Here is a 48,867-nt window from a genome sequence, read left to right on the forward strand (position 1 = left end):
GGTCCTCGAAGAACCCCAGGCAGCGCCCCACGAACGCGGCGTAGGTCCCCTTCCTCTCGTCGGGCAGCAGCTCGGCGTAGGAGACCCGGCTCTTGTCGTCGACCGCGACGTGGAGGCACGACGTCCCCGCGCCGCGCGTCGGGGTCGTGTCGCTTGCGAGGATTACAAGGTGGCCTTCTGGCCCGTGTGGGCACCTGCTACAATCCTGACCGTTGACCTATTGCCTTCAAAGGAGTGCGGCCCCACATGCAGGACATTCTTGACCAGATCATCACCCCCGAGGTGCGCATGGTGCTCTACCTCATGCTCGCCTGCGTCGTCATGCTGTACGTGCTCTCCATCGTCTATGTCATCCGCGACGCCCAGCGCCGCGGCGCCGAGCCGTGGTGGCTCTGGGCGATCATCTCGGTCATCCCCATCGTGGGCCTGCTCGCCTACGTCATCCTGCGCCCAAGCTCCTACCTGGTGGACCGCGAGGAGCAGGACCTCGACATCGCCCTGCGCGAGCACCAGCTCTCCCACTACGGCATCTGCCCCAAGTGCGGCACGCCGATCGACAAGGACTTCATCGTCTGCCCCAACTGCAACACGCAGGTGCGCAACGTCTGTCCCACCTGTCACCGTCCGCTCAACGCCGACTGGAAGGTCTGCCCCTACTGCCGCACCCGCATCCAGTAGTCGCTGTCACACTTCCTTCCGTATGATTTGTCACATCGGGCCGTCCCGCAGACCATGCGAGGCGGCTCGTTTGCTCAGTTGCCGCTTGCCAGTTGGTCGCTGGCTGCCGGTCGGCCGCCGCAAGTCAGTTGGCCGTCGCCTGCTGGCCAGCCGTCGCCCGCCTCGGGACAACCAGCCACGGGGCCGTCTCCAGCTGACGCGCGGTCGACGCGTGTCCGCCGGCTGGCCTCTCCAGCGCCCATCATCTCGCGGCGATTTCGCTGCGATGGGGCACCGTGGGCGACCTCTCGGGTGATTTGTGGTAAACCTATGCAAGCACTATTCCGCGAAAGGTCGGGTTTATGTTCCTAGCGTGCATGCAAGTTGCCACGGGTGCCAACGGCACCGCCCAAGCTGCCAGCCCAACCACGCGAACCCAGACTATCTAGGCGTCTGCCGCGGCCGCGCGCTCGGTCGCTGACAGGCGCCTTTTCCGTGCGACGGTACCGCCGTCGCTTCCCGTTCGGCCGTCTCGGCCCGCCTGCCCGGACAAGCCGCACGCTCCGCTCTCGCAGGGACCCCCGTGCCGCGCCCGACGACGCAGACCGCCCCGCCACCGCCGACCGCCCCGCCACCGCCGACCGCCCGAACGTCCATCCATCGGTTCCAAGCTCGCAAGCCTACGAGCGTCAAGAAAGAGGTCCATCCATGAAGGTTCTCTACAACGACGGCCATGTGGCCGAGTGCCCGGCTGACGAGGAGCTCCACGTCATCCGCCACTCAGCCGCCCACATCATGGCGCAGGCCATCAAGCGCCTGTACCCCGAGGCGGACTTTGCCTATGGCCCCGCCACCGACAACGGCTTCTACTATGACGTCGACCTCGGCGACAAGAAGATCAGCGAGGACGACTTCCCCGCGATCGAGGCCGAGATGAAGAAGATCTGCAAGGAGAACCTGCAGTTCAAGACCTTCGAGCTCTCGCGCGAGGACGCCAAGAAGCTCATGGCAGAGCGCAACGAGAAGTACAAGCTCGAGCACATCGGCGACCTGCCCGAGGACGCCCGCATCACGTTCTACCAGCAGGGCGAGTACATCGACATGTGCGTGGGCCCGCACCTCACCTACACCAAGGCCCTCAAGGCCTTCAAGCTCACCGGTGTCTCTGGCGCCTACTGGAAGGGCGACAAGGACAACAAGATGCTCACGCGCATCAACGGCATCGCCTTCGGCTCCAAGGAGGCGCTCGAGGAGCACCTGAAGATGCTTGAGGAGGCCGCACGCCGCGACCACCGCAAGATCGGCAAGGAGATGGAGCTCTTCATGATGGACGACGCCGGCCCGGGCTTCCCGTTCTGGCTGCCCAACGGCATGATCGTCCGCAACTCCCTCATGAACTACTGGCACGAGATGCAGGCCAAGTTCGGCTACGAGGAGGTCCAGACGCCGGTCATCCTCTCCCGCACCCTGTGGGAGACCTCTGGCCACTGGGACCACTACAAGGCCAACATGTACACGACGAAGATCGACGAGGAAGACTACGCGATCAAGCCGATGAACTGCCCCGGCGCATGCCTCATCTACAAGCACAAGCCGCGCAGCTATCGCGATCTGCCGCTCAAGCTCGCCGAGGCCGGCCTTGACCACCGTCACGAGCTCAAGGGCGCCCTGCACGGCCTGTTCCGCGTCCGCGAGTTCACGCAGGACGACGCGCACCTCTTCATCCGCCCGGACCAGATCACCGAGCAGGTCACGGACGTCGCGCACCTCATCACGGCCTACTACGCGCAGTTTGGCTTCCCGTACCGCGTCGAGCTCTCCACGCGCCCCGAGGACTCCATGGGCTCCGACGAGGACTGGGAGCGCGCCGAGGCCGGCCTGAAGGCCGCGCTCGAGGCCATGGGCGTCGAGTACACCATCAACGAGGGCGATGGCGCCTTCTACGGCCCCAAGATCGACTTCCACCTGCAGGATTGCCTCGGCCGTACCTGGCAGTGCGGCACGATCCAGCTCGACTTCCAGCTCCCGCACAACTTCCAGCTGGAGTACACGGACGCAGACGGCACCAAGAAGCAGCCGATCATGATTCACCGTGCGGGCTTCGGCTCGTTCGAGCGCTTCATTGGCATGCTCACCGAGGAGTACGCAGGCAAGTTCCCGACGTGGCTCTCGCCGCTCCAAGTCAAGGTGCTTCCCGTGTCCGAGAAGACCCGCGACTACGCCGAGCAGGTCGCCGACAGGCTCCGCGCTGCCAAGGTGCGCGTCAAGGTCGATGACCGCGACGAGAAGATCGGCTACAAGATTCGCGAGGCCCGCTCCATCGACCGTGTGCCCTACATGCTCATCATCGGCGAGAAGGAGGCCGAGGCGGGCAATATCTCCGTGCGCGACCGCTCCAACGAGACCGTCCAACGCGACCTCGACGAGTTCGTGGCCGACATCACGGCAGAGATTGCCGAGCGCCGCTAGGTGGCGGACGCTCGATACGGCAGCGGGCTGGTGCCGGGGGGCGCCGGTGCCGGCCCGCTGCCAAGCCTTGAGGCGCTCGGGGCCCTCTCTCGCGAGATGGGCTCCGAGCGTTGGCGTCTGTGCTCGGACGTGGCGCAGGTGGTGGCGAGCTACCTTGCGTGCCACCCGCGCGTGGCTCGCGTGCGCTACCCGGGCCTTCGCGAGGACGCGCTGTACGGTCGTGCGTCGTGTGAGCTGGTGGGCGGGTTTGGGCCCATCGTCTGCTACGAGGACGCTGCCACGGGGGAGTGGCACACGCTCGACCTCACCGACGAGACCGACGCACGCGCCGTCATCGCTCGGCTTGGGTGAGCATGCATGTTGCATCCCCGTCTTGCTTCCTGGCCCTACGGGCGGGCGGCGAGGCGGGGATGTCTCCGTTTTGCCCGGCGCCCCAGAATGGTGCAAAACGAACCCGTCCCCAATTGAATGGTGCAAAACGAACCCGTCCCCAATTGCACCAAATTGCACTCCCGACTGGTGCGAGTACCGTTCGGGTGGATTTAGCGACCGCTTGTGAGTACGTCATTCATAGAACGTGTGAGTACGTTAACATGTGCAGCTGGTAGCGTCTGCGGGCAGACGTGGACGCGCCGCCCGGGCGAAAAGGGGCTGCGATGCATGACATGGCGGAATTCGGGATGTTGCCGACGGGGGACGTGGCACACGTCTACACCCTCGCGACGGGCTGCGCCACCGCTCGCATAGGCGACTTCGGGGCCACGCTGCTGGGGCTCGACGTGCCCGACGCGCGCGGCAACCTCGCGGACGTGGTGCTGGGGTTCGCGGGCCTCGACGGCTACGCGGGAGAGAACGGTGCCTGCTACGGGGCCACGGTGGGGCCGGTCGCCAACCGCACCGCCGGCGGACAGATAGAGGTCGCGGGCACCACCTACCAGCTCGCCAGAAACGAGCACGGCACCAACAACCTGCACTCCGACCTCGACCATGGCCTCCACAAGCGCCTCTGGAGCCTCGAGTCGCTCGAGACCACGCCCGAGGGCACCGAGCGCCTCACGCTCTCCTGCGAGCTTGCCCCTCTCGAGCTGGGCCTCCCGGGCAACCGTCGGTTCCTGGCTACCTACGAGCTTTCGGAGCCGTCCACCCTCACGCTCACCTACCTCGTGGAGACCGACGCGCCCACGTTTGTGAACGTAACCAACCACACCTACCTCAACCTTTCCGGCCATGCCTCGGGCTTGGTGGACGCCCAGGTGGTCCGGGCCGACGCCACGCGCTTCGTCCCCGTGGGCGACGCGCTCATCCCCACCGGCGAGCTTGCCCCCGTGGCCGGCACGCCCTTCGACTTCACCGAGCCGCACGCCCTCGGCGAGCGCGTCGAGGCCGACTGCGACCAGATTCGCTACGCCCGAGGCTACGACCACTGCCTCTGCATCGACGGCTACGAGCCCGGCGCCGCCCCTCGCCACGCCCTCACGGCTACGGACCCCGCGAGCGGTCGCGTCCTCGACGTCCTCGTCACCGACCCGGGGGCGCAGCTCTACACGGGCAACTGGCTGGGCGACCGCGACGCCAAGGACGGCGCCGACTACAGCCCCCGCGCGGGCTTTGCCGTTGAGCCGGAGTTCTACCCGGACTGCGCGCACCACGAGGCGTGGCCGCAGCCCGTCTGCGACCCCGAACACCCCTTCGTCTCGACCATCGTCTACCGCTTCTCGACCGAGGGGTAGGGCAGAGGCAACACGCAAGCCGCGCGACGCAAGCCGCGCGCCGGATAAAGGAGGCCATCCATGGCACAGGAGATCACCGGCGTCGACCAGAGACGCCTCGACGGGGTACGGGCCCTCTTCGAGGAGCACTTCGGCCCGCTGGCGGACAGGCGCGCGCTCGTGGCCGTGGCCCCGGGCCGCTCCGAGATCGCGGGCAACCACACCGACCACGAGGGCGGTCACGTTATCGCCGGCGCGCTCGACGTGTCGGTCATCGCGGTGGCCTCGCCCAACGGCACCAACGTCGTGCGCGTCATCGACCCGGCGTTCCCGCCTTTCGAGGTCACGCTCGACAGCCTCGACGCGCGCGAGGACGAGCACGTCACCTCGGCGGGCATCGGGCGCGGCATGGCGGCCGCCATCGCCGCCACGGGCCGCGAGCCGGCGGGCTTCGACCTCGCGAGCACGTCCAACATCCCGGCCGGTGGCGGGCTCTCGTCCTCGGCCGCGGTCGAGGCGCTCTACGGCCGCGTCATGGAGCTGCTCTGGGACAAGCCGGGCGCCGAGGCCGTCACGCCCGTCGAACTCGCCAAGATGGGGCAGCGCACGGAGAACGTCTACTTCGGCAAGCCCTGCGGCCTCATGGACCAGCTCTCGGTCTGCCTCGGCGGCCTTGCGTTCATGAGCTTCGAGGACAGTGCCGAGCCCACGAGCGCCAAGCTCGCCTTCGACTTCGACGCCGCTGGCTACGGCCTCGTGCTCGTCGACGTTGGCTGCGACCACGCGCCCTTCACCGCAGACTACGCCGCCGTGCCCGTGGAGATGCAGGCCGTGGCGCGCGAGCTCGGCCACGAGCGCCTCTGCGAGGTCCCCAAGGCCGACTTCGACGCCCACATCCCCGAGATCCGCGAGAAGCTCGGCGACCGCGCCCTCGTGCGCGCCATACACTACTGGTACGAGAACGACCTCGTCGACCGCCGCTGGGACGCGCTCAACGCGCGCGACATCGACGCCTTCCTGCGCCTCACGCGCGAGTCGGGGGCGAGCTCGGGCATGTTCCTGCAGAACGTCTCGACGGGCGGCGACTTCCAGCCCGCCATGGCGGCCCTCGGCATGGCCGAGCACATCCTCGACGGCCGCGGTGCCATCCGCATCCACGGCGGCGGGTTCGGCGGCTCTATCCAGTGCTTCGTGCCCACCGACGCGCTCGACGGCTTCATCTCCCAGATGGATGCCTGGCTCGGGCAGGGGAGCTGCCGCCACTACCACATCGCCGAAGAGGGGGCGAGGGCCGCATGGCTCTAGCAGAGGACATTTGCGCGCTTGTCGACTACGCCTGCGACCGCGACCTGATTGGCAGCGAGGACAGGGTCTGGGCCTACAACTCGGTGCTCGAGGCCGTGGGCGCAACCGGCCCCGCCCCTGCCGAGGCGTGGCTCGCAGACGACCGCTACCCGGTGCTTCCCGTGGGCGTCGCCAAGTACGGCAGCGACGACCCCGACGCGGCCCAGCCCTACGAGGGCGCCGCCTGCTCGGTGCCGCCTGCCCCGTTCGACCTCGAGGGCACGCTCGCGCGCCTCTCGGAGGAGGCCGTCGCGAACGGTGAGGCCGAGGACACCGCCTCCGGGCGCGACCGCGCGGCCATGCGGGTGATGGGGCTGCTCACGCCCCGCCCCTCCGAGGTGGCGCTCGCCTTCGACGACGCCCTCGCGAGCCAGGGGCCGCGCGTGGCCACGAGTTGGTTCTATGACCTGTGCTGCAACGTCGGCTACGTGCGCCGCGCCGCCATCGCGCGCAACATCGCCTGGGAGACGCCCACACGCTGGGGCAGCCTCGAGATCACGATCAACCGCTCCAAGCCCGAGAAGGACCCGCGCGACATCGCCCGTGCCGGCGCCGCCACTAACACGGGCGAGAAGTACCCGGCCTGCCAGCTCTGCGTCGAGAACGAGGGCTACCCGGGTCGCTCGGCCCAGGCCGCGGGCGGCGCGCACCCGGCGCGCCAGAACCTGCGCATCGTGCCCATCGAGCTCGGCGGCGAGCGCTGGGGCCTGCAGTACAGCCCCTACGCCTACTTCAACGAGCACTGCATCGCGATGAGCGTGCATCACCGCCACATGCACGTCGACCGCAAGGCCGTCTCGTGCCTGCTCGACTTTGTGGACTTGCTGCCGCAGTACTTCATTGGCTCCAACGCCGACCTGCCTGTGGTGGGCGGCTCGATCCTGTCGCACGACCACTTCCAGGGCGGCGCCCACGAGTTCGCGATGATGCACGCGGCGGTGTCCGAGACGTTTGCGCTCGAGGCGTTCCCGGGCGTGTCGGCGGCGGTGCTCGAGTGGCCGATGAGCGTGCTGCGCCTGCGCTCCGACAGCCGCGAGGAGCTGCTCGACGCCTGCGTGCACGTGATCGACGCCTGGCGCGGCTGGACCGACGAGTCAGTGGGCGTGATCGCGCACGACGCGGACGGCACGCCGCACAACACGGTGACGCCGGTGGTGCGGCGCGTCGACAGCGAGGGGCACACGGGCGGGCCCACCTACGAGGCCTTCCTGGCGCTTCGCTGCAACGTGGCGAGCGCCGAGCACCCGCTGGGCGTGTTTCACCCCCACGAGCAGTGGCACCACATCAAGAAGGAGAACATCGGCCTCATCGAGGTCATGGGCCTCGCCATCCTACCGCCGCGCCTCGTGAGCGAGCTGGGCGCCGTGCGCGAGCACCTGCTCACGGGTGAGCTCGACGCGCTCGAGTCCGACCCGCTCTCGGCGCCGCACGCTGCGTGGGCGCGCGAGGTGGCGGCCCGCCATCCCGAGCTCACGGCCGACAATGCCGAGGCCACGATTCGCGACGAGGTGGGCCACGTCTTCGGCCACGTCCTCGAGGACGCGGGCGTGTTCAAGTGGGATGAGGCGGGGCGTGCCGCCCAGCGCAGGTTCGTGGCATCGCTGTAGGGCGCGGGGCCGGGGCGACGCGCTCGCCTCGGCCGGCTTGGGTGCCCGGGGCCGGCCGGTATGGCCCTGCCTGGGGCGCACCTGCTGGCGCGGCTTTGCCTCGCTCGTATATGTGTGCAGGTAGGCAAGGGTATCGGCGGGAGAGGGGAGCGGTGCCATGGCAAGGACATCGGGCTCGGGGGGGAAGGATTCCCGCGAGACGCACCGCACCGCCTCGATGGCCGACGTCGCGCGCGAGGCGGGCGTCTCCCAGCAGACGGTCTCGCGCGTGGTGAACGGCCAGCCCAACGTGAGCGACCTCACGCGAAAGCGCGTGAACGACGCCATCGCCCGGCTGGGGTTTCGGCCCAACTACGCAGGTAGGACGCTGCGTGACGGGCACTACCGCACGGTGGGGCTCTGTACCTTCGACATGACGCAGGTGGGAAACCTGTCCACGTTCGAGGGCGTGGTGATGGCCGCGCGCGAGAAGGGCTACGCGGTCACGATGATCGGGATGGGGCCCGAGATGGCGCCCTACTCGGTCTCCTACGCCACGCGCCGGCTGGGGGAGCTGCCAGTCGACGGGGCCATCATCAACCTCAACATCCTGCCCGAGGACTTCGAGGAGTACACGCCGCTCGCCGGGCTCAACACGGTGCTCGTCACCATGTACGCGCACCCGCGCTGCACCACGGTCGACTCCGACCAGTACGGCTGCTCGCTGCTCGTGATGAACTACCTGCGCGCGCTCGGTCACGAGCAGATTCGCTACATCGGGGGCCCGTCGTACCACTCGCACTCCGCGTTTCGCGAGGCGGGCTGGAAGGATGAGCTGGAGAAGGCCGGCATCGAGGCGCGAGAGCCCCTGCGCGGCGACTGGACGGCCGACAGCGGCTACTTCGCGGGGGCGAAGCTTGCCCGCGACCACGAGATGACGGCCATCTACGCGGCGAACGACCAAATGGCGCTGGGCGCGATCACGGCGCTGCGCGACGCCGGCATCCGCGTGCCGGAGGACGTGAGCGTGGTGGGGGTGGACGACTCGCTCGAGGGCATGGTGCCGCACAACGGGCTCACGACAATTCGCTTCGACCAGCGCGAGCGCGGGCGCATCCTGTTCAACCGGGCAATCAACGGCGGGCCCATCGAGGCCATTCGCATCCCCGGCGAGCTCGTCAAGCGCGCCACCGTCACCACCCGCCGCTAGGGGAGTCGCCGGCGCGACGCGCGTGGGTGCGCGTCTCGAGCGACGTGTCTCTCGCACGTTCTCTTGTACGTGCTGACAGCTGCCACGGATATACGTATTTGCTTGTCGCATTTGCGCGCAAATACGTATATTCGTGGCAGCTGTGTCATGCCGACTCACAGCAAACACGCATCTGCGTATGTGCGGGTAGCAAATGCGCAAATCCGTGGCAGCTGCGGCCGCGTCCGTGCGAGGGGCGCGAGACGCGCAAACGCCGCGCGCAACGCGTCAAGGACCTCTTGTTTGCCAAACTAGCTTTCAGCAAATCTCCAGCAAACTACAAATAGATGACTCCCGAAACGTGGTCATCTTGCCCATGGGAGCCCAAGACAGACCGTTGACAACCTTCACATACCGTCCACCGGCTGTAACAGACCGTTCGTGAGTACGTTAACAATTCACGTCAGAAATTTCCCACCCCGCGCATAGGATTGTCTCAGTTCGAAGTCAGGCGCAATCAAGCGCCTGCGGAAGGGAGAACCCATGAAGATGTCACGTCGTCAGTTCCTCAAGTTCGCGGGCGTTGGCGCCGCCGTCGCGGGCCTTGGCCTCGTCGGCTGCGGTGGCGGTGGCGGGGACGCCGCCTCCACCGGCTCCTCCGACGCCGCCGGCGCAGCCGTCGCCAACAAGGACAAGCCGCTGGTTTGGTACAACCGCCAGCCGTCCAACTCCTCCACCGGCGAGCTTGACACTGCGGCCCTGCAGTTCAACAAGGACACCTACTACGTCGGCTTCGATGCCAACCAGGGCGGCGAGGCCGAGGGCCAGATGATCCTCGACTACCTCAAGAAGAACGCGGCAAAGCTCGACCGCAACGGCGACGGCGTGCTCGGCTACGTCCTGGCCATCGGCGACATCGGCCACAACGACTCCATCGCCCGCACCCGCGGCTGCCGCAAGGTCCTCGGCACCGGCGTCGAGAAGGACGGCAAGATCGGCTTCGAGGCCGTCTCCAACAACCTCGACGGTTCCGCCACGGTCGTCCAGGACGGCAAGCTCACGGTCGACGGCAAGGACTACATCATCCGCGAGCTCGCCTCCAAGGAGATGAAGAACTCCGCCGGCGCCACCTGGGATGCCAACACCGCAGGCGACACCCTCACCGCCTGGTCCGGCGACTTCGGCGACCAGATCGACTTCGTGGTCTCCAACAACGACGGCATGGGCATGTCGATGTTCTCCAAGTGGGCCAAGGAGGCCAAGGTGCCCGTCTTTGGCTACGACGCCAACAACGACGCGGTCGCCGCGCTTGCCGAGGGCTATGGCGGAACCATCTCCCAGCACCCGGACGTGCAGGCCTACCTCACGCTTCGCCTCATCCGCAACGCCCTTGACGGCGTCGACATCAACACCGGCATCTCCACGGCCGACGACGCGGGCAACAAGCTGGCCGCCGACGTCTACAAGTACTCCGAGTCCGACCGCTCCTACTACGCGATCAACATCCCGGTCACGGCCGACAACTACAAGGACTTCCTGGACGCCACGGTCACCTACGCCGACGCCTCCAAGCAGCTTGACGAGTCCAAGTCGCCCAAGAAGAAGGTCTGGCTCTCGGTCTACAACTCCGCCGACAACTTCCTCAACGCCACCTATGTGCCGCTGCTCAAGAAGTACCAGGAGTTCCTGAACCTCGACGTCGAGTACGTCTCCGGCGACGGCCAGAACGAGTCCAACATCACCAACCGACTCGGCAACCCCGGCGGGTACGACGCCTTTGCCATCAACATGGTGAAGACCGACAACGCCGCCTCCTACACGAGCGTCCTGTCCCAGTAAGGAAGCTCGCAAGGTGACCCAATGCGGGAGGGAGGAGGCGTCTCCTCCCTCCCGACTCATGTACGTGCAGGATAGGGCGCGAGGCCCAGTCGGGCGAGACTCGTGCAGTCGCTGAATGTTGGGAGTGTGAGAGCATGGCAGACACCCAGGACGACATCGTCCTGTCGATACGGGGCATGAGCAAGACGTTTGGCCGCAACCGCGTCCTCGACCACATCGACCTCGACGTGAGACGGGGTTCCATCATGGGCCTCATGGGCGAGAACGGCGCGGGCAAGTCCACCATGATGAAGTGCCTGTTCGGCACCTACCAGAAGGACGAGGGGTCGATCTTCCTCGACGGCAAGGAGGTGAACTTCTCCGGGCCCAAGGACGCGCTGGAGAACGGTGTGGCCATGGTGCACCAGGAGCTCAACCAGTGCCTCGACAGGAGCGTGGTCGACAACCTGTTCCTCGGCCGCTATCCCACCAACAGCCTGGGCGTGATCGACGAGGGCCGCATGCGCAAGGAGGCTGCCGACCTGTTCCGCCGCCTCGGCATGACGGTGAACCTCACGCAGCCGATGAAGAACATGAGCGTCTCGCAGCGCCAGATGTGCGAGATCGCCAAGGCCATCTCGTACAACGCCAAGGTCATCGTGCTCGACGAGCCCACCTCCTCGCTCATGGCGCAGGAGGTCGACAAGCTCTTCCAGATGATGCGCAAGCTCAAGAGCGAGGGCATCTCACTCATCTACATCTCGCACAAGATGGACGAGATCTTCGAGATCTGCGACGACGTGTCGGTGCTCCGCGACGGCAACATGGTCATGACCAAGCACACCGCCGACACCAACATGAACGAGCTCATCGCCGCCATGGTGGGCCGCTCGCTCGACAACCGCTTCCCGCCAGTCGACAACCAGCCCGGCGACACGATTCTGTCGATCCAGCACCTCTCCACGAAGTTCGCCCCCTACCTGCAAGACATCACGTTCGACGTGCGCAAGGGCGAGATCTTCGGCCTGTACGGCCTCGTGGGGGCCGGGCGCACCGAGCTGCTCGAGACGATCTTCGGCATTCGCACCCGCGCCGCCGGCCGCGTGTACTTCCGCGACCACCTCATGAACTTCGAGAGCGCGAGGGACGCGATGGAGCACGGGTTCGCCCTCATCACCGAGGAACGCAAGGCCAACGGCCTGTTCCTCAAGGGCGACCTCACGTTCAACACCACCATCGCCAACCTCAACCACTACAAGAACGGAGTGGCGCTCTCGGACCCGAAGATGACGCGGGCCACCAACAAGGAGATCAAGACCATGCGCACCAAGTGCATGGGCCCCGACGACCTCATCTCGAGCCTGTCGGGCGGCAACCAGCAGAAGGTCATCTTCGGCAAGTGGCTCGAGCGCTACCCGCAGGTCTTCCTCATGGACGAGCCCACGCGCGGCATCGACGTCGGCGCCAAGTACGAGATCTACGAGCTCATCATCGCCATGGCCAAGCGGGGGACCACGGTGATTGTCGTCTCCTCGGAGATGCCCGAGATCCTGGGCATCACGAACCGGATCGGCGTCATGTCCAACGGGCACCTCTCCGGCGTCGTGGAGACCAAGGAGACCAACCAGGAAGAGCTGCTTCGCCTCAGCGCGAAGTACCTGTAGACGAGGGGGATGGAAAACATGCCTAAGAACGGAACGGTCCTCACGGCCGAGGATGAGGCCAAGCTCCTCAAGCCGATCGACGACCGCCTGGCCGACATCCAGGCAAAGATCGACGCGCTGCGCGTCGACGGCACCAACAAGGTGGTGTCACTGCAGAGCAGCATCGACGCGACCAAGACCGACAAGCTGCTCTCCAAGGGCGAGCAGGAGAGCCTCATCAGCGGCTACAAGGCCGAGATGGAGAAGGCCAAGAAGGTCGAGAGCTCCAATAAGGCCCAGGTGGACAAGCTCATCGCCGAGGGCGAGAGCTACCTCAAGGACAACTACGAGTCCAAGTTCCTGAGCCGTGTGAAGGCGAGCTGCGTCGCCGAGCGCGAGGTGGCCAAGGCCAACTACGCCAAGCGCCTGGCCGAGCTCGAGCGCGAGCACCAGAAGAGCATCGCCGGGGTCTCCGATGAGGCGGAGATCAAGGAGGAGAAGTACGTCTTCAAGAACAAGCAGTTCGACGCCAAGGTGACCTACCAGCAGGAGCTGCAGCGCATCAAGGACCGTGAGCACGAGGCGTTCATGCACCGCTATCACCTCATCGACCTGCTCCGCATGTCGAAGTTCACGTTTGGCGAGAACCTGGCCCAGAGGTGGGAGAACTACCGCTACACGTTCAACACGCGCACGTTCCTGTTGAACAACGGCCTGTACCTCGCCATTCTCCTCGTGTTCATCGGCCTGTGCGCCGTGACGCCCATCATCAAGGGCACGCAGCTGCTCACCATGTCAAACGTGCTGAACATCCTGCAGCAGGCCTCGCCGCGCATCTTCCTGGCGCTCGGCGTCGCGGGCTTGATCCTTCAGACCGGCACCGACCTTTCGATCGGTCGTATGGTTGGCATGGGTATGGTGGCCTCGACGATCATCATGCACCAGGGTCCCAACACGGGCACCTTCTTCGGCATCCTGTTCGACTTCTCCAACATGCCGCTCATGGGCCGCGTGATCCTCGCACTGGTCGTGTGCATCGTGCTCTGCACGGTCTTCTCGGCGATAGCGGGCTTCTTCACCGCACGCTTCAAGATGCACTGGTTCATCTCGACGATGGCCAACATGCTCATCATCTTCGGCGTCATGACGTATGCCACCAAGGGCGTCTCCTTCGGCGCCATCGACCCGAAGGTCCCCGCGATGGTCACCCCCAAGATCGGCGCGTTCCCCACGATTATCCTGTGGGCCGTGGCCGCGATCATCATCGTGTGGTTCATCTGGAACAAGACCACGTTTGGCAAGGACATGTACGCGGTGGGCGGCAACCCCGAGGCCGCGAGCGTCTCCGGCATCAACGTGTTCGCCGTCTCCATCGGCGTGTTCGTCCTCGCCGGCATCCTGTACGGATTCGGCTCCTGGCTCGAGTGCATCCGCATGGTTGGCTCCGGCTCCGCCGCGTATGGCCAGGGCTGGGAGATGGACGCCATTGCGGCCTGCGTCGTGGGCGGCGTGTCGTTCACCGGCGGCATCGGCAAGATCAGCGGCGTGACGATCGGCGTGCTCATCTTCACCGCGCTGACCTACTCGCTGACGATCCTCGGCATCGACACCAACCTGCAGTTCGTGTTCTCCGGCATCATCATCCTCGCCGCCGTCACGCTGGACTGCCTCAAGTACGTCCAGAAGAAGTAGCGGGTCCTGGGCCCGTCGCTCGCGGCGGGCCCACCTTAGGGCACCACTGCCCTCGGCGGGAGTCTCCCTTCTCCCATCCCGAGGGCACATCCCCCTCCAGCGGGCGCACCGGCCATTCGGCCCGTGCGCCCGCTGCTTTGCGATTGCCCAATGGCCACGCCGCTTTGCGGCCCTTATGTTCTTTCAGCTGCCTTTATCTGTCTTGCCGCGCACGTGACAATTACTCATGCGTGATTGCAACCGAGCGCGAGCGCCGTAAGGTGTAGGCTGTCGCATGGGTAGGGAACCGTGCGTCGACCTGGCGACCTGGAGAGGCCGCTGGGAGAGCCAGATGGATTCGCGAGACGCCTCGTCGCGTCGGCCGCGCCCGGGAGGCACTCGGGTGGCGGCGGCTTGGCGAGAGACCGAAGGACGGGGGAGGGTACATGCAGCTCTACGAGGACCCGAGCTTCTTCATGCTCCTCGCGGTCGTGCTCGTGCCCGCTATCGTGCTCGGCGTGCTCGAGCGCCGCATCAAGTACTACGGAGTCGTGGTGTCGCTCGCCTTCCTGGCGCTGCTGTTCATGGGCGACTGGGTCGGCCTTGGCCTCGCGCTTGGCTACATCGTCGTGACGTTCGCGGCCACGCGCCTCGTGCTTGCCCGCACCACGTCGGACGGCAAGGGGGCGGTCACGGCCAAGGCACCGCTGCCGCTTCGCCTGCTTGCTCTCGCGTGCTGCCTCGTGCCGCTCGTCACCTATAAGGTCACGGTCTCGGCCGGCACCCCCATCCTGGGCTTCGTGGGTATCTCCTACATCACCTTCCGCGCCACGCAGACCCTGCTCGAGGTCACTGACGGCCTCATCGTCAAGATCTCGCCGCTCGACTACCTCTACTTCCTCGCGTTCTTCCCCACGTTCACCTCGGGCCCCATCGACCGCTCGCGCCGCTTTTTCGAGGATGTCGACCGCCGTCTCGGCCGAGGGGAGTATCTCGACCGCCTGGGCCGGGGCACCCTCATGTTCTGCGTGGGCCTCGTGATGGAGCTCGTCGTGGCGACCATCGCCAAGAAGCACATGGACTTCGCGGCGATCAACCTCGCGAACCCCATCGCGCCGCAGCTGGGGGCCTTCGTCTCGAGTGCCTACGCCTACGCGGTCTACCTCTACTGCGACTTCGCCGGCTACTCGCTCATGGCGCAGGGCGTGGGCCTCTCGCTGGGCGTGGACGTGCCGAGGAACTTCAACCTGCCGTTCGTCTCGCGCTCCATGCAGGAGTTCTGGGACCGCTGGAACATCACGCTCTCTCATTGGCTGCGCGACTACGCCTTCATGCGCCTCGAGCGCAGTCTGGCCCGACACCGCTGGCCGCGCTCGAGGGATGCCCGTGCCAGTGTGGGCCTCATCGCGAACATGCTGCTCATGGGCGCCTGGCACGGCATCTCGCCCATCTACCTCACCTATGGTCTCTACCACGGCGTCTTACTCGCCGTCGAGCAATGGCTGCACCGCCACTGGAGGTTCTGGCGCAAGAACCACGAGCGCCCGGTCTTCCGGGCCGTGTCTTGGTTCGTGACGCTGCAGCTCGTGGTGCTGGGACTCGCGATTTTCTCTGGTCAGCTCTTCACGTTCTTGGGAGGAATCCATGGCTAAGGACCTGGACAAGGACGAGGTGGCCCGCCGCCTCGTCGACACCATCGCCGACATCTGTGGTGACGACATCGTGCGCGAGCGTCGCGACATGGACCTCTTCGCCGAGGGCCTGCTCGACTCGATGGGCGCCATCGAGCTGCTCGTTGCCATCGAGGACGACTTCGGCGTGTCAATCGCGCCCACGGCCGTGCCGCGCGACGAGATGAACACCACCGACAAGATCGTCGCCCAGGTGCTGAAGAGGCTCTAGCGGTGGCTTCCGAGACGGACAAGGACAAGGCCGGGGCCGCGGACGAGACGGGCACCGAGGGACGGGCGGCCGCACCCAGGGGCCATGCCATCTCGCGTCGCACGGCCATCCGGCTCGCGGGCGTGGCGGCGGGCGGCGTCCTGGCGGCCGGCTTCGTGGGCTACGAGCACGCGACGGACACGCCCGAGTCGGCGCGCACCTACTCCACCCAGATGTACGAGTACATCCTGGACCGCCCCAAGTTCAAGAGTCCCGACTTCATGCTGGGCAACCGCCTCGCCGACTCCATCCTCACCTTTGGCTCGTCTGACTTCGCGACCTTCCCCGGCGAGATCTCGACCGTGCCGCGCGCGCAGTTTGGCTGGCACGACCACGGCCTTGACCTGTGGTGCATTGGCGAGGGCTACAACCAGAGCCTCTGGCACGCCGTGGCGATGGCCGCCTACTCCGAGGCCATCTCGAGGACGGCGGCCCCCGCAGACGTCATGCCCGAGGGCGTGTTCGACGCGCGCACGTCCAACAAGGCCGTGTTCGTCATCTCGCCGCAGTGGTTCTTCGAGGGCGGCGTGCCGGCCAACGCCACGCAGGCGCAGTACGGCTACGGCCTCTGGCGCCTCGCCTGCCAGAACGCCAGCGTGGACCCCGCGCGCCTCGACTACCTCGAGGGGCGCCTCAAGGCCGAGGGCATCGACGCCCGCCAGCTCGCGGCGCCGCGCCACGCCACCCTGCCCGACACCCTGAACGACTACGCCTTCGACTTCGAGGAGACCCACCGCATCAGCACGCTGCTCGACTACACCCGCAGCCACGGTGACACGATCCTGTGGCCCAAGCACCACCTCACGGCCAAGGACGGCGTGCCCGACTGGGAGGCCCTGGCCGCCCAGGCGGTAGAGGAGGGCGCGCGCCAGAGCGCCAACAACGACTTCGGCATGCTCGACTCCTTCTGGGCAGAGAAGAACGCGGACGACTTCGCGGCAGGCAAGCTGCAGGGGTTCCTCAAGAACCGCACGCTGCTCAAGGCGCCCACCGAGGACGCCGACCTCGACTGCGCGCTGGGCGTGGCGTCGGACTGCGGCCTCGACCTGCTCTGCGTGCTTTTGCCCTTCCCGGGCGACTGGGCCGACTTCGAGCAGCTCGACCGCGGCATCCGCGAGCAGCGCTACGAGCTCATCCGCGAGGCCTGTGCGAAGTGGGGCATGCGCGTTGCCGACTTCACGGGCGAGGAGTACACGCGCTACTTCATCTATGACGGCACGCACCTGGGCTGGCTTGGCTGGGTGCGCGTCGAGCAGGCCATCTACGAGTTTGCGCTGGGGGCGTGATCGAGTGAGCGACGACGCAAGGCAGCTGATCGAGGCGCTGCTCGCGGCCCTGATTGTGGTGGGGTGCGTGTTCATCGTGTGGTGGTTCGTGTTCGGCTCCGGCCTCACGGCGCCGGCCGGGTTCGTGTACGCGCAGTACTAGCGCGTATGTCCCGTCGCGTGCCCAGCCGGGATTGGCCCGGGCCGCCGCTTGCCCCAAGCACCCACTTCTTCCAGGAGGTTATTCGCATGGCTGACAAGAACGGTTTCCTCGCCGCCATCCACGCGCAGGCCGAGGCCCACCCCGGGCGCGAGTGCTGGCGAAACACGAGCGGCCGCGCGCTCACCTACGGCGAGCTCTGGGACGCGTCCGACGAGCTCGCCTGCCGCCTGCGCGAGCGCTGCCAGGGAGCGGCGGGCGGCGCGCCCCTGCTCGTCTACGGCCACAAGTCGCCACTCATGCCGGTGTGCTTTTTGGCCTGCCTCAAGAGCGGGCACGCCTACGTACCGTGCGACGCGCACGTGCCGGCCGGGCGCGTGACGAGCATCCTCTCCCAGCTTCCCGCGGCGCCCGCGCTTGCGGTGGGCGAGCTGCCGGACCTCTCGGCACTCGGCCGCGAGGTGGAGGCCATCGGCGGCGGCGAGCTCACGGCCTGCCTCGAGGCGGCGCGCCGCGGCGTCGTGCGGCGCCCGGACCCTGCCTGGGAGGTCTCGGGTGACGAGACGCAGTACATCATCTTCACCTCGGGCTCCACGGGCACGCCCAAGGGCGTCGAGGTCACGGCCGCGGACGTGGCCAACTTCATGCCGTGGGACCAGTCGCTCTTTGCCGGTGCCGCCGAGCCGCACGTCTTCCTCAACCAGGCGCTGCTCTCCTTCGACCTGTCGGTGACCGAGCTCGTTGGCGCGCTCACGACCGGCGGGCGCATCGTGGCCCTCACGGCCGACGTGACGGAGGACGCGCGCGAGCTCTTCGACGCGCTGGCCGCCTCGGAGGTCACCTGCTGGGTCTCGACGCCCACCTTCGCCTCGATCTGCCTCGCCGAGCCCGACTTCGGCCACGCCATGATGCCCGCGCTCACGCACTTCTTCTTCTGCGGCGAGCCGCTTCGCCCCGACGTGGTGCGCGGCCTTGCGGAGCGCTTCCCGGACGCCACCATCATCAACGCCTACGGCCCCACCGAGTCGACCGTGGCGGTCACGGCCATGCCGGTCACGGTGGGCCCCGACACCAAGGAGCTCTCCGTGGGCGTGCCGCGCCCGGGCACGACGCTGCTCGTGCTCGACCGCCAGACGGGTGAGCCGGTGGGGGAGGGCGAGCGCGGCGAGGTCCTCATCTGCGGCGACACGGTAGCCAAGGGCTACCTCAACCGCCCGGACAAGACGGCGGTCGCGTTCGGCGAGCGCGAGCTGGACGGCCGTGTGGTGCGCACGTATCGCACGGGCGACCTCGGCCACGTGGACGCCGAGGGCAGGCTCTGGGTCTCGGGCCGCATCGACGACCAGGTGAAGGTGCACGGCTTTCGCATCGAGCTCGGCGAGGTGGAGTGCGCCATCCAGGACGAGCCGGGCATCGAGCTCGTGGCCGTGATCGTGCGCACGCGCCACGGCATCCCTGACCGCCTCGAGGCCCACGTGGAGCTCGCCGGCGAGGCGCCTGCCGACCTCTATGTCTGGGGCAAGGCCCTGCGCGAGCGCCTCGCGCACCGTCTTCCCAGCTACATGGTGCCGCGCCGCATCGTGGTGGAAGACGAGATGCCCAAGACGCCCAACGGCAAGGTCGACCGTCGCGCCGTCATGCGCGCGGCCGGCGAGGCGTAGGGCGGCCCGCCTGCGCCACGCTGCCGTCAGCACCGGGCGCCCCGGCTGCGCGGCGCTGCCCCCCCCTCGCGCAGGGCGGCCTGCCGCCGGTTCCCCGCGCACCCCTTTGGCGCAAGCCCCGCGCCTGCGGGTATACTGGACAGAAGCGAAGGGCTACGACCGAGGAGGAGCATCTCTGTGAAAGGCATCGTCCTTGCCGGTGGTTTCGGCACCCACCTCTATCCCATGACGTTCTCGGGCTCCAAGCACCTGCTGCCCATCTATGACAAGCCGCTCGTCTACTACTCGCTCTCCACGCTCATGAAGGCCGACATCAGAGACGTCCTGTTCATCGTGAACCCGCAGGACATCAAGGCCTACGAGGCGCACTTCGGCGACGGCTCGCAGCTGGGCATGAACATCCAGTACAAGGCGCAGGAGAGCCGCGACGGTATTGCGCAGGCCTTCCTCATCGGCGAGGACTTCATCGACGGCGACCGCGTGGCGCTCATCCTGGCCGACAGCATCTTCAACGGCTCGGGCTTCGAGGGCAACCTCGCCGAGGCCACAGCCCGCAAGAAGGGCGCCACGGTCTTTGGCTACCAGGTCCGCCACCCCGAGCGCTTCGCCGTCATCGACTTCGGCGAGGACAAGAGGGTCACCCACATCGAGGAGAAGCCGGAGGAGGCCCGCACCAACTTCGTGGCCACCGGCCTGTACTTCTACGACGAGAAGGTCGTCGAGTACGCCAAGAAGCTCAAGCCGTCCGCCCGCGGCGAGCTCGAGATCACCGACCTCAACCAGATGTACCTCGACCACAAGCAGCTCTACACGAGCACCCTTCCCGAGGGCTTTGCGTGGTTCAGCCCGCGCACGGTCGACGACCTGTTCCACGCCGGCGAATTCGTGCGCGTGGTGCAGCAGTCCACGGGCACCAAGATCGCCTCGATCGAGGAGATCGCGTACCGCAAGGGCTGGATCGGCCGCGCGCAGCTGCTGTCGCTCGCTTCCAAGATCCACAAGACCGAGTACGGCAAGTATCTGGAGGGCATCGCGCTCTCGACGGCCGAGAAGTAGGTGCTGCCGGGGTAGATTTGCTGGTTCGGGCCGGCCCATTCGTCCGACGCTCGGGGTCACTTTCGCTTCGCGAAAGTCCCTAAGCCCCTCGCTTTCGGACGAATGGACCGGCCCTTGCGCTGGAAAGCTGGAGAGCTGGCCTGTTGGAGGCCGTCGAGACGCGTGGGGGGCCTCTGGGCTTCTGTGATGCTGGGGGCCTTCTCCTACTTGGGGAAGGCGAGCTCCTCGTCGACGGGGAACCTGGGGGTGGTGCGGGCGTTGGGGTCGCGGTAGCGGGAGAGGCCGTCTACCACGAGGTTGTTGGCGCCGGGCAGCACGCGGGCCTGCCAGCTGGCGACGGTGCCCTCGATGACGTCGCCGTCTATCTGCATGGGAATGTCGACCGACGCGCTCACGTGGATGTCGCGCCCGCGGAAGCTCTCGATGTGCGGGCGCCCGATGCCCTTGCCCTTGCGGTCTAAGATGCCCGCGAGGAACGGCCGCACGAGCTGCACGGCGTCACCCACCTCGAGCACGATGACGTCGAGCAGCCCGTCGTCCATGACGCAGCCGGGGATGATCTCGATGTCGCCCTGGATCATGGCGTTGTTGGCCACGATGCAGGCGATGCCGTCGCGCTCGACGCGCGTGCCGTCGATCTCGATGACGTAGTGGATCACGCGCGGGGTGGGGTCGGCGAGCGCGGCCATGAAGTAGGCGGCCTCGCCCATGGCACGCTTGTTGGGGGCCGCGGCGTTCATGAGCTCGGCGTCGTAGCCCGAGCCCGCCATGATCGAGAAGCCCCGCCTGTGCTGCTCGCCGTCCTTGGTGTGCCAGAGCATCTCGCCCAGGTCGCACCTCACGGTGTCGCCCCAGCGGCAGGCCCTCGCCAGGGCCGACGGCTCGGGGGAGTTGCCGATGTTGGCGAACAGCAGGTTTGCCGTGCCGGAGGGAAAGACGCAGGTGGTGACGGCGCGGTCGCGCAGGGCGTAGAGCAGGCTCGACACCGTGCCGTCGCCGCCCGAGAGCACCACCACGTCATAGTCCTCGGCGTCGGCGAGCGCCTCCTCGGCCACGAACCCGTCGCCCAGCTCGCGCAGCAGGCACTCGTCGCCCGCGTGGACGAGCTCTCGCTCGAAGGCGAAGACCGCGTCGGAGCCAAAGCCGCTCCTGGGGTTATGGACGATGAGGCAGCGCATGGTGTGCCCTTCCGTGTCTCGCGCGGCGCGAGGCGTTGCGCGACGTGCTGCTAGAATGGGTGGGCGCTGCGCCCGCGGGGGCGCGCGTAGTCTGTCATGGTAGCCGATTTCGCCGCGTGCGGGCCCAGTCCCACGCCGGCAAAAGGGGTCGTCTCTTGTTCATCTCCACCTCCGAGGAGCTCGCGCGCTTCTGCGAGCGCGCCTCCTCGTCCCGTGTCCTCGCCGTCGACACCGAGTTCCTCCGTGAGCGCACGTACCACCCGCGCCTGTGCCTCCTGCAGCTTGCCATCTCGCCCGACGACATCGCCGCCGTGGACCCCATCGCCATCAGGGACCTGAGCCCGGTGGCCAGGCTCTTCCAGGACCCCGCCATCACGAAGGTCATCCACGCCTGCTCGCAGGACCTCGAGGTCCTGGACGTGGCGCTGGGCTGCGTTCCCACGCCGCTCTTCGACACGCAGGTGGCCGCGGCCTTCCTCGGTCACCGCATGCAGCTGGGCTACGGGCCGCTCGTCGAGGCCTACACGGGCGTGCACCTCGCCAAGGCCGAGAGCCTCACCGACTGGTCGCGCCGGCCGCTCGACCCCGAGCAGCTCGACTACGCCGAGGACGACGTGCGCTACCTGCCGGGCATCTACGAGCGCATGGTCTCGCAGCTCGTCGAGCTCGACCGCATGTCGTGGGTGCTGCCCGAGATGCAGTCGCTCACCGCCCCCGAGCACTACCGCCACATCCCCGAGCGCGCCTACCTGCACCTCAAGCGCGTGGGCTCGCTCACGAGAAAGCAGCTCGCGGTGGCACGCGAGGCGTGCGCGTGGCGCGAGCGCGCGGCCCAGCGGCGAAACATCCCGCGCAAGTGGGTGCTCTCCGACGAGGTCATGCTCGAGCTCTGCCGCCGCTCGCCCACCGACGTGCAGCGCCTGAGGCGCATCCGCGGCACCGAGCAGCTCTCTGTGAGAGACGCCGACGCCCTGCTCCACGCGGTCACCCAGGGGCTCGCCTGCCCCGCGTCCAAGCTGCCGGGCGTGGCGCGGCGCTCCCGCCCCACGCCCGAGCAGGAGAGCGTGGTCGACCTCATGTACGCGATGCTGCGCATCGTGGCCGAGAAGAGCGGCGTCGCGGCCCAGCTCATCGCCTCGAGGGACGACCTGCTCGACCTCCTGTGCAAGCGCCCGCACGCCACCCTGGCCGAGGGCTGGCGCCACGAGCTTGCCGGCAGAAGGCTCGAGGGGCTGCTCTCGGGCGGCTGCGGCCTCACGGTCAAGGACGGGCGCGTCGAGATCCTCTGACGGCGCGCGGGGCGTCCCTCGGACTGGTGGTTCTGCGGGCCGCGGATACCACCCCGTTTTTTTGTCCGCTTATGGGTAGATACTCTTCCCAAAGAGGGAGCCAAGGAGGTACCCATGTACTACGGATACGGATTCGGCTGGGGGATGGACCCTGCCTACCTGCTGCTCGTCGTCATATCGCTCGTGCTGGGCATGGCCACGCAGGCCTATATCAAGCGCACCTACGCCACGTGGTCCAAGGTGCCGCTCGGCTCGGGCGCCACGGGTGCCGACATAGCCCGGCGCATGCTCGCCGACGAGCAGGTCACGGGCGTGCGCGTCGACGCGATCGCCGGCGAGCTCACCGACAACTTCGACCCACGCGCCAACGTCTTGCATCTCTCGCGCGCAAACCTCGAGGGCGGCTCGGTGGCAAGCGCCGCCGTGGCGTGCCACGAGGCAGGCCATGCCGTCCAGCATGCGCGCGGCTACCTGCCGGTGCGCATTCGCACGGCACTCGTGCCGGTGGTAAACTTCGCCTCCAACGCCTGGATGCTCGTGTTCTTCGCCGGCGTTTTCATGGGGCTCGCGGGCCTGCTCAAGCTCGCCGTCTTCCTGTTCGCGTTCTCCGTGGTCTTTCAGATCGTGACGCTGCCGGTCGAATTCGACGCGTCGCGGCGCGCCGTGGCCTACATCGAGCGCAGCGGCATGGGCGAGGTTGCGGTGCGCGGCGCCAAGAAGGTGCTCGTCGCCGCGGCGCTCACCTACGTGGCCGCGGCGCTCGTCTCCATCCTGCAGCTGCTCTACTACCTGAGCCGCACCGAGAGGAGGGACGACTGATGGCCTGGGGCTACCGCGAGACCGCGGGCGCCACGGACTTCGTGGTGGCGGCCGAGCGGCAGGGCTCAAAGGGCGACGTCCCGCTCTCCGTGAGCCAGGCCGTCGGCGCCGCGAAGGCGCGCGTGGGCGAGATTCCCGCGCTCTCCGTCACCGGCGAGGTCACGGGCTTCAGGGGTCCCAACGCGCGCTCGGGCCACTGCTACTTCCAGGTGAAGGACGACGCGGCGGCCATGGACGTCATCGTGTGGCGCGGCGTCTACCAGTCGAGCGGCGTACAGCTGAGGGACGGCCTGCAGATTCAGCTCGCCGGCAAGTTCGACGTGTACGTGGGCTCGGGGCGCCTCTCGTTCATCGCCAAGCGCGTCTCGGTGGCGGGGGAGGGCCTGCTTCGCCAGCAGGTGGCTGAGCTCGCCCGCAGGCTCGAGGCCGAGGGCCTCATGGCGCCCGAGCGCAAGCGGCACATCCCGCGCTTCTGCACGCGGGTGGCCGTGGTCACGAGCCTCTCGGGCTCTGTCATCGACGACGTGAGGCGCACGCTGCGCCGCAGGAACCCCCTGGTTGAGCTTCAGATGGTCGGCTGCCAGGTGCAGGGCCCCGGGGCGCCCGCCACCATCGAGCGCGCGCTTGCCGTGGCGGCCGCGGCAAGGCCCGACGCCATCCTGCTCGTGCGCGGCGGAGGCTCGTTCGAGGACCTCATGACCTTCAACGACGAGGGGCTCGCGCGCGCCGTGGCCGCCTGTCCCGTGCCCGTCATCACGGGCATCGGGCACGAGCCCGACACCTGCATCTGCGACATGGTGGCAGACCGGCGCACGTCCACGCCCACGGCCGCGGCCGAGAGCGTGGCGCCCGCCCTGGACGAGATCGTGGCCTCCATCGAGGACCGCCGCGTTCGGCTCGGTCGCACCATGGCGGCCCGGCTCGACCGCGAGGGGCAGGCGCTCGAGCGCGAGGCCGCCCTCGCCGCGCGCTCCATGCGCGCGCTCATCGACGCCGACCGCGTGCGCGTCGAGTCGCTCGCGCGTCACCGCTGCCTCACCGACCTGAGCTCCATCGTGGACGACCGCGTGGTCGCGCTCATGCAGGTCGAACAGCGCCTCGTCGACGCCATCCCGCGCTCGCTCGCCCAGAGGGACCAGACGCTCCGGCAGATGGCGACGCGGCTCGAGTCCGCGGCGCAGCGCATCGTGCGCCCGCACGAGGCCGCGGTCGCGAGCCTCGCCGCCACGCTCGACGCGCTCTCGCCGCTCAAGGTGCTCGGCCGCGGCTACGCCATCGCACGCACGGCGAAGGGGCACGTCGTCACCTCGGCCGCGAGCCTCAAGGCGGGAGACGGCGTGAGCGTGCTTCTGGGCTCGGGCTCGTTCGACGCCACGGTCTCGGCCACGCACCCGGCCGGGGCCGGGCGCGAGTCGGGAGACGCCGTGGGCACGACGGGGACGACCAAGTAGAATCGACTGTGCCGCTCATGCGGCGGAGAGGGGTACCCATGGCACTCGAGAACGACACCAGGCCCATCGACGAGCTCACCTTCAAGGAGGCGTCCGTCGAGCTCGAGCAGGTCGTGCGCTCGCTCGAGGGCGGCGACCTCGAGCTCGAGGACGCGCTCGCGCGCTATGCTCGCGGCGTCGAGCTCCTGAGGAGCCTGCGCGAGCGGCTCAGCAAGGCCGAGCAGAGGGTGCAGGTCCTGCTCGACGCCACTGATGCCGACGTTACGCCCGACACCACGGCCGCACCCTCGACCGCGTTCATCGACGACAAGGAGTAGCTGGCGGCACCCGCTTGGCCCGGCTTGCCCGTGGCCGCCCAGGGAGTCGCCCGAAGACAGGGAGAGACCATGTCCGACTGCATCTTCTGCAAGATCGCCAACCACGAGATCCCGTCCACCGTCGTCTTCGAGGACGAGCAGGTCATCGCCTTCCGCGACCTCGACCCGCAGGCCCCCACGCACGTGCTCGTGATTCCCAAGCGCCACTACGCCACCATCGCCGACGACGTGCCGGCCGAGACGCTCGCCGCGATGGCCAACGCCATCAAGGAGGTCACCAAGGCCGAGGGCATCGACGAGAGCGGCTTCCGCGTCATCACCAACGCCGGTCCCGACGCGGGTCAGACGGTGTACCATTTCCACATGCACGTCCTGGGCGGCAAGAACCTGGGCATGGGCCTGCTTCCGGCCGACGCCCAGTAGGCCTCGCACGCAGGGGATTGCTGGAGGCAGTGCGGGCGCACGGGGAGAGACGCCCGCGCCGAGACGGGCGCCGCCGGCGACCGTGAGGGGAGGGTTACGCGTGGAGTCACGCATCGAGGCCGCCGACGAGCGGCACAGGAGGGGTTACAACTGCGCGCAGGCCGTGGCCTGCACCTACGCCGACCTCGTGGGCGTGAGTGAGCGCGAGGCGTTTTGCTCCACCGAGGGGTTCGGTCTCGGCATGGGCGGCATGCAGGGCACCTGCGGCGCGCTCACGGGGGCGTGCTACCTGGCGGGCCTCGCCGCGAGCGACCCGGACGCCCCGGCTCCCGGCACCAAGCGCGAGACCTATGCCCTCTCGCGCGAGATGCTCGAGGGCTTCCTGAGGCAGAACGGTTCGGTCACCTGTCGCGAGCTCAAGGGCGTCGGCACCGACCACGGGCCCCTCCGCCCCTGCCCCGGCTGCATCGCCGACGCCTGCAACCTCGTGGAGACCGTCCTCTTCAAGGACAGCTTCCCCAACCCCTAAGCCCCCGCCGCCAGCTCCCGTGCCAAATCGACGGGCGTCCACCTGGAAATGGTCTACAGTCGGGGGCCTGGCATGTTTGTGCCGAGCGAGTTCCGCAATGAAATGAGGACTGTTTGAGCTCGGCACAAACATGCCGGGTCCACCCCTTTCATGTCGCGCTATTATGGTCAAGTCGGCTTTTTCGCCCGTCGTCATTTGGAGGAGCAACTCACATGAACGTTCTCGTCATCAACGCCGGCAGCTCGTCGCTCAAGTACCAGCTGCTCAACGTCGACACCCGCGAGGTCTTCGCTAAGGGCAACTGCGAGCGCATCGGCATCTCTGGCTCCTTCGTGGGTCACAGCGAGATGGGTGGCGAGAAGGTCGAGACCAAGGTCGCCTTCCCGACGCACAAGGAGGCCATCGACTGGGTCCTCGACAACCTCAAGAGCCTGAACCTCCAGATTGACGGCATCGGCCACCGCGTGGTCCAGGGCGGCTGGTACTTCCCCGAGTCCGCCGTGGTCGACGACGACGTGCTCGCCAAGGTCCGTGAGGTCGCCCCGCTGGCGCCGCTGCACAACCCCTGCGAGGCCGACGTCATCGACCTGTGCCGCAAGGCCATGCCCGAGGTTGGCAACGTCATCGTGTGCGACACCTCCTTCCATTACAACATGCCGGCCGAGGCCCACACCTACGCCCTGCCGCGCGACGTCGTGGACGAGCTCCACATCCGCAAGTACGGCGCCCACGGCACGAGCCACCGCTTCATCTGGCGCACCGTCCACGGGCTCTATCCCGAGACCCACAAGCTCGTGAGCCTGCACCTGGGCTCCGGCGCCTCGCTCTGCGCCATCGAGGACGGCGCCTGCAAGGACACCACCATGGGCCTCACGCCGCTCGACGGCCTCATCATGGGCACTCGCTGCGGCACCATCGACCCGGCCACCGTCTTCTACCTCTCTCGCGAGGGCGGCTACACCATCGACCAGATCGACACGATGATGAACAAGAAGTCGGGCCTCGCCGGCATCACCGGCGGCAAGTCCGACATGCGTGACGTCGAGGCCGGCGCCGAGGCGGGCGACGAGAGCTGCAAGCTCGCCATCGACATGTGGTCCTACCGCGTCGCCTCCCAGTTCGCCACCATGGTCCAGTCCATGCAGGGCGTCGACACCATCGCCTTCACGGCCGGAGTGGGCGAGAACTCCGCCGAGATGCGCGCCGAGGTCGTCAAGCGCCTCGAGTGGATGGGCATCAAGATCGACGACGCCAAGAACGCCGTGCGCTCCGGCGACCCGCGTGACGTCTCCGCGGCCGACTCCAAGGTCCGCGTGCTCGTGGTTCCCACCAACGAGGAGCTCATGATCGCGCTTGACGTCAAGGAGCTGCTCGGCAAGTAGTCGGGTTTCGGTATCGCCTGCGCACGGCCGCGCTTGGGGGAGCGCCGGCCGCGGCGGGTGACGTCACCCATGACAGAGCGCTGTGCCCGGAGGGGTGGTGGCTTCGTGCCGCCGCCCCTCCTTCGTATGGGGCGGGGAGTCCCATGGGTCCCGTGGCGGGGAGTCCTGCGGGGTCTCGTGGTGGAGGGGAGCACTGCGGGTGGCGCTCAAGGACGGCGTCGCCCAGTGGCGGGGAGTCCCGCGAGCAGCATGGACGGTCGCCTCCCCTCTGGCCCGCCCCAGCCCCATGCCATCCCAAACATGGGCCCATCCCGTTACCAGCCGGAAACCTTCTCTCTGTAAGCTAACCTTGACTTTACAAAGGGAGACGCTAAATTACCTACTAACCCACTAGGAAATACTGGTTAAGGGTATACTGCCCTACGTCATACGCTCTACAGAGAGGAAGTTCCCATGAGCAAGCTCCTTAAGAAGCCCGTCTCGCGTCGCACCGCCGTCATCGCCGGCGCCGGCGTCCTCGCATCGCTCGGCCTGGTCGCCTGCGGCTCGTCCGAGGCCCCCACGCCCGCGGCTGACAGCTCCGCCGCTACCACGGCTGCCGTCGACGACTCCGTCAAGATCGACAAGTCCGCCTTCGACGCGCTCGTGAAGGCCGGCCCCGTCGCCGACGACGCCACCATCGCCGCCAGCCAGTGGGCCACCAAGGTCAAGGGCGAGGGCAAGCTGCGCGTCGGCGGCGTGCAGACCTCCACGCTGTTCAGCCTCCTCGACGAGACCGACGGCAAGGTCCGCGGCTTCGACGCCGGCCTCTCCCAGCTCGTGAGCCGCTACATCCTGGGCGACGTCAACGTCGAGCTCACGCAAGTCACCTCCGACACGCGCGAGTCTGTGCTCCAGAACGACCAGGTCGACTCGGTCTTCGGCACCTACTCCATCAACGACAAGCGCAAGCAGGTCGTGTCCTTCGCCGGTCCGTACTACTACACGCGGCAGTCCATCCTGGTGCTCGCCGACAACACCGACATCAACGGCCCCGATGACCTCAAGGGCAAGAACGTCGCCGTCCAGTCCGGCTCCACCGGCCCCGACATCGTGAAGCAGGTCGCCCCCGAGGCCACCCAGCAGGAGTTCAAGACCGACGAGGAGGCCCGTCAGGCACTCCAGCAGGGCCGCGTCGACGCCTACGTCATCGATACCAACATGCAGCTCGGCTCGATGACCAAGAACCCGGGCAAGTACCGCCTCGCCGGCGACCCGTTCGGCCCCACCGACAACTACGGCATCGGCCTTCCCAAGGACTCCGACGGCGTCGCCTTCGTCAACGACTTCCTCAAGAAGATCGAGGACGACGGCACCTGGGCCAAGCTCTGGAAGATCTGCATCGGCGACCGCGCCGGCATCGACACCGTTCCCGAGCCGCCCGCGATTGGCGCCTAGTCACTGGCCTGAGCGCCTGACGGTGGCCGTACCTGCGACTTCGCGAGCCGGCCATCGAGCATGAAAAGCCCGTTCGCGTGGGGTCTCGCTTGCGGGACCCCACGTGCATGAGGAGGTCGAATGGGGCTCTCCGAGTTACTCGCAAAATATGGGCAGACCTACCTTGACGGTCTGTTCACCACGTGGGGCCTGACCATCGTGTCGTTCGTCTTCGTGATGGCCCTCGCGGTGCTCGTCACCGTGATGCGCGTCTCGCCCTTCAAGCCGCTGCGTGCGGTGGGTGACCTCTACGTGCAGGTCTTCCGCAACATCCCGGGCATCGCCCTGCTCATCATCGTGGTTTATGCGCTGCCGATGCTCAAGCTCGTGCTTGACTACCGCACCTGCGTCATCGTGACCACGGTCCTTCTGGGCTCGTCCTTCGGCTCGGAGAACTTCATGACGGGCATCAACACCATCCAGGTGGGGCAGATTGAGGCGGCCCGCTCGCTGGGCCTCTCCTTTGGCAAGATCCTGCGCCGCATCGTGGTGCCCCAGGCGCTGCGCACGACGGTGCTTCCCTTCACCAACCTGTTCATCGCCGTCATGCTCACCACGGCCCTGGGCTCGCAGGTCCCGCTCAAGCCCCTCGAGCTCACGGGTGTCGTCAACTACGTCAACGGCCAGGACCTCGGCGGCGTGCTCGCCTTCCTCATCTCGGCCGTCGGCTATGTGGGCACGGCCTTCGCGATCGGCCTCGTGGGCAACCACATAGACAAGAAGGTGAGGATCCTCCGATGAGCGCACCTTCCGCACCCCGCACCATCCGCGACGCCCTCTACGAGGCGCCCGGCCCCAGGACGCACCGCCGCATGGTAGTGGGCACGATTGTCTCGGCCCTCGTCGTGCTGTGGCTCGTCTACCTCGTGTGGCACCAGTTCTACGTGACCGGCCAGTTTGCCCCGCGCTACTGGAGCTTCTTCGCGCAGTGGCCCACGTGGCGCTTTCTCATCGACGGCTTCCGCGGCACCATCGCCGTAGCCGTCACGGCGGGCGTCATCTCGCTCGTGCTCGGCATGCTGCTCATGCTTGGCCGCGTGAGCGAGAACCGCGCCCTCTCGGCCGCGTGCCGCGTTGTCATCGACTTCTTCCGTGGCGTCCCGAGCCTTCTGCTCATCTACTTCTTCTTCCTCATCGTGCCGCAGTACGGCATCAGGATGCCGTCGTTCTGGATGCTCACGCTGCCGGTGGCGCTCGCCGCGGCCGGCGTGCTCGCCGAGGTCTTCCGCGCGGGCGTGAACGCCGTGCCCAAGGGCCAGGTCGAGGCCGCCTGCTCGTTGGGCCTCACGCGCGGCAAGGTCATGCGGCGCATCGTCTTGCCGCAGGCCATCCACTACGTGATCCCGTCGCTCATCTCGCAGCTCGTCGTGGTGGTCAAGGACACCACGGTGGCCTACGTGGTGAGCTACCCCGACCTCATGCAGAACGCCCGCGTGCTCATCACGAGCTACGACTCGCTCGTGTCGGTGTACCTTGTCGTCGCCATCATCTACATCCTGATCAACTACGCCATCAACCAGGCGTCTGCGTACGTGTCTCGGCGCATGGGCGTCAAGATCATCCGCTAGGCCGGGAGGAACCTCATGAGTGCAACCAAAGCCAGCGCGCCCACGCCCGTCATCAAGCTGCGCCACGTCGAGAAGCACTTCGGTAGCCTGCACGTGCTCAAGGACATCAATCTCGAAGTCGACAAGGGCGAGGTGCTCGTCATCATCGGGCCTTCGGGCTCGGGCAAGTCGACGCTGTGCCGCACCATCAACCGCCTCGAGACCATCGACTCGGGCGACATCCTCATCGAGGGCAAGCCGCTGCCGCAGGAGGGCAAGGAGCTTGCCGGCATGCGCTCCGAGCTGGGCATGGTGTTCCAGCAGTTCAACCTGTTCAGCCACATGACCATCCTCGAGAACGTGACGCTGGGCCCCACCGAGGTGCTGGGCGTGTCCAAGGAGGAGGCCAAGAGGACGGCCATGGAGCTGCTCGGGCGTGTAGGCGTGGCCGAGCAGGCGGGCAAGGTGCCCGCCCAGCTCTCCGGCGGCCAGCAGCAGCGCGTGGCCATCGCCCGCTCGCTTGCCATGCACCCCAAGGCCATGCTCTTCGACGAGCCCACGAGCGCGCTTGACCCCGAGATGATCAACGAGGTGCTCGACGTCATGGTGGGCCTGGCCAAGCAGGGCATGACCATGGTCGTGGTGACCCACGAGATGAACTTCGCGCGTCGCGTTGCCGACCGCGTGGTCTTCATGGCCGACGGCCAGATCCTCGAGCAGGGTGCGCCCGACGAGTTCTTCGACCATCCCCGGACCGCGCGCGCCAAGGAGTTCCTGGACTCCATCAGGGGGCACTAGGGCTTCGGCCCGGGCTGTCGCGCCCGGCGCCAACTGTTACGAGTCTCTGTCGAGAGACAACGTTTGCATGTGGTTATGGCACACTAGTCTGCCGGTTGCGCCAGCCGGCAGACTTCGTCATCTTTGGAGGCCTCTTTCATGTCCGTCAGCTCTGTCTCGCACGCCCGTCCGCTCATCGGCATCGCACCGCGCTGGGGGCACAAGACCGGGGGCCTGGCAGACTTCGAGAGACTCTCGCCGGAGGAGACCATCGCCCACTGCTTCACCGAGGGCATCATCGACGCGGGGGGCATGCCCGTGCTGCTGCCGCTCACGGAGGATGAGTCGGTCATCGACGACGCCGTGGCGATGTGCGACGGCTTTGCGGTGCCGGGCGGCCAGGACGTCGACCCGGCGCGTTGGGGCGTCGAGGGCTATGACCCCAAGCTCCTCTGCCCGGAGCGCGATGCCTTCGAGTTTGCGCTCGTCAAGCGTGTGCTGGCGGCGGACAAGCCGCTCTTCACGACGTGCCGCGGCACCCAGCTCCTGAACGTCGCCTGTGGCGGCACGCTCTGCATGGACGTGCCGAGCCTGGGTGCGCCCGAGGGCATGACGCAGTGGCGCCACACCGGCATCCTCACCACGCCGGCGCACCCGGTGAACGTCGGGGAGGGGTCGCTGCTCTCGCGCTGCGTGGGCGGCGCGGCCCAGATCCAGGTGAACTCGGCGCATCACTGCTGCGTGGGGCGCCTCGGCGAGGGCGTGCGGCTCACGGGCATGGCGACCGACGGCGTGCCCGAGGCCATCGAGCTGCCGGACAAGCGCTTCTGCCTGGGCGTGCAGTGGCACCCCGAGTACACCTGGCCCGTCCTCGAGAGCGACCGCGGCCTGTGGCGCGCCTTCGTGGACGCCTGCCGGTAGGGGACTCCCGCTCGCAAGGCCCGTTTTGCATGGGGATACATGAGCCTTCCGCAGTCACCGATGCCTTCGCGGTTTTGGCCTTTGGCTTCGCGTTTTTTTGGCGCTTGGCGGGTGCTGGCCTCTCGTCAACGCATGGGACGCCGCCCATTGGCGATGGCGTGCATCGGACAAGGAGAGGCCTTGCGAACAAAACCGGTTTATGTTCATCTGCGAGTTGCTGCAACGGCACGCTAAACTAGCAAGCGGTAACGAGGACGCATCCGTTCGGCGTGGCCTGTGGCCCATACGGGCCATGGGGCTGCCGCCCGGCGGTGCACCCATACGAGAAGGGATTCCCGTGGCTCAGGACCTCATCTTCACCAGGCCCATCTTCCATGACAAGATCTGGGGCGGCCGCCGCCTCGAGACGGTCTTCCACTACGACATCCCCGACGGCAAGATTGGCGAGTGCTGGGCCATCGGCGCCCACCCGCACGGCGACTGCCTCATCGAGGAGGGACCCTACGCCGGCTCCACGCTCTCGCAGCTCTGGGACGAGCACCACGAGCTCTTTGGCGATGCCAAGGGCGACCGCTTCCCACTGCTCATCAAGATCCTCGACGCCGACGGCGACCTCTCCATCCAGGTCCACCCCGACGACGAGTACGCGCGCGTGCACGAGAACGGCAGCCTGGGCAAGAAGGAGTGCTGGTACGTGCTCGACTGCGAGCCCAACGCCACCATCATCATCGGCCAGAAGGCCAAGAACCGCGAGGAGTTCGCCGGGCTCGTCAAGGAGGGCCGCTGGGGCGACCTCCTGAACGAGGTGCCCATCCACAAGGGCGACTTCTTCCAGATCAACCCGGGCACGCTCCACGCCATCAAGGCCGGCACGCTCGTGCTCGAGACCCAGCAGTCGAGCGACGTCACCTATCGCGTCTACGACTACGACCGCAAGGGTGCCGACGGCAAGCCGCGCGAGCTGCACCTCAAGCAGAGCCTCGACTGCATCGACTACGACATGGTGGCACCCACGAGCGGCACGGTCACGACGCCCGAGGTCGACGGCGTGACGCTGCTCAACAGCAACGACCGCTACACCGTGGAGCGCGTGCGCGTCGGGGGCTCCAAGACCCTGCCGCAGGACCACGACTTCATGTGCGTGAGCGTCATCGAGGGGTCGGGCTCGGTGAACGGCCGCGAGCTGCACAAGGGCTCGCACTTCGTGGCGCCGGCCGAGAGCGGCGACCTGGCGTTCGAGGGGGATATGGCCCTAATCTGCTCCTGGGTGTAGGCGGTCTGAACAGGGACGGGCGGCCCCGGTGGCCTTGCTCTGGGCTCAAACAGTCCTCGGCGCGCCTTGCGCGCCTGTGGAACTCGCCCAGAGCAAGGCCGCCGGGGCCTTTCCTGTTGAGGGCTCATCGGAGGTCCGTGTCGTTCTTGCTTGCGAGCGCCTGTGGAACTCGTCGCGAGCAAGACCCCTGGGCCCTTTCCTGTTGAGGGCTCATCGGACGACCACCTTGTCCCGGTTGTGGGCGCCCTGCCTACTTGCCGGGGTGCTCGGGTTCGATGACGCGGCGGACGAGCTCGGGGAGGGCACCTTGGTCGGCGGGGGTGTCGAGGATGAGGTCGCAGTGGGGGCGCAGGTCGTCGCTCACGTTGGCGACGGCCACGCCGAGGCCCGCGGCGCGAATCATCTCGAGGTCGTTGGCCGAGTCGCCGAAGCCGACGGTCTCGTCGATGCCCACGCCGGCAATCCGTGCGAGGTCGCGAAGGCCGGTGCCCTTGTTGACGCCCTTGGGGACGACCTCCAGGTAGCGGCCGGACGAGTACGTGATGTCGGCCTTGTCGCCCAGCATGGGCTGCACGACGTCGCGCCCGAAGTCGTGCAGCCACGCGAAGTCCTCGCTCATGAAGATGAGCTTGGGCAGCACCGGTACGCGCGAGAGGTCCTCGTCCTCGAAGGGCGCGATGTGCTTCAGGCTCGAGAGGTAGACCTGCTCGACCTTGGGGACATTCCGCACGAAGACGTGGCTGTCGGTGTCGTAGGCGTGCATGGCCAGGCCGCGGCGCACGCCGAGCTCCCAGAGGCGCTCGGCGAGGTCGTGGTCGAGGTGGTGCTCGGTGAGCGGCTCGGGGTTGCCGTAGCGGTAGACGAAGGCGCCGTTGTACGAGACGACGTAGCTGCCCTCGAGCAGCGCCGGGTCCACGCCCTCGAAGTTGTCGAGGATGGAGCGATAGCCGCGGCCCGAGCTGGGGACGAAGAGCACGCCCAGCTCGCGCAGGCGCCAAAGTGCCCCGATGTTGGGGGAGGGGATGTGGTGCTCCCCGTCGAGGAACGTCTCGTCCATGTCGCTTGCGACCAGCTTGTACATGCGTCTCTCCTTGGTGCCTTCCGAAGTCTGCGCTATCCCCAATATGTTGAGAGCATAGCCCCGCGCACACGTAAAGGCGCCGTCAGGGCCTGATGAGCCCTGGCGGCGCTTGCGGGCTGTCCTGGCAAGGGGATGGCGCCGGGAGATTCGGGTGAGGTCGAGGTGGCGGCGGTGCGATGCGACGGAGGCGGCGTCCGGCGCGTGGCACGGCTCCGCGCTCGCTCAGGCCCCTGCCGCGCGGCCCTACAGGCTCGCCGCGCCGGGCAGGCCGTGCGAGGTCTCGGCCGTGCGGGCGCCGTCGGCGATGGCGCGCTCGAGGGCGCGGGTGGCGAGGATGCCCACCACGTCAACGGGCATCTCGACCTCGCCCGTCGCCATCACGAAGACGGTGTCGCCGTCGTTGGTGGTGTGCGTGGGGCGAATCGCGTGCGCGTAGGCATCGGCCGCCATCTGGGCCACCTTCGTGGCCTGGGCCTTGTCGAGCTTGGCGTTGGTGATGACGCACGAGATGGTGGTGTTGGTGCGCGGCGCCGGGCCGTCCGTGCGCGCGGGCGGCTGGGCGTCTCCGGTGCCGCCGTTGCCGAGTGGCATGCGTGCGGCCATCCCAAGCGCGAGGGCGCACTCGTCAACCACGCCCGAGCCGTCCTTTGCCCGCATGCCGGCGATGGCCTCGCCGGAATCGGGGTCGTAGACGTTGCCGCAGGCGTTCACGGCCGCGATGGCGCCGCAGGTGAGCGCGCCTGCCTGCTCCACGTCGGTACCGAGACCCGACTTCATGGCAAGGGCCGGGCCGCCCAGCTTGCCCACGGTACAGCCGCAGCCCGCGCCCACGTTGCCGCGCGGCAGCGGCATGGGGGCGTCGTCGAGCGCGGCGGCCGCGGCCTCGGCGCCGTTTTTCGCCGTGGGACGGACGGAGGCGTCGCCGAAGGCGAGGTCGAACAGGCACGCGCCCGAGACGATGGGCACCTTGGCCACCTGCACGTCGAGGCCGATGCCGCGCCGCTCGAGCTCCTCGGCCACGCCGCACGAGGCCGCGAGGCCAAAGGCGCTGCCGCCCGAGAGCACCACGGCGTGCAGCACGTCGACGGTCTCCTCGGGGCGCAGGAGGTCGGTCTCGCGGGTGGCCGGGGCGCCGCCGCGCACGTCGACGCCGCCCGTGGCGCCGGCGGGGCACACGATGACGGTGCAGCCGGTGCCCGCCTCCTCGTCGGTGTAGTGGGCGATGCGGACGCCCGGGATCTGCGACACGTCGGAGATGGCCTTGGCGGGCGGCTGGGCACCCTGCCCCCTCGTCATCGCCGTGCTGCCCCCGAGCTGCCTCGAGCCGTCCGGCATGGGCTGTCCCGTGAGTGCCTTGCTCATGATCTGTCCCTCCGTATGTGCACGCGGCCCCGTGCGGGCCGTCGTGCCTGGGGTTTGTTTGTGGGCCGAGTGTCGTCTGCGCGTTCGCCGGTCCGGCGCCGCTAGGGCCGCGGCCCCGCGAGCAGGCCGTCAAGCTCGCGAAGGAGCCGCGCGACGGGCAGGCCCACCACGTTGAAGTAGTCGCCCGAGATGCCGCTCACGAGCGCGCGCCCGAGGCCCTGGATGCCGTAGGCGCCGGCCTTGTCGGCGGGCTCGCCCGTGGCCACGTAGGCTTCGATGTCTGCATCCGAGAGCTCGAAGAACGTGACGTCGGTCGTCTCGACGAACGCCCGCACTGTCACATTTCCTTCCGTATGATATGTCACATTCTCGGTCGCCGTGCGGCCGTGCCCGCCGCCCGCGGAGCCGTCTGCCTCGCCGCCCACCACCGCGACGCATGCGCCCGTCGACACGTGGTGCGTGCGGCCCGAGAGCATGCGCAGCATGCGGCGCGCGTCGGCCTCGTCGACGGGCTTGCCGAGGTCGACGCCCTGGAACCACACCGTGGTGTCAGCTGCCACGACGACGTCCCCCGCCCGCGCGCCCGCCAGTGCTGAGGCCGCCTTCGTGCGGGCGAGCCGCTCCACGAGCGCGACGGGGGCCTCGCCCGCTCGCGGCGTCTCGTCAACGTCCTGGGGCGCCACCACCGGGTCGAAGCCAGCCTCGCGCAGGAGCTCGACGCGCCTCGGCGAGCCGCTCGCAAGCACGAGCCTGCCCACGCGTGCCGGCAGGCCAAAGACCGTGTCCGCCATGCGCTACTCCGCCTTGTCGGTCTCGAGCATGCCGTCGGCCACGCGCTCGGCGGCCTCGTCGCCCGCAAGCAGCGCGAGCAGCTCCAGGCCGAAGTCGACCGCGAACGTCGGGCCCGACGCCGTCACGAGGTTGCCGTCGGTGTAGACGCCGAGGGCCTCGGGGCGCACGCCCGCCGGGAAGGCGCCCTCGAAGCCGGGGTAACACGTGGCGACGCGTCCCTCGAGAAGCCCCAGCTCGGCCAGGATGGAGGGCGCGGCGCAGATGGCGCCCAGCTTCTTGCTGGCCATGAACTCGCGGGCGAGCTCGCAGACGCGCTCGTTTGCGCGCAGGTTGGTCGTGCCGGGCATGCCGCCGGGCAGGACGACGAGGTCGCAGGAGGCGAAGTCGTAGTCGCCCAGCGTGGCGTCGCAGTCGATGCCGATCTTGTGGGCGGTGGTGACGTGGGGCGCGTCGTTGATGGAGACGAGCGAGACGTCCTGCCCGCCGCGGCGCAGGACGTCGGCGGGGGCGAGCGCCTCGATGGTCTCGAACCCGTCGGCAAGCAGGATGGCAATGCGTGACATGGGGACCTCCTTGGTCGTATGCGCGGGGTCGTATGCGCAAGGTCATATGCGCAGGGTGCCGGCAATTCCCTCCATTCTAGCGGCACGCTCGGCCCATCTGTGTCGGGCCGAGCACGCTGCCGGCCGTGAGCTGCGCTTACGGCGGGCGCGTGCCCCCCCGCGTGAAGGAGTCCCGATTTCGAGAACCTCCACATGCACATATACTATTTGCCTCAAGGGGGCGGCCGCAGCCGTCCCGACAGCGCGTGAGGTGGAGGAGAGCCGATGAGGCTGCACCAGCGGCGGATTCTTGCGAACTGCCTCCGCATGGAGCTCTACCGGCGCTCGCATCCGGGCGCGCTTGCGGGCGGAGCCGCCGCCGAGCTGTGGGGGCGCTATGCGGGCGAGCTCTTCCAGGTGGACGCCTGGTACCGACAGCTCGTCTGCGACCTCACCCGCTGCGTCCGCAGGCCTCCTGTCTCGTCCGGAGACGACCTGGGCGGCGAGCTGGTCGCGGCGCTCGACGAGGCGATCCGCGCCCTGGCCGCCTCGGCCGAGCGCCTCTACAAGGGCTGGTTTCTCGAGGGGCTCGGCAGCGCGTGGTCGAGCGCCGTCCAGGGCGACCTCGCTCGCTTGGGGCACGTCGACGGTGCCCCCCCCAGCTCGGGGGCTTCTTTGCCGAGGAGGTCGAGCCGCTGCTCGGGCGCGGCGCGGGTCCGGTCGTCGTCATCATCTCCGATGCGCTGCGCTACGAGGTGGCCCACGAGCTCGCGGAGCGGCTCGAGCGCCAGACGCGCGGCATCTGCGAGCTCTCCGGCCGCGGGGCCCCCTTCCCCTCGATCACGAGCCTGGGCATGGCGTCGCTGCTCCCGCCCGCCCCGCTCGAGCTCGGACAGCCTGCTGCGCGTCCGCATGGGGGCGAGCGGCTGCGGGGACCTGCCCTCCTCGCTCATGGGCTTCACGCCACGGGGCTACCTGAGGGTCGCCCAGCCCGGCGCCGGCGAGGCCTTCGTTCACGGCGGCACCTCGCTTCAGGAGCTCTGCGTGCCCGTCCTCAGGTTTCGCAACCTCAGGCGCGGCTCGCGCGGCTACGTCGAGGCCCACGCCGCCAGGATCGCGCTGCTCGGTGCCTCGCGGAGCATCACGGCGCCTCGCGTGGCCCTCGACATCCAGCAGCTCGACGCGGTGGCGGGCAAGGTCTGCCCCGCGCTCTACGAGGTGTGCTTCGAGGACGCCTCGGGCGAGCGCCTGAGCTCCACGGTTCGCGTCCGGACCGACAGGCGCGAGGTCAACGGATGTGCGGGGACCATCTCCGTGCGGCTCGACCTCACGCGGCTTCCCTCGGACGGCTCGCGCGACGCCTTCCTGGTGGCGCGAGTCGAGCAGGGTGGCGAGGTCGTGCGGGAGCGCTTCTCGCTCGACCTGGTCGCAGGCGCCTTGACACCCGGTTTGGCCTAGGAGGTGTCATGACCCTGTTCGATGCGGCAGAGGATGTCTTTGGCCCGGGAGCCGTGGCGGCGCTGGCGGAGTTCGACGCGCTCGAGCGCGAGGGGGAGGAGCTGCGGGCCCGCGGGCGCGTGGCGCCCCCGACCAGCGAGGAGGTCAACGCCGTGCTCGCCTCGCACGGCTTCACTTACGAGATGCTGCCCGCGCACCTGCGGGAGCTCTACGGCGACATCGACGTCGAGGACTAGCTCCTCACGAGCTTCGTGACCGTCTCGACGTGGAACGTCTGCGGGAAGAGGTCGACGGGCGTCACTGAGACGGGCTCGAAGGTCCCGACCTCCCGGAAGCGCGCCAGGTCGCGCGCGAGCGTCGCGGGGTCGCAGCTCACGTAGGCGATGGCGCGGGCGGACTGCTCGGAGAGCTTGCGCACCACGTCCTCGGCCAGGCCCGCCCGCGGCGGGTCCACCACGATGACATCGGCCTCGTCGTCGGGAAACTCCCGGTCGGCGTCGCCGCCCGTGGCCTCCACGTTGTCGAGGCCCGCATCCTCGAGGTTGCGGCGCAGGTCGCGCACGGCCGGGCCGTAGGACTCCACGGCGTCGACGAAGTCGCAGGCGCGGGCGAGCGGCAGCGTGAAGGTGCCCGCCCCCGAGTAGAGGTCCATCGCGACGTCGTTCTCGGCAGGCTCGAGCGCGGCGAGCACGAGCTCGACGAGGCGCTCGGCGCCGACGGTGTTCACCTGGAAGAAGCTCGGGGCCGAGAGGCGCATGGTGCCGCCCGCGATGCGCTCGCTCCAGCTGCCCGCGCCAAAGAGCCGCTCCACGCCAATCACGCGGCGTGCCTTCTGGGGGCCCTTGGTCATGACGCGCACGATCGAGCTCGCGTGGACGTCCTCGAGCACGCGGCGGGCCTGGGCGCGCGGGAAGGCGCCGGTGGGCGTCCAGATGGCCACCTCGACGTCGCCCGTGCGGCTGCTCCGCCGGATGCCCACCCGCTCGATCTCGAGCTCGTGCGAGCCCGCGAGGTAGGCGAGCGCGCCCGAGACGTTCTTGACGAGCTTGGACTCGCGGCCGCGCTCGGGCGCATCGAGCAGGGGAAACTCGTCGACCTTGACGACGGTGCGCCCGTCGGGCGCGTACATGCCGAGGGCCGCATGACGGCCGTTCCTCACGTAGGCGAGCTCGGCCTTGTTGCGGTAGTGCCAGGGCGTGCCGGGCGCCTCGCAGGGCGCGACGAGCTCGTCGGCGTCCGCGAGGTGGCCCACGCGCGCGAGGGCGTCGACCACGTTGGCGTGCTTGGCCTCGAGCTGGGCGGGGTAGGCGAGCGCGGCCCATGGCGTGCAGCCAAGCGCGGGCGCGAGCGGCCAGGTAGGTCTCACGCGGTTGGGGGAGGGCTCGACCACGCTCGTGGCGCGCGCCTTGGAGAACGAGGCGCCGTCGCTCACGAGCTCGGCCTCGACCACGTCGCCTGCCACCGCGCCGGAGACGAAGACGGTCTTGCCTGCCTCGTCGTGGGCGATGGCGTCGGGGCCGTAGGTCATGCGCTCGATGGTGAGTCTCATGGGTTCTCCTCTGCGTGCGGCGTCTCGGCGTCTCTTGAGAATCTGCGGATGAATTGCCTGAGTGTACAGCTTGTGCGGCGATGGGTGGCGTGTCGGCGGCGTCGGGGGGCGACGCGTGCGGCAAAAGGCGGGACCGCCCCGGCCACGGCTGCGTGGCCGGGGCGGTCCCGGGACGTGCGGCGCGCTGCCCGCTGGCTCTGGCCTACTTCTCGGCCTTGCCGAAGAGCGCCTTGAAGCCCAGGCCAAAGAGGGCGAGCGCGGTGCCGAGGCGGCCGTGGCCGCGCCTTGCGAGCTGCGTGGCGGCCTCGTGGGTGTGCTCGTCGGCCTCGGGCGTCGGCGTCGGGTCGATCTCGATGTAGTGCGGGCTCACCTGCGTCGGCGCGGCCTCGGCGGGCTTGGCCTCGGGGACGGGCGCCTCGACGGCGGTGGCTGCAGCAGCGGCGTTCGCGGCCTTCTTGCCCTTGGCGGGCTTGGCGGGGCGCTCGTCCTTGGCGGGCTCGGCCTCGGCGGCGGGCTTGGAAGCCGGCGCAGCGACGGCCGGCGCGGCCTGCGCGGCCGGCGTGGTCGTGGTGGCCGCGGCCATGGACTGCTGCGCCAGCGGGTGGCCGGCGATCTTGCGCAGGCTCGTGGAGAGGCCCGTCGAACCGCTGCGGGTGAGCACGGCGTCGAGCACCTTGGGCGGCAGCGACGCGAGCACCGGCGACAGCGTCACCGAGTCGTCCGCGATGCCGCGCGCCAAGCGGGCGCGGGCGTAGGCCACCGCGATGAGCACCTCCTGGCAGTTGATCTCGGGAACGCCCTCGACGCGCCCGACGCGCGCCCAGGTGCCCTTGCTCGTGAGCTGGCGCGCCTTCACGTTGTCGGCGAGCTGTAGGTCCATGTACTGGATGACCATGTCGCGGCAGGTGGGGTCGATGATCGGGTAGCAGATCTCGACGCGACGCTCGGTGTTGCGCGTCATCATGTCGGCGCTCGAGAGGTAGATGGTGTCGGCCTCGGAGCCAAAGGCGTAGACGCGCGCGTGCTCGAGGAGGCGCCCCACGATCTGGCGGATCTGGATGCCCTCCGTGCGTCCCTTGACGCCCGGCAGCATGCAGCAGATGCCGCGCACGATGAGGATGACCTTGACGCCGGCCCGGCTGGCCTGGGCGAGGCGGTCGATGACGTCGCGGTCGGTGAGCGAGTTCATCTTCATGAAGACCTGCGCGGGCTGGCCGGCCTTGGCGCGGCTGATCTCGCGGTCGATGCCGCGCATCACGAGCGGCTTCAGGCCCACCGGCGCCACGCCCAGGAACTTGTACTGGCCGCGGAGGTTGCCGAGCGAGAGGTTGCGGAAGAAGGCGTTGCCGTCCTCGGCGATGCCGGGGTGCGCCGTGAGCAGCATGAAGTCACTGTAGAGGCGGGCCGTCTTCTCGTTGAAGTTACCGGTGCCGAGGCAGGTGATGCGGCTGATGCCACGGCTGTCGTGGTAGGTGATCTGGCAGATCTTGGAGTGGCACTTGAAGCCCTCCGACCCGTAGATTACGGTGCAGCCGGCGTCCTCGAGGCGGTCGGCCCACTCGATGTTGTTCTGCTCGTCGAAGCGGGCGCGCAGCTCCATGAGGACCGTGACCTCCTTGCCGTTCTCGACGGCAGTCACGAGGCTCTCGCACAGGCGGCTGTGGCGCGCCACGCGGTAGAGCGTGATCTTGATGGAGATGCAGTCGTCGTCGTTGGCGGCCTCGTGCAGCAGGCGAAGAAGCGGGCCCATGCCCTCATACGGGTAGCAGAGCAGGACGTCGTGGTCCTCGACCTGCGGGCGCATCGGTTCGCCGGCCTTCACCATCGGCGACTCCTGCGGCTCGAAGGGCGCGAAGGTGAGCGCGGTCTTGCGGGCCGCGGGAATCTTGCCCTCGATGGCGAAGATGTAGGAGAGGTCTGCCGGCGTGGAGAGACGGAACACACGGCGCTTCTCGAGGGAGAGCTCCTTGCGCACGAAGGTCACGAGGTCCTCGCTGAGCTCGCCCTGGAGCTCCATGCGGACGGGCTGCAGGCGCGTGCGGCGCTTGAGCACCTTCTTCATGTGCTCGCGGTAGTCCTCCTCCTCCTCGACGCCCTCGCCGTCCGGGTCGATGTCGGCGTTGCGCGTCACGCGCACGACGGCCGAGCTCGTGGGGACGTAGGAGCCGAAGAGGCGGTCGAGCATCGAGGTGATGACGTCCTCGACCAGCGTGAAGCGCACGCGGTTCTCGCCGGCGGGCAGCCACACGACGCGCTGCGCGGTGGGCGGCACCTCCACGACGCCGAGGACGCCCTGCTCGCCCTCGCCGTCAAGCGAGCACACGACGTAGAGGACGTCGTTGCGCAGGTTGGGGAAGGGGTGGCGCGGGTCGACGATCATCGGCGAGAGGATGGGCGCGAGGGCCGACTCGAAGCGGCGCTCGACGGCCACGCGGTCGGCGTCGGTGTAGTCGGCCGGCACGACGCGCTCGACGCCCTTGTCGGCGAGCTTGCCCTCGAGGTGCGTGAGGCATTCCTCGCGGCGCTTGTACATGTCGGGCAGCATCTTGAAGAGCACGTCGAGCTGCTCGGACGGGGTCTCGTCGGACTTGTTGTCGGCGGGCTGGTGCTTGAGCTCGGCGAGGTCGGAGAGGCCGCCCACGCGAATCATGAACCACTCGTCCATGTTGGACTGGAAGATGGCGCAGAACTTGATGCGCTCGAACAGCGGGACGGTCTTGTCATAGGCCTCGTCGAGCACGCGGTCGTCGAAGCGCAGCCAGCTCACCTCGCGGTTCTGGGTGTAGGAGAAGTCGCGCTTCCGCTTGGAGCGCCCGAGGTCCTCCGCGCCCATGCCGTCCTTGGCGGGCGTCGCGACCTCGTCTGCGAACTTCGCGGCCTTCCTGTCGAGCTCCTCGGTGGTGGCCTGCGTGTCGTTGCTGTTTCCCATGCGAGTAGATTCTCCTCGTCCTCGAACGTGCGTGATGCCCGCACGCGCCGGGGTCCGGCTGGGCCGGGCTGGCAGGTTCGGGCATCACAATCTTACTCATCGTCCTTATCATTAGTATGTGGGTCGCGTGGGCGACGGTCGGCCTTGCGAATGTAACGAGCTTGTAAGGAATGGGCGCGCACGGCCTGGGCTGGCCTTTTTTGGAGTGCGGGGTGGGTTTTGGGGGCCGAGCGTTGGGCTACTGTCTTTTGCGATTCGGGCACGATGTCTCCGCGTCGTCCCCGCCGCTCGCTCGGGTGCGGTTTGCTCCCTTTTCGCACTCTTTTGCGTCCTGCCTCCTGCCCGCCTCCCGCACCTCTCCTTGACCCACCTCCTGCCCATCTCCCGCATTTCTCTGCCCCCTCATCCCCTGCACCTTTCCCTCTTGTCGCTTGAATCGCGTAATTGAGCTCGCTATAATCACGAAACACAAAGAAGCGAGACAATCTATACATAAACTTGTATAAACTCGCTCAACGATTGCATGTACCGGCGACAAGGAGCCCTGTGGCACCCTCCCGCCGGCTCGGGACGGGAGACACCATGGACCACACCAAGGCAGACGCGGCCGCGACGGCCAAGGGCATCAATCTCTCCGGCCGGAGCTTCCTCAAGCTCCTCGACTTCACCTCGGCCGAGATCGAGTACCTCATCGACCTCGCAGCCGAGCTCAAGGCCATGAAGCACGCGCACCAGCCGCACGACTGGCTGCACGGCAAGAACGTCGTGCTGCTGTTCGAGAAGACCTCCACGCGCACGCGCTGCAGCTTCGAGGTGGGCGCGATGGACCTCGGCATGGGCGTCACCTACCTCGACCCCAAGAGCTCGCAGATGGGCAAGAAGGAGTCCATCGAGGACACGGCGCGCGTGCTCGGGCGCATGTACGACGGCATCGAGTACCGCGGGTTCGCGCAGGCCATCGTCGAGGAGATCGCCGAGAAGTCGGGCGTGCCCGTGTGGAACGGCCTCACCACCGAGTTCCACCCCACGCAGATGCTCGCCGACATGCTCACCGTGCGCGAGCACTTCGGCCGCCTCAAGGGCCTCAAGCTCACGTTCATGGGCGACGCCGGCAACAACGTGGGCGACTCGCTCATGGTGGTCTGCGCCAAGCTGGGCGTCGACTTCTGCGCGTGCGGGCCGGCCTCGCTCATGCCGACGCCCGAGCTGGTCGAGACGTGCCGCGCGGTGGCGGCCGAGACGGGCTCCACGATTACGCTCACCGAGGACCTCGACGAGGGTCTTGCCGGTGCCGACGTGGTCTACACCGACATCTGGCTCTCGATGGGCGAGCCGGCCGAGCTCTGGGCTCAGCGCATCGAGCTGCTCTCGCCCTACCAGGTGAACGCCGCCGCGATGGCCAAGGCCGCCGACGACGCCATCTTCATGCACTGCCTGCCGAGCTTCCACGACCTCAACACCTCGACGGCCGTGGAGGTACACGAAAAGTTCGGCCTTTCCGAGATGGAGGTCACCGACGAGGTCTTCGAGGGACCGAGCTCGGTGGTCTTCGACGAGGCCGAGAACCGCATGCACTCGATCAAGGCCGTGATGTACGCGACCCTGCGCGACGAGTAGGGGATCTCGGTTCGCCTCAAGCGTAGCGACCGTAATAGCAAGACTTCTTCGCGGCCTCCCCTCTGCCAGACGGCGGAAGGGAGGCTGTTTCCTGTCGGATGGGGGGATGGCTGCCATCCCATCCCACCCAAGCGAACGTGCGTAAAACCGAGAAAAAAGGCTTGAGATGGCCTGTTTTTCTCGGTTTTACGCACGTTCGCTGTGAGCGGGATGCTTGGGGAGGGGGCCGGACGAGAGGCGCGGAGGCTTGGGCGGCCGCGGCCTCTCGGGCTCAACTGCGGCTTCTGACAGCCGGGCCCCGTCGGCGGCCGCGGACTCTCTGCGGCGCGGCCCTAGTGGTGGGCGGCGGCGAGGGAGCCCGCCACGCGCTTGCCGATCCCGAGCAGGGCGAGCAGGGCCACGCTCACGAGCACGATCGCGCCGCCCGGCTTGAGGCCGAGGTAGAACGAGGCCGCCAGGCCTGCTGCGCTCGAAGCCACGCCCACGCCGCAGGCCACGACGACGAGCTGCCGCCAGCTCCTCGCCACCACGAGCGCGCAGGCCACGGGCACGACCATCATCGCGCTCACGATGAGCGCGCCCACCGTCCGCGAGGCGACCGAGACCACGAGGGCGCAGAACAGGATGAAGAGCGCGTTGACCGCGCCGGTGCACACGCCATAGAGGCGCGCCCCGCGCTCGTCGAGCGTCACGAGCAGCAGCTGGCGGCGCAGCGCCCAGCAGCAGACGACGACCGCCGCGCCCACGCCGACGACGCCCCAGAGCTCGGCGTCGCTCACCGTCACGATGCTGCCGAACAGAAAGCCCGAGAAGCTCGCCGCGTTGGGCACGAAGCCCGAGAGCACGCCGGCGAGCCCCACGCCCGTGGCCATGACGATGGCGATCGCGAGCTCGGCGTGCGCCTCGAAGCGCCTTCGGATCACCTCTACGCACCCGGCGGCCGCGACCGCGGCGACGGTGGCCCCGAGCACGGGGTTTATGCCCGCAATGAGGCCCGCCGCCACGCCCGCGAGCGAGGCGTGCGAGAGGGCGTCGCCAATCATGGAGAGGCGGCGCATCACGATGAACACGCCCACGAGCGGCACGGCCAGTCCCAGGACGACGCCCGCCACGAAGGCGCGCTGCATGAATGCGTAGGCAAACACTAGGGTCGTCCCCTTCGGGCTCCGCAGGGCTCGGGGACCTCGCTCGTGGAGCCGTCGGCGAGGCGAAGCACCCTGTGGTGGGTCGGCAGCGTGAGGCGCGGCAGGTCGTGGGTCACGAGCAGCACGGCCATGCCACGCCGCTCCACCACGCGCGACATGAGCTCGGAGAAGCTCGCCGCGCTCTCGGCGTCGAGGCCGCTCGTGGGCTCGTCGAGCACCAGTACCTGCGGCTCGTTCACGAGGGCGCGGGCGAGAAGGACGCGCTGCAGCTGGCCGCCCGAGAGCTCGCGCAGAAGGTGGCGCCCGAGGTCACGGATGCCAAGCTCGCCCATGACGACGGTCGCGCGCTCGCGGGCTCCGCGGCGGCGTCCGGAGCAGCTGGCCTGGATCGCCTCGCGCACCGTTGCCGGGAAGTTGCGGAAGTCGGACGCTGCCGCCTGCGGCACGTAGCCGACGCGATGCCAGTCAAATCCGACGCCCGGCCTCTCGCCCAGCACGCGCACCGTGCCGGCGGCGGGGGAGAGCTCGCCCAGCACGAGGCGCACCACCGTCGACTTGCCGGCACCGTTCTCGCCCGTGAGCACAACGAGCTCACCCGCGCTCACCTCGAGGCTCGCGCGGTCGAGCACGGTCCGGCTCCCATAGGAGAAGCAGACGCCCTCAAGCCGTATGCACGCGCCGGTGCCGGCCGGGGGGCAGACGCTCCCGGCTGGTGCGGTGGCGCGGGATGCGGCGCGCATCAGGAGAGCGCCTTCATGAGCTCGTCGAGGTTGGACTCCATTACGCTGAAGTAGTCCTCGCCCTGGGCTATCTGCTCGTCGGTGAGGCCCTCGATCGGGCTCAGCACCTCGCAGGTGGCGCCCGTGGCGTCGGCGATCTGCTTGGCCACCTTGGGGCTCACGAGGTCCTCGGAGAAGATGACCTTGATGTTCTGCGACTTCACCTGGTCGATGATGCTCGCCATGGTCTGCGCGTCGGGCTCGCCCTCGGCGTCCATGCCGGTGATGGGCACCTGCGTGAGGCCGTAGGCGTCGCAGAGGTAGCCGAACGCCTCGTGTGAGACGACGATGGTCTTGTTGGGCACGGCGCCCAGCTTGTCCTTGAAGTCCTGGTCGAGCTGGTCGAACTCGGCCGCGTACTTCTCGTAGTTGGCCTCGAAGTCGGCCTTGTGGTCGGGGTCGACCTTCACGAGCGCGTCCTTGATGTTGGCGAGCTCGGCCTTGGCGTTCTCGGGGTTGAGCCACACGTGCGGGTCGACCTCACCGGGCTCCTCGCCGACGCGAAGGGCGATGCCCTCGGAGGCCTTGACGCTAGCGGGCGTCTTGTCGCCGAGCGAGGAAAGCGTGTCGTCGACCCAGTGCTCCATCGAGGCGCCGTTGTAGACGAAGAGGTCTGCGTCCTGGATGGCCTGCACGTCGGCGGCGGCGGGCTCCCAGTCGTGCGGCTCGGTGCCGGCGGGGACGAGGTTGGTCACCTCGATGTCATCGCCGCCCACCTTCTTGGCGAAGTCCTCCATGGCGTAGAAGCTCGTGACTACCTTGACCTTGGCGCCCGAGTCCGTCTGGGCGGCAGCCGCCGACGCGGCGGCCGTGTCGGGCCCCTTTGCGCCGCAGCCCGCGAGCCCCAGTGCGAGCAGGGCCGCGAGCAGCGCCGCAAGCGCGGCGAGCGCGCCGCGGGCATGCCCGTCAAGCCCCTGCCACCAGCCGCTAAGCCTTCTCGTCTCCTCCGCCGACGCATGGGGAGCCGCTATCTTCGTGACCGTCATTCCCTGTCCCTTCCGAGCTCTCCTCCTCGGAACGGCGGCAGTCCGCGCATACCCCACAGAGCACCGTGCGGCGGCTGTCGAGCTCGAAGCCGTGGTGCTCGAAGACATGGTCTGCGAAGCTGGCAAGCATGGAGCAGTCGAGCGGGAAGACGCGCCCGCACTCGAGGCAGAGCAGCTGGCCCTGCTCGGCGTCGTCCGGCGTGGCCAGGCGATAGAACGCCGATGAGCCCGGCGCGCCCACCACCTTGGTGACCTGGCCCTCCTGCGAGAGGCGCTCGAGCGTGCGGTAGACCGTGGTGCGCCCGATGTTGGAGCCCTGGCTGCGCAGGATCCCCAAGATCTCGTCGACCGTCTGGTAGCGGTCGGCGTTCTGCTCGAGGCAGGTGGCCACGAGCTGGCGCTGCTCGGTCTTGTAGGTGGTGTGGGCGTGCGTCTGGCGCCTGTCCGTGTCTGCTGCTTGCCTGCCCATGTCCTGCTCCCTCGACGAATGTCTCAGGACGTATCGTAGGGCAGCGAACCGCCTCCGTCGATTCGGAATCGTGAGTTGCTGGCGTCCTCGTTTCGCATGGGGGTGACCGTGGAGCAGTCGGCCGTCTCTGTGTATGAAAACGAAAACCGATTCCGAATCTTAACCACTGTATGAGCGGTGTCAATAGAAAATGGAAACCAATTCCAAATATATTGCGAACAGAGGGGCGGGTTGCTGGTTGGAGGGCCGGGATTCTGGGCCGGCGCGGCTTGTCGGCCTTGCGATTCCGCCCATGGTGGGGCTGCCGCAAGCAAAACTATCGAGTTTGCTGCAGTCCAATCGCGAGACCTCGAGTACACGGCCACTTGCGGATCGTAAACATGCAGGTAAATTGATTGCGGTTATCTCAGCTACTTGAGAAGTCGTGCTTGAACTGCAGCAAACTCGATAGTTTCGCAAGACGGGGCGCGTGGGGGCGACGCGACGCCCAATTCAATCGCTCCTGCGGCAAAATGAGCGGCCCCGTATGCGGTGCCTGCACAGTCGGGGACGGCTTGGCCGCTGCGCAAGCCACGAGGCGGGCGGCGCGGTCGTGAAGACCGCGCCG

Annotated in this window: 42 protein-coding genes and 1 pseudogene; 32 read left to right on the forward strand and 11 right to left on the reverse strand. The window is 68.0% G+C overall.

What is annotated here, in order from left to right:
- The first annotated feature begins 246 nt into the window (after positions 1–246).
- From EFAMC1_RS08300 to rfbA, 16 genes are all read left to right on the forward strand, one after another.
- Entirely contained in the window at positions 247–678 is a 432-nt protein-coding gene (locus tag EFAMC1_RS08300) for a double zinc ribbon domain-containing protein (protein WP_154053816.1), read from the forward strand.
- 687 nt (positions 679–1,365) lie between these two features.
- Complete coding sequence (thrS, locus tag EFAMC1_RS08305; RefSeq protein WP_154053817.1) at positions 1,366–3,126, forward strand: threonine--tRNA ligase; 1,761 nt, start codon at positions 1,366–1,368, stop codon at positions 3,124–3,126.
- Positions 3,127–3,477 carry a PLP-dependent transferase gene (locus tag EFAMC1_RS08310; protein ID WP_154053818.1) on the forward strand — a complete coding sequence of 117 codons (351 nt, stop codon included), beginning with the start codon at positions 3,127–3,129 and terminating at the stop codon, positions 3,475–3,477.
- A 305-nt stretch (positions 3,478–3,782) separates the two neighbouring features.
- The gene (locus tag EFAMC1_RS08315; RefSeq protein WP_154053819.1) at positions 3,783–4,856 is read left to right on the forward strand and encodes an aldose epimerase family protein; all 1,074 of its coding nucleotides are present in this window, start codon (positions 3,783–3,785) and stop codon (positions 4,854–4,856) included.
- Positions 4,857–4,916: 60 nt separating this feature from the next.
- Positions 4,917–6,140 carry a galactokinase gene (locus EFAMC1_RS08320; protein WP_154053820.1) on the forward strand — a complete coding sequence of 408 codons (1,224 nt, stop codon included), beginning with the start codon at positions 4,917–4,919 and terminating at the stop codon, positions 6,138–6,140.
- Positions 6,131–7,786, forward strand: coding sequence for a UDP-glucose--hexose-1-phosphate uridylyltransferase (locus EFAMC1_RS08325; RefSeq protein WP_154053821.1), 1,656 nt, complete (start codon positions 6,131–6,133; stop codon positions 7,784–7,786). Before EFAMC1_RS08320 ends, EFAMC1_RS08325 begins: the two co-directional genes overlap by 10 nt.
- Positions 7,787–7,943: 157 nt before the next feature.
- A complete protein-coding gene (locus tag EFAMC1_RS08330; protein WP_261981831.1) occupies positions 7,944–8,975 on the forward strand; it encodes a LacI family DNA-binding transcriptional regulator in 1,032 nt (343 codons plus the stop codon).
- 522 nt (positions 8,976–9,497) lie between these two features.
- Entirely contained in the window at positions 9,498–10,793 is a 1,296-nt protein-coding gene (locus EFAMC1_RS08335; RefSeq protein WP_154053822.1) for a substrate-binding domain-containing protein, read from the forward strand.
- 134 nt (positions 10,794–10,927) lie between these two features.
- Positions 10,928–12,436 carry a sugar ABC transporter ATP-binding protein gene (locus EFAMC1_RS08340; RefSeq protein WP_154053823.1) on the forward strand — a complete coding sequence of 503 codons (1,509 nt, stop codon included), beginning with the start codon at positions 10,928–10,930 and terminating at the stop codon, positions 12,434–12,436.
- Between the two features lie 18 nt (positions 12,437–12,454).
- The gene (locus EFAMC1_RS08345; RefSeq protein WP_222838691.1) at positions 12,455–14,107 is read left to right on the forward strand and encodes an ABC transporter permease subunit; all 1,653 of its coding nucleotides are present in this window, start codon (positions 12,455–12,457) and stop codon (positions 14,105–14,107) included.
- A 425-nt stretch (positions 14,108–14,532) separates the two neighbouring features.
- Positions 14,533–15,738 carry a D-alanyl-lipoteichoic acid biosynthesis protein DltB gene (gene dltB / locus EFAMC1_RS08350; protein WP_154053825.1) on the forward strand — a complete coding sequence of 402 codons (1,206 nt, stop codon included), beginning with the start codon at positions 14,533–14,535 and terminating at the stop codon, positions 15,736–15,738.
- On the forward strand, positions 15,731–15,988 hold the full coding sequence (gene dltC / locus EFAMC1_RS08355) for a D-alanine--poly(phosphoribitol) ligase subunit DltC (RefSeq protein WP_154053826.1): 258 nt from the start codon (positions 15,731–15,733) through the stop codon (positions 15,986–15,988). The genes dltB and dltC overlap by 8 nt, the downstream gene beginning before the upstream one ends.
- Positions 15,989–15,990: 2 nt before the next feature.
- Positions 15,991–17,313: a D-alanyl-lipoteichoic acid biosynthesis protein DltD gene (locus EFAMC1_RS08360; RefSeq protein WP_154053827.1), complete on the forward strand. Its 1,323-nt coding sequence runs from the start codon at positions 15,991–15,993 to the stop codon at positions 17,311–17,313.
- A gap of 4 nt (positions 17,314–17,317) precedes the next feature.
- Complete coding sequence (locus tag EFAMC1_RS08365; RefSeq protein ID WP_187324616.1) at positions 17,318–17,455, forward strand: hypothetical protein; 138 nt, start codon at positions 17,318–17,320, stop codon at positions 17,453–17,455.
- An 86-nt stretch (positions 17,456–17,541) separates the two neighbouring features.
- Positions 17,542–19,113: an amino acid adenylation domain-containing protein gene (locus EFAMC1_RS08370; protein WP_187324617.1), complete on the forward strand. Its 1,572-nt coding sequence runs from the start codon at positions 17,542–17,544 to the stop codon at positions 19,111–19,113.
- Between the two features lie 177 nt (positions 19,114–19,290).
- On the forward strand, positions 19,291–20,169 hold the full coding sequence (rfbA, locus tag EFAMC1_RS08375; protein ID WP_154053829.1) for a glucose-1-phosphate thymidylyltransferase RfbA: 879 nt from the start codon (positions 19,291–19,293) through the stop codon (positions 20,167–20,169).
- A 203-nt stretch (positions 20,170–20,372) separates the two neighbouring features.
- Here rfbA and EFAMC1_RS08380 read toward each other — a convergent pair whose 3' ends face one another.
- Entirely contained in the window at positions 20,373–21,347 is a 975-nt protein-coding gene (locus EFAMC1_RS08380) for a diacylglycerol/lipid kinase family protein (RefSeq protein WP_154053830.1), read from the reverse strand.
- A gap of 155 nt (positions 21,348–21,502) precedes the next feature.
- Between EFAMC1_RS08380 and rnd the strand changes: the two genes are divergently transcribed.
- The 13 genes from rnd to EFAMC1_RS08445 all read left to right on the forward strand — a co-directional run bounded on the left by rnd (position 21,503) and on the right by EFAMC1_RS08445 (position 33,551).
- Positions 21,503–22,636 (forward strand): ribonuclease D, encoded by a 1,134-nt coding sequence (gene rnd / locus EFAMC1_RS08385; protein WP_154053831.1) that lies wholly within the window; start codon positions 21,503–21,505, stop codon positions 22,634–22,636.
- A gap of 114 nt (positions 22,637–22,750) precedes the next feature.
- Entirely contained in the window at positions 22,751–23,455 is a 705-nt protein-coding gene (locus EFAMC1_RS08390; protein ID WP_154053832.1) for a zinc metallopeptidase, read from the forward strand.
- A complete protein-coding gene (xseA, locus tag EFAMC1_RS08395; protein WP_154053833.1) occupies positions 23,455–24,906 on the forward strand; it encodes an exodeoxyribonuclease VII large subunit in 1,452 nt (483 codons plus the stop codon). The genes EFAMC1_RS08390 and xseA overlap by 1 nt, the downstream gene beginning before the upstream one ends.
- 38 nt (positions 24,907–24,944) lie before the next feature.
- Positions 24,945–25,223 (forward strand): exodeoxyribonuclease VII small subunit, encoded by a 279-nt coding sequence (gene xseB / locus EFAMC1_RS08400; protein ID WP_154053834.1) that lies wholly within the window; start codon positions 24,945–24,947, stop codon positions 25,221–25,223.
- Between the two features lie 69 nt (positions 25,224–25,292).
- Complete coding sequence (locus EFAMC1_RS08405; protein WP_154053835.1) at positions 25,293–25,646, forward strand: histidine triad nucleotide-binding protein; 354 nt, start codon at positions 25,293–25,295, stop codon at positions 25,644–25,646.
- A gap of 100 nt (positions 25,647–25,746) precedes the next feature.
- A complete protein-coding gene (locus EFAMC1_RS08410) occupies positions 25,747–26,175 on the forward strand; it encodes a C-GCAxxG-C-C family protein (protein ID WP_154053836.1) in 429 nt (142 codons plus the stop codon).
- A gap of 212 nt (positions 26,176–26,387) precedes the next feature.
- Complete coding sequence (locus EFAMC1_RS08415) at positions 26,388–27,557, forward strand: acetate/propionate family kinase (protein WP_154053837.1); 1,170 nt, start codon at positions 26,388–26,390, stop codon at positions 27,555–27,557.
- A 453-nt stretch (positions 27,558–28,010) separates the two neighbouring features.
- Entirely contained in the window at positions 28,011–28,994 is a 984-nt protein-coding gene (locus tag EFAMC1_RS08420; protein WP_154053838.1) for a glutamate ABC transporter substrate-binding protein, read from the forward strand.
- A gap of 120 nt (positions 28,995–29,114) precedes the next feature.
- On the forward strand, positions 29,115–29,774 hold the full coding sequence (locus EFAMC1_RS08425) for an amino acid ABC transporter permease (RefSeq protein ID WP_154053839.1): 660 nt from the start codon (positions 29,115–29,117) through the stop codon (positions 29,772–29,774).
- On the forward strand, positions 29,771–30,601 hold the full coding sequence (locus EFAMC1_RS08430) for an amino acid ABC transporter permease (RefSeq protein ID WP_154053840.1): 831 nt from the start codon (positions 29,771–29,773) through the stop codon (positions 30,599–30,601). The genes EFAMC1_RS08425 and EFAMC1_RS08430 overlap by 4 nt, the downstream gene beginning before the upstream one ends.
- A 15-nt stretch (positions 30,602–30,616) precedes the next feature.
- The gene (locus EFAMC1_RS08435; protein WP_154053841.1) at positions 30,617–31,378 is read left to right on the forward strand and encodes an amino acid ABC transporter ATP-binding protein; all 762 of its coding nucleotides are present in this window, start codon (positions 30,617–30,619) and stop codon (positions 31,376–31,378) included.
- Between the two features lie 138 nt (positions 31,379–31,516).
- On the forward strand, positions 31,517–32,278 hold the full coding sequence (locus EFAMC1_RS08440) for a gamma-glutamyl-gamma-aminobutyrate hydrolase family protein (protein ID WP_154053842.1): 762 nt from the start codon (positions 31,517–31,519) through the stop codon (positions 32,276–32,278).
- A gap of 292 nt (positions 32,279–32,570) precedes the next feature.
- Positions 32,571–33,551 (forward strand): type I phosphomannose isomerase catalytic subunit, encoded by a 981-nt coding sequence (locus tag EFAMC1_RS08445; RefSeq protein ID WP_154053843.1) that lies wholly within the window; start codon positions 32,571–32,573, stop codon positions 33,549–33,551.
- A 250-nt stretch (positions 33,552–33,801) separates the two neighbouring features.
- Here the strand turns inward: EFAMC1_RS08445 and EFAMC1_RS08450 are convergent, their stop codons facing one another.
- From EFAMC1_RS08450 to EFAMC1_RS08465, 4 genes are all read right to left on the reverse strand, one after another.
- Positions 33,802–34,632, reverse strand: coding sequence for an HAD-IIB family hydrolase (locus EFAMC1_RS08450; RefSeq protein WP_154053844.1), 831 nt, complete (start codon positions 34,630–34,632; stop codon positions 33,802–33,804).
- Positions 34,633–34,875: 243 nt separating this feature from the next.
- The gene (locus EFAMC1_RS08455) at positions 34,876–35,928 is read right to left on the reverse strand and encodes a P1 family peptidase (RefSeq protein WP_154053860.1); all 1,053 of its coding nucleotides are present in this window, start codon (positions 35,926–35,928) and stop codon (positions 34,876–34,878) included.
- Between the two features lie 167 nt (positions 35,929–36,095).
- Positions 36,096–36,785: a Maf family protein gene (locus tag EFAMC1_RS08460; RefSeq protein WP_154053845.1), complete on the reverse strand. Its 690-nt coding sequence runs from the start codon at positions 36,783–36,785 to the stop codon at positions 36,096–36,098.
- A 3-nt stretch (positions 36,786–36,788) separates the two neighbouring features.
- The gene (locus EFAMC1_RS08465; protein ID WP_154053846.1) at positions 36,789–37,349 is read right to left on the reverse strand and encodes a DJ-1 family glyoxalase III; all 561 of its coding nucleotides are present in this window, start codon (positions 37,347–37,349) and stop codon (positions 36,789–36,791) included.
- 734 nt (positions 37,350–38,083) lie between these two features.
- Here EFAMC1_RS08465 and EFAMC1_RS11510 point away from each other — a divergent pair.
- Positions 38,084–38,155, forward strand: a pseudogene (locus EFAMC1_RS11510) (hypothetical protein); the annotation flags it as partial.
- 639 nt (positions 38,156–38,794) lie between these two features.
- The gene (locus EFAMC1_RS11280) at positions 38,795–39,022 is read left to right on the forward strand and encodes a hypothetical protein (RefSeq protein WP_261981834.1); all 228 of its coding nucleotides are present in this window, start codon (positions 38,795–38,797) and stop codon (positions 39,020–39,022) included.
- On the opposite strand, the gene rlmD is transcribed toward EFAMC1_RS11280, so the two are convergent.
- Together rlmD and ppk1 are read right to left on the reverse strand one after the other, a co-directional pair.
- Positions 39,019–40,335 carry a 23S rRNA (uracil(1939)-C(5))-methyltransferase RlmD gene (gene rlmD / locus EFAMC1_RS08475; RefSeq protein WP_154053847.1) on the reverse strand — a complete coding sequence of 439 codons (1,317 nt, stop codon included), beginning with the start codon at positions 40,333–40,335 and terminating at the stop codon, positions 39,019–39,021. The genes EFAMC1_RS11280 and rlmD overlap by 4 nt on opposite strands.
- A 202-nt stretch (positions 40,336–40,537) precedes the next feature.
- Entirely contained in the window at positions 40,538–43,264 is a 2,727-nt protein-coding gene (gene ppk1, locus EFAMC1_RS08480; protein ID WP_261981835.1) for a polyphosphate kinase 1, read from the reverse strand.
- Between the two features lie 582 nt (positions 43,265–43,846).
- Here ppk1 and argF point away from each other — a divergent pair.
- Positions 43,847–44,881 (forward strand): ornithine carbamoyltransferase, encoded by a 1,035-nt coding sequence (argF, locus tag EFAMC1_RS08485; protein WP_154053848.1) that lies wholly within the window; start codon positions 43,847–43,849, stop codon positions 44,879–44,881.
- A gap of 332 nt (positions 44,882–45,213) precedes the next feature.
- Here argF and EFAMC1_RS08490 read toward each other — a convergent pair whose 3' ends face one another.
- Genes EFAMC1_RS08490 through EFAMC1_RS08505 form a run of 4 tightly spaced genes read right to left on the reverse strand, consistent with a single transcriptional unit; the run spans position 45,214 to position 48,260 of the window.
- Entirely contained in the window at positions 45,214–46,026 is an 813-nt protein-coding gene (locus EFAMC1_RS08490; protein WP_154053849.1) for a metal ABC transporter permease, read from the reverse strand.
- Positions 46,026–46,766 carry a metal ABC transporter ATP-binding protein gene (locus EFAMC1_RS08495; RefSeq protein ID WP_154053850.1) on the reverse strand — a complete coding sequence of 247 codons (741 nt, stop codon included), beginning with the start codon at positions 46,764–46,766 and terminating at the stop codon, positions 46,026–46,028. The genes EFAMC1_RS08490 and EFAMC1_RS08495 overlap by 1 nt, the downstream gene beginning before the upstream one ends.
- Positions 46,766–47,791, reverse strand: coding sequence for a metal ABC transporter substrate-binding protein (locus tag EFAMC1_RS08500; RefSeq protein WP_154053851.1), 1,026 nt, complete (start codon positions 47,789–47,791; stop codon positions 46,766–46,768). Before EFAMC1_RS08500 ends, EFAMC1_RS08495 begins: the two co-directional genes overlap by 1 nt.
- On the reverse strand, positions 47,733–48,260 hold the full coding sequence (locus EFAMC1_RS08505) for a Fur family transcriptional regulator (protein ID WP_154053852.1): 528 nt from the start codon (positions 48,258–48,260) through the stop codon (positions 47,733–47,735). The genes EFAMC1_RS08500 and EFAMC1_RS08505 overlap by 59 nt, the downstream gene beginning before the upstream one ends.
- Positions 48,261–48,867 lie beyond the last annotated feature (607 nt).

Origin of the sequence: Olsenella uli (genome assembly GCF_901212675.1) — a bacterium.
GTDB lineage: Bacteria > Actinomycetota > Coriobacteriia > Coriobacteriales > Atopobiaceae > Parolsenella > Parolsenella uli_B.

Coding starts and splice junctions, on each gene's coding strand:
- EFAMC1_RS08300 (WP_154053816.1), top strand. CDS start 247: ATGCAGGACATTCTTGACCAGATCATCACCCCCGAGGTGCGCATGGTG.
- thrS (WP_154053817.1), top strand. CDS start 1,366: ATGAAGGTTCTCTACAACGACGGCCATGTGGCCGAGTGCCCGGCTGAC.
- EFAMC1_RS08315 (WP_154053819.1), top strand. CDS start 3,783: ATGCATGACATGGCGGAATTCGGGATGTTGCCGACGGGGGACGTGGCA.
- EFAMC1_RS08320 (WP_154053820.1), top strand. CDS start 4,917: ATGGCACAGGAGATCACCGGCGTCGACCAGAGACGCCTCGACGGGGTA.
- EFAMC1_RS08325 (WP_154053821.1), top strand. CDS start 6,131: ATGGCTCTAGCAGAGGACATTTGCGCGCTTGTCGACTACGCCTGCGAC.
- EFAMC1_RS08330 (WP_261981831.1), top strand. CDS start 7,944: ATGGCAAGGACATCGGGCTCGGGGGGGAAGGATTCCCGCGAGACGCAC.
- EFAMC1_RS08335 (WP_154053822.1), top strand. CDS start 9,498: ATGAAGATGTCACGTCGTCAGTTCCTCAAGTTCGCGGGCGTTGGCGCC.
- EFAMC1_RS08340 (WP_154053823.1), top strand. CDS start 10,928: ATGGCAGACACCCAGGACGACATCGTCCTGTCGATACGGGGCATGAGC.
- EFAMC1_RS08345 (WP_222838691.1), top strand. CDS start 12,455: ATGCCTAAGAACGGAACGGTCCTCACGGCCGAGGATGAGGCCAAGCTC.
- dltB (WP_154053825.1), top strand. CDS start 14,533: ATGCAGCTCTACGAGGACCCGAGCTTCTTCATGCTCCTCGCGGTCGTG.
- dltC (WP_154053826.1), top strand. CDS start 15,731: ATGGCTAAGGACCTGGACAAGGACGAGGTGGCCCGCCGCCTCGTCGAC.
- EFAMC1_RS08370 (WP_187324617.1), top strand. CDS start 17,542: ATGGCTGACAAGAACGGTTTCCTCGCCGCCATCCACGCGCAGGCCGAG.
- EFAMC1_RS08380 (WP_154053830.1), bottom strand. CDS start 21,347: ATGCGCTGCCTCATCGTCCATAACCCCAGGAGCGGCTTTGGCTCCGAC.
- EFAMC1_RS08390 (WP_154053832.1), top strand. CDS start 22,751: ATGTACTACGGATACGGATTCGGCTGGGGGATGGACCCTGCCTACCTG.
- xseA (WP_154053833.1), top strand. CDS start 23,455: ATGGCCTGGGGCTACCGCGAGACCGCGGGCGCCACGGACTTCGTGGTG.
- xseB (WP_154053834.1), top strand. CDS start 24,945: ATGGCACTCGAGAACGACACCAGGCCCATCGACGAGCTCACCTTCAAG.
- EFAMC1_RS08405 (WP_154053835.1), top strand. CDS start 25,293: ATGTCCGACTGCATCTTCTGCAAGATCGCCAACCACGAGATCCCGTCC.
- EFAMC1_RS08415 (WP_154053837.1), top strand. CDS start 26,388: ATGAACGTTCTCGTCATCAACGCCGGCAGCTCGTCGCTCAAGTACCAG.
- EFAMC1_RS08420 (WP_154053838.1), top strand. CDS start 28,011: ATGAGCAAGCTCCTTAAGAAGCCCGTCTCGCGTCGCACCGCCGTCATC.
- EFAMC1_RS08425 (WP_154053839.1), top strand. CDS start 29,115: ATGGGGCTCTCCGAGTTACTCGCAAAATATGGGCAGACCTACCTTGAC.
- EFAMC1_RS08430 (WP_154053840.1), top strand. CDS start 29,771: ATGAGCGCACCTTCCGCACCCCGCACCATCCGCGACGCCCTCTACGAG.
- EFAMC1_RS08435 (WP_154053841.1), top strand. CDS start 30,617: ATGAGTGCAACCAAAGCCAGCGCGCCCACGCCCGTCATCAAGCTGCGC.
- EFAMC1_RS08440 (WP_154053842.1), top strand. CDS start 31,517: ATGTCCGTCAGCTCTGTCTCGCACGCCCGTCCGCTCATCGGCATCGCA.
- EFAMC1_RS08445 (WP_154053843.1), top strand. CDS start 32,571: ATGGGGCTGCCGCCCGGCGGTGCACCCATACGAGAAGGGATTCCCGTG.
- EFAMC1_RS08450 (WP_154053844.1), bottom strand. CDS start 34,632: ATGTACAAGCTGGTCGCAAGCGACATGGACGAGACGTTCCTCGACGGG.
- EFAMC1_RS08455 (WP_154053860.1), bottom strand. CDS start 35,928: ATGACGAGGGGGCAGGGTGCCCAGCCGCCCGCCAAGGCCATCTCCGAC.
- EFAMC1_RS08460 (WP_154053845.1), bottom strand. CDS start 36,785: ATGGCGGACACGGTCTTTGGCCTGCCGGCACGCGTGGGCAGGCTCGTG.
- EFAMC1_RS08465 (WP_154053846.1), bottom strand. CDS start 37,349: ATGTCACGCATTGCCATCCTGCTTGCCGACGGGTTCGAGACCATCGAG.
- EFAMC1_RS11280 (WP_261981834.1), top strand. CDS start 38,795: ATGACCCTGTTCGATGCGGCAGAGGATGTCTTTGGCCCGGGAGCCGTG.
- rlmD (WP_154053847.1), bottom strand. CDS start 40,335: ATGAGACTCACCATCGAGCGCATGACCTACGGCCCCGACGCCATCGCC.
- ppk1 (WP_261981835.1), bottom strand. CDS start 43,264: ATGGGAAACAGCAACGACACGCAGGCCACCACCGAGGAGCTCGACAGG.
- argF (WP_154053848.1), top strand. CDS start 43,847: ATGGACCACACCAAGGCAGACGCGGCCGCGACGGCCAAGGGCATCAAT.
- EFAMC1_RS08495 (WP_154053850.1), bottom strand. CDS start 46,766: ATGCGCGCCGCATCCCGCGCCACCGCACCAGCCGGGAGCGTCTGCCCC.
- EFAMC1_RS08500 (WP_154053851.1), bottom strand. CDS start 47,791: ATGACGGTCACGAAGATAGCGGCTCCCCATGCGTCGGCGGAGGAGACG.
- EFAMC1_RS08505 (WP_154053852.1), bottom strand. CDS start 48,260: ATGGGCAGGCAAGCAGCAGACACGGACAGGCGCCAGACGCACGCCCAC.